The sequence below is a fragment of the Ruminococcus sp. Marseille-P328 genome (genome assembly GCF_964249465.1).
Taxonomy (GTDB): Bacteria; Bacillota; Clostridia; order Lachnospirales; family Lachnospiraceae; genus Blautia_A; species Blautia_A faecis.
Map to the genome: position 1 here is coordinate 1 of NZ_CAXUBQ010000027.1, position 57,671 is coordinate 57,671.

The 57,671-nt window shown below is 43.6% G+C and carries 50 protein-coding genes, 1 riboswitch and 1 other annotated feature (1 of these 52 running past the window's edge); of the genes, 8 read left to right on the forward strand and 42 right to left on the reverse strand.

Features of this window, described 5'->3' with window-relative positions; translation table 11 throughout:
• The first annotated feature begins 241 nt into the window (after positions 1-241).
• The 4 genes from ACESTK_RS16700 (at position 242) to cytX (ending at position 5,450) form a co-directional block, all read left to right on the forward strand.
• A complete protein-coding gene (locus tag ACESTK_RS16700; protein ID WP_195380328.1) occupies positions 242-1,219 on the forward strand; it encodes an AraC family transcriptional regulator in 978 nt (325 codons plus the stop codon).
• Between the two features lie 155 nt (positions 1,220-1,374).
• Positions 1,375-3,051 carry an alpha-glucosidase gene (locus ACESTK_RS16705; RefSeq protein ID WP_227201085.1) on the forward strand — a complete coding sequence of 559 codons (1,677 nt, stop codon included), beginning with the start codon at positions 1,375-1,377 and terminating at the stop codon, positions 3,049-3,051.
• Between the two features lie 71 nt (positions 3,052-3,122).
• Positions 3,123-3,228, forward strand: a riboswitch (TPP riboswitch).
• Positions 3,229-3,430: 202 nt separating this feature from the next.
• Positions 3,431-4,273 (forward strand): bifunctional hydroxymethylpyrimidine kinase/phosphomethylpyrimidine kinase, encoded by an 843-nt coding sequence (gene thiD / locus ACESTK_RS16710; protein WP_195700237.1) that lies wholly within the window; start codon positions 3,431-3,433, stop codon positions 4,271-4,273.
• A 1-nt stretch (position 4,274) separates the two neighbouring features.
• Positions 4,275-5,450, forward strand: coding sequence for a putative hydroxymethylpyrimidine transporter CytX (gene cytX / locus ACESTK_RS16715; RefSeq protein WP_373120298.1), 1,176 nt, complete (start codon positions 4,275-4,277; stop codon positions 5,448-5,450).
• A gap of 214 nt (positions 5,451-5,664) precedes the next feature.
• Here cytX and ACESTK_RS16720 read toward each other — a convergent pair whose 3' ends face one another.
• The 23 genes from ACESTK_RS16720 to ACESTK_RS16830 all read right to left on the reverse strand — a co-directional run bounded on the left by ACESTK_RS16720 (position 5,665) and on the right by ACESTK_RS16830 (position 30,105).
• Positions 5,665-6,987 carry an alpha-L-fucosidase gene (locus ACESTK_RS16720; RefSeq protein WP_373120300.1) on the reverse strand — a complete coding sequence of 441 codons (1,323 nt, stop codon included), beginning with the start codon at positions 6,985-6,987 and terminating at the stop codon, positions 5,665-5,667.
• 24 nt (positions 6,988-7,011) lie between these two features.
• On the reverse strand, positions 7,012-8,274 hold the full coding sequence (locus ACESTK_RS16725; RefSeq protein ID WP_373120301.1) for a M28 family metallopeptidase: 1,263 nt from the start codon (positions 8,272-8,274) through the stop codon (positions 7,012-7,014).
• Positions 8,271-10,820, reverse strand: a complete 2,550-nt coding sequence (locus tag ACESTK_RS16730) for a transglutaminase domain-containing protein (protein WP_373120303.1) — start codon at positions 10,818-10,820, stop codon at positions 8,271-8,273. Before ACESTK_RS16730 ends, ACESTK_RS16725 begins: the two co-directional genes overlap by 4 nt.
• A gap of 81 nt (positions 10,821-10,901) precedes the next feature.
• The gene (locus ACESTK_RS16735) at positions 10,902-11,648 is read right to left on the reverse strand and encodes a copper homeostasis protein CutC (protein WP_373120304.1); all 747 of its coding nucleotides are present in this window, start codon (positions 11,646-11,648) and stop codon (positions 10,902-10,904) included.
• Between the two features lie 138 nt (positions 11,649-11,786).
• Positions 11,787-12,548: a DeoR/GlpR family DNA-binding transcription regulator gene (locus tag ACESTK_RS16740; RefSeq protein ID WP_204454582.1), complete on the reverse strand. Its 762-nt coding sequence runs from the start codon at positions 12,546-12,548 to the stop codon at positions 11,787-11,789.
• A 159-nt stretch (positions 12,549-12,707) separates the two neighbouring features.
• A complete protein-coding gene (locus ACESTK_RS16745; protein WP_148463621.1) occupies positions 12,708-13,685 on the reverse strand; it encodes an ABC transporter ATP-binding protein in 978 nt (325 codons plus the stop codon).
• Entirely contained in the window at positions 13,675-14,673 is a 999-nt protein-coding gene (locus tag ACESTK_RS16750) for an ABC transporter ATP-binding protein (RefSeq protein ID WP_148463622.1), read from the reverse strand. Before ACESTK_RS16750 ends, ACESTK_RS16745 begins: the two co-directional genes overlap by 11 nt.
• A gap of 8 nt (positions 14,674-14,681) precedes the next feature.
• A complete protein-coding gene (locus ACESTK_RS16755) occupies positions 14,682-15,605 on the reverse strand; it encodes an ABC transporter permease (RefSeq protein WP_373120306.1) in 924 nt (307 codons plus the stop codon).
• Between the two features lie 2 nt (positions 15,606-15,607).
• Positions 15,608-16,573: an ABC transporter permease gene (locus ACESTK_RS16760; RefSeq protein WP_226815284.1), complete on the reverse strand. Its 966-nt coding sequence runs from the start codon at positions 16,571-16,573 to the stop codon at positions 15,608-15,610.
• Positions 16,574-16,748: 175 nt separating this feature from the next.
• Positions 16,749-18,341, reverse strand: coding sequence for a peptide ABC transporter substrate-binding protein (locus ACESTK_RS16765; RefSeq protein WP_226837875.1), 1,593 nt, complete (start codon positions 18,339-18,341; stop codon positions 16,749-16,751).
• A 1,043-nt stretch (positions 18,342-19,384) separates the two neighbouring features.
• Entirely contained in the window at positions 19,385-20,482 is a 1,098-nt protein-coding gene (locus ACESTK_RS16770; protein ID WP_373120309.1) for a DUF6783 domain-containing protein, read from the reverse strand.
• Complete coding sequence (locus tag ACESTK_RS16775; RefSeq protein WP_118583284.1) at positions 20,472-20,702, reverse strand: helix-turn-helix transcriptional regulator; 231 nt, start codon at positions 20,700-20,702, stop codon at positions 20,472-20,474. The genes ACESTK_RS16770 and ACESTK_RS16775 overlap by 11 nt, the downstream gene beginning before the upstream one ends.
• Before the next feature lie 149 nt (positions 20,703-20,851).
• Complete coding sequence (locus ACESTK_RS16780) at positions 20,852-21,829, reverse strand: hypothetical protein (RefSeq protein WP_373120310.1); 978 nt, start codon at positions 21,827-21,829, stop codon at positions 20,852-20,854.
• A 359-nt stretch (positions 21,830-22,188) separates the two neighbouring features.
• Positions 22,189-22,608 (reverse strand): SseB family protein, encoded by a 420-nt coding sequence (locus tag ACESTK_RS16785; protein ID WP_373120311.1) that lies wholly within the window; start codon positions 22,606-22,608, stop codon positions 22,189-22,191.
• A 77-nt stretch (positions 22,609-22,685) separates the two neighbouring features.
• On the reverse strand, positions 22,686-23,231 hold the full coding sequence (locus tag ACESTK_RS16790) for a hypothetical protein (protein WP_118583330.1): 546 nt from the start codon (positions 23,229-23,231) through the stop codon (positions 22,686-22,688).
• A 414-nt stretch (positions 23,232-23,645) separates the two neighbouring features.
• Entirely contained in the window at positions 23,646-24,656 is a 1,011-nt protein-coding gene (locus tag ACESTK_RS16795; RefSeq protein WP_173716710.1) for a helix-turn-helix domain-containing protein, read from the reverse strand.
• Between the two features lie 149 nt (positions 24,657-24,805).
• Positions 24,806-24,994 (reverse strand): hypothetical protein, encoded by a 189-nt coding sequence (locus tag ACESTK_RS16800; RefSeq protein WP_195380416.1) that lies wholly within the window; start codon positions 24,992-24,994, stop codon positions 24,806-24,808.
• A 52-nt stretch (positions 24,995-25,046) separates the two neighbouring features.
• Positions 25,047-25,367: an SdpI family protein gene (locus ACESTK_RS16805; protein ID WP_195409884.1), complete on the reverse strand. Its 321-nt coding sequence runs from the start codon at positions 25,365-25,367 to the stop codon at positions 25,047-25,049.
• Positions 25,368-25,466: 99 nt separating this feature from the next.
• On the reverse strand, positions 25,467-25,811 hold the full coding sequence (locus ACESTK_RS16810) for a DUF2116 family Zn-ribbon domain-containing protein (protein ID WP_195409869.1): 345 nt from the start codon (positions 25,809-25,811) through the stop codon (positions 25,467-25,469).
• Positions 25,812-26,868: 1,057 nt separating this feature from the next.
• Positions 26,869-28,029, reverse strand: coding sequence for a sensor histidine kinase (locus tag ACESTK_RS16815; protein ID WP_373120313.1), 1,161 nt, complete (start codon positions 28,027-28,029; stop codon positions 26,869-26,871).
• Positions 28,022-28,711 (reverse strand): response regulator transcription factor, encoded by a 690-nt coding sequence (locus tag ACESTK_RS16820; protein WP_019163079.1) that lies wholly within the window; start codon positions 28,709-28,711, stop codon positions 28,022-28,024. The genes ACESTK_RS16815 and ACESTK_RS16820 overlap by 8 nt, the downstream gene beginning before the upstream one ends.
• Before the next feature lie 85 nt (positions 28,712-28,796).
• On the reverse strand, positions 28,797-29,597 hold the full coding sequence (locus ACESTK_RS16825; RefSeq protein WP_373120314.1) for a hypothetical protein: 801 nt from the start codon (positions 29,595-29,597) through the stop codon (positions 28,797-28,799).
• 361 nt (positions 29,598-29,958) lie between these two features.
• Entirely contained in the window at positions 29,959-30,105 is a 147-nt protein-coding gene (locus ACESTK_RS16830; RefSeq protein ID WP_226837872.1) for a DNA-binding protein, read from the reverse strand.
• Positions 30,106-30,312: 207 nt separating this feature from the next.
• On the opposite strand from ACESTK_RS16830, the gene ACESTK_RS16835 reads away from it, so the two are divergent.
• The gene (locus ACESTK_RS16835; protein ID WP_226837871.1) at positions 30,313-30,927 is read left to right on the forward strand and encodes a helix-turn-helix domain-containing protein; all 615 of its coding nucleotides are present in this window, start codon (positions 30,313-30,315) and stop codon (positions 30,925-30,927) included.
• A gap of 212 nt (positions 30,928-31,139) precedes the next feature.
• Here ACESTK_RS16835 and tuf read toward each other — a convergent pair whose 3' ends face one another.
• The 5 genes from tuf to ACESTK_RS16860 all read right to left on the reverse strand — a co-directional run bounded on the left by tuf (position 31,140) and on the right by ACESTK_RS16860 (position 36,075).
• Positions 31,140-32,333, reverse strand: a complete 1,194-nt coding sequence (gene tuf / locus ACESTK_RS16840; protein WP_118583298.1) for an elongation factor Tu — start codon at positions 32,331-32,333, stop codon at positions 31,140-31,142.
• A gap of 155 nt (positions 32,334-32,488) precedes the next feature.
• The gene (gene fusA / locus ACESTK_RS16845; protein WP_226837870.1) at positions 32,489-34,612 is read right to left on the reverse strand and encodes an elongation factor G; all 2,124 of its coding nucleotides are present in this window, start codon (positions 34,610-34,612) and stop codon (positions 32,489-32,491) included.
• A 17-nt stretch (positions 34,613-34,629) separates the two neighbouring features.
• Positions 34,630-35,100 (reverse strand): 30S ribosomal protein S7, encoded by a 471-nt coding sequence (gene rpsG / locus ACESTK_RS16850; RefSeq protein WP_207664929.1) that lies wholly within the window; start codon positions 35,098-35,100, stop codon positions 34,630-34,632.
• A 158-nt stretch (positions 35,101-35,258) separates the two neighbouring features.
• On the reverse strand, positions 35,259-35,678 hold the full coding sequence (rpsL, locus tag ACESTK_RS16855) for a 30S ribosomal protein S12 (protein WP_117854826.1): 420 nt from the start codon (positions 35,676-35,678) through the stop codon (positions 35,259-35,261).
• Between the two features lie 319 nt (positions 35,679-35,997).
• Positions 35,998-36,075, reverse strand: a complete 78-nt coding sequence (locus ACESTK_RS16860) for a DUF6783 domain-containing protein (RefSeq protein WP_334304199.1) — start codon at positions 36,073-36,075, stop codon at positions 35,998-36,000.
• 156 nt (positions 36,076-36,231) lie between these two features.
• On the opposite strand from ACESTK_RS16860, the gene ACESTK_RS16865 reads away from it, so the two are divergent.
• Both ACESTK_RS16865 and ACESTK_RS16870 read left to right on the forward strand, forming a co-directional pair.
• The gene (locus ACESTK_RS16865; protein ID WP_373120316.1) at positions 36,232-37,017 is read left to right on the forward strand and encodes an N-acetylmuramoyl-L-alanine amidase; all 786 of its coding nucleotides are present in this window, start codon (positions 36,232-36,234) and stop codon (positions 37,015-37,017) included.
• Between the two features lie 65 nt (positions 37,018-37,082).
• The gene (locus tag ACESTK_RS16870; protein WP_373120318.1) at positions 37,083-38,387 is read left to right on the forward strand and encodes a serine hydrolase; all 1,305 of its coding nucleotides are present in this window, start codon (positions 37,083-37,085) and stop codon (positions 38,385-38,387) included.
• Positions 38,388-38,664: 277 nt separating this feature from the next.
• On the opposite strand, the gene ACESTK_RS16875 is transcribed toward ACESTK_RS16870, so the two are convergent.
• From ACESTK_RS16875 to ACESTK_RS16920, 10 genes are all read right to left on the reverse strand, one after another.
• Entirely contained in the window at positions 38,665-39,894 is a 1,230-nt protein-coding gene (locus ACESTK_RS16875; protein ID WP_373120320.1) for a hypothetical protein, read from the reverse strand.
• Between the two features lie 63 nt (positions 39,895-39,957).
• Entirely contained in the window at positions 39,958-40,761 is an 804-nt protein-coding gene (locus ACESTK_RS16880; RefSeq protein ID WP_373120321.1) for a PP2C family serine/threonine-protein phosphatase, read from the reverse strand.
• 68 nt (positions 40,762-40,829) lie between these two features.
• Entirely contained in the window at positions 40,830-42,569 is a 1,740-nt protein-coding gene (locus tag ACESTK_RS16885; RefSeq protein ID WP_187566463.1) for a serine/threonine-protein kinase, read from the reverse strand.
• Between the two features lie 415 nt (positions 42,570-42,984).
• Positions 42,985-46,710, reverse strand: a complete 3,726-nt coding sequence (gene rpoC / locus ACESTK_RS16890; RefSeq protein ID WP_204454571.1) for a DNA-directed RNA polymerase subunit beta' — start codon at positions 46,708-46,710, stop codon at positions 42,985-42,987.
• A 17-nt stretch (positions 46,711-46,727) separates the two neighbouring features.
• Positions 46,728-50,582, reverse strand: a complete 3,855-nt coding sequence (locus tag ACESTK_RS16895) for a DNA-directed RNA polymerase subunit beta (protein WP_118583310.1) — start codon at positions 50,580-50,582, stop codon at positions 46,728-46,730.
• Between the two features lie 185 nt (positions 50,583-50,767).
• Positions 50,768-53,023 carry a right-handed parallel beta-helix repeat-containing protein gene (locus tag ACESTK_RS16900; protein WP_173719254.1) on the reverse strand — a complete coding sequence of 752 codons (2,256 nt, stop codon included), beginning with the start codon at positions 53,021-53,023 and terminating at the stop codon, positions 50,768-50,770.
• Positions 53,024-53,158: 135 nt separating this feature from the next.
• Positions 53,159-53,530 carry a 50S ribosomal protein L7/L12 gene (gene rplL / locus ACESTK_RS16905; RefSeq protein ID WP_118583314.1) on the reverse strand — a complete coding sequence of 124 codons (372 nt, stop codon included), beginning with the start codon at positions 53,528-53,530 and terminating at the stop codon, positions 53,159-53,161.
• A 67-nt stretch (positions 53,531-53,597) separates the two neighbouring features.
• Positions 53,598-54,110: a 50S ribosomal protein L10 gene (gene rplJ, locus ACESTK_RS16910; RefSeq protein ID WP_118583316.1), complete on the reverse strand. Its 513-nt coding sequence runs from the start codon at positions 54,108-54,110 to the stop codon at positions 53,598-53,600.
• Between the two features lie 30 nt (positions 54,111-54,140).
• Positions 54,141-54,277, reverse strand: a sequence feature (ribosomal protein L10 leader region).
• 42 nt (positions 54,278-54,319) lie between these two features.
• Positions 54,320-54,508, reverse strand: a complete 189-nt coding sequence (locus ACESTK_RS16915) for a DUF6472 family protein (protein WP_118583318.1) — start codon at positions 54,506-54,508, stop codon at positions 54,320-54,322.
• A gap of 29 nt (positions 54,509-54,537) precedes the next feature.
• Positions 54,538-54,669 (reverse strand): DUF6783 domain-containing protein, encoded by a 132-nt coding sequence (locus tag ACESTK_RS16920; protein WP_334303458.1) that lies wholly within the window; start codon positions 54,667-54,669, stop codon positions 54,538-54,540.
• Here ACESTK_RS16920 and ACESTK_RS16925 point away from each other — a divergent pair.
• Positions 54,628-54,786, forward strand: a complete 159-nt coding sequence (locus ACESTK_RS16925) for a DUF6783 domain-containing protein (protein WP_306467783.1) — start codon at positions 54,628-54,630, stop codon at positions 54,784-54,786. The genes ACESTK_RS16920 and ACESTK_RS16925 overlap by 42 nt on opposite strands.
• On the opposite strand, the gene ACESTK_RS16930 is transcribed toward ACESTK_RS16925, so the two are convergent.
• The 4 genes from ACESTK_RS16930 to ACESTK_RS16945 form a co-directional block, all read right to left on the reverse strand.
• Positions 54,728-55,600, reverse strand: a complete 873-nt coding sequence (locus ACESTK_RS16930) for an aldose 1-epimerase family protein (RefSeq protein ID WP_226815292.1) — start codon at positions 55,598-55,600, stop codon at positions 54,728-54,730. The two genes, ACESTK_RS16925 and ACESTK_RS16930, sit on opposite strands and share 59 nt — an antisense overlap.
• A gap of 8 nt (positions 55,601-55,608) precedes the next feature.
• Positions 55,609-55,863: a kinase gene (locus tag ACESTK_RS16935; protein WP_118583324.1), complete on the reverse strand. Its 255-nt coding sequence runs from the start codon at positions 55,861-55,863 to the stop codon at positions 55,609-55,611.
• A 41-nt stretch (positions 55,864-55,904) separates the two neighbouring features.
• Entirely contained in the window at positions 55,905-57,458 is a 1,554-nt protein-coding gene (locus ACESTK_RS16940; protein WP_373120323.1) for a diguanylate cyclase, read from the reverse strand.
• 93 nt (positions 57,459-57,551) lie between these two features.
• Positions 57,552-57,671: the 3' portion of an MATE family efflux transporter gene (locus tag ACESTK_RS16945; protein ID WP_233456101.1), read on the reverse strand. The gene runs 1,314 nt beyond the window's last position; the window shows 120 of its 1,434 coding nt (coding positions 1,315-1,434); its start codon lies off the right edge, out of view; it ends in the stop codon at positions 57,552-57,554.

A 57,671-nucleotide genomic window follows, 5' to 3' on the forward strand; every position in this document is an offset into this window, starting at 1 on the left:
ATTTTCTGAAAACTATTTTATTTTTCAGTATTTCAGAAGCAATTCTTTGCGACAGCTTGTTTACTATACCACTGCCGTAAGGAATCGTCAAGCACTTTTTACAAAAAAATTTATATTTTTTTATAACATTATTTTCAAGATCCTTTTTCTTCAATCATTGACTTTCGCCCTCAGACATGATAGCGTCAATACATATAACAAATTCATTATTTTATACCCTTTCCCCAGTTTGGAGGTTTCTATGTATCAACAGCAATCACCAGCATTAAAAGAAACAAATCCTCATGGCTCCCAGGCTTTTCCCTGTGCTTTTTACCGTTTAAAACTAAGCGGACACGGAATCCTGGTCAAGCACCATTGGCACGAGGAGGTCGAGATTATTTACTTTCCCGGTGGAACCTTCACCTTAGATATTAATATGGAAACATTTGATGTATCTTCAGAATGTTTTTATTTTATTAATCCCGGCGAACTGCACAGCATACGTGCACGCTCAAAAGAAGTCTCCATGGAATACGCTGTCGTTTTCCAACCGGAACTGCTCTGCTCTCCTTTTTACGATACGGTTCAGACTCAGCTTGTCCAGCCATTGCAAAACGGACGTCTGATTTTTCCAAGATGTATTTCTGCAAACCATCCTGTTTTTCCTATTATAAAGGAGCAGTTCCAGAACATCACTAACGCATTTTACCGCTGCAGCTTTTCTGAACAATTGGAAGAGCTTCATGATTCCTTACATATAAATTTATTCCGCGCTTCTGGAAATGCCATTGTCGGCCTGGCAGATCAGCTTCTGATCAAGGCTTCCCTGTTAAATATTTTTGCAGATTTTTCCAATCGCCAGCTTTTTTCCCAGACTGAAAAATCTGATGACCACAGGGTCGAGACCATAAAAACCACAATCACTTACATCCGCGACCATTACCAGGAAAAAATTTATATCCGCGATCTGGCATCCCTGATCGGACTCAATGAGCAATACTTTTGCCGTTTTTTTAAAAAAGCAATCGGCATATCTCCCATAGAATACCTGAATGAATATCGCATCCGCCAGGCAGTACGTTTATTAAAAGACAGCAGTCTTCCAGTGACCGAGATATGTCTGGACTGTGGTTATAACAATATGGGGAATTTTCTCAGAGAATTTCGCAAATATACAGGAACCACACCTCTGCAATATCGGAAACACAGCCAGGGGATTGAGAATCCTTCCTTATAAAACACGCTTGCACCCCCCTATGTACGAAATGATTTTCCAAACAATCTCTGGTCAAAATTTCGTATTTTTTAATCAAATTAAGGGAAGTATTTTCTTTTTCATGTATGTATAATGTACTTAGTTCAAAGATAATCATTATATATAAGGAGACATAAATGAATAGCACGAAAAAAAAATGGTGGCAGGATAAAGTAGCCTATCAGATTTATCCGAAAAGCTTTTATGACACAAACGGTGATGGAATCGGCGATCTGCCGGGAATTATTGAGAAACTGGATTATTTAAAGGAGCTGGGGGTTGACATTGTCTGGCTTTCCCCCTGCTATCGCTCCCCTCTTGCCGACCAGGGATACGATATTTCCGATTATTACGACATTGACCCGCGATTCGGAACTATGGAGGATATGGACCGCCTTATCGCAGAAGCAAAGAAGCGGGACATGTATATTGTCATGGATCTGGTTGTAAACCACTGCTCTGATGAGCACGAATGGTTTAAAAAAGCCTGTAAAGATCCGGATGGAAAATACGGCCGTTTCTTCTATTTAAGAGACAAAGAAGATGGTAAGCTTCCTACTAACTGGCGCTCCTATTTCGGAGGTTCGGTATGGGAGGATCTGCCTGGCACCAACAAACAGTACCTTCATGTTTTTCATAAAAAGCAGCCTGACCTGAACTGGGAAAATCCAGAGCTCCGTGAGGAAGTATATAAAAATATTAACTGGTGGCTGGACAAGGGTCTTGGCGGTTTCCGCATTGATGCTATCATTAATATCAAAAAAGCTCTTCCTATGCATGATTATGAGCCTGATCGTGAGGACGGACTCTGCAGCATTAATAAAATGCTGGAGGAAGCTACCGGAATCGGAGAATTTCTTGGAGAAATGCGTGACCGCACCTTCAAGCCCCACGATGCTTTTTCCGTAGGTGAGGTTTTCAACGCAAAAGACGAAGAGCTCCCGGATTTTATTGGAAACAATGGTTATTTTTCTTCTATGTTCGACTTTAACGAAACCATTTTCGGAGGTTCTGAAAAAGGCTGGTACGATTGCAAAGAAATCACACCTGACGACTACAAGCGCTGCTGTTTTGAGACACAGGCCAAAATGGGGGATTTCGGATTCGTTTCCAATATTATCGAGAATCATGACGAGCCTCGCGGTGTCAGTCACTATATTCCAGAAGGTGATTGCTGTGACACAAGCAAAAAAATGCTGGCAGCATTGAATTTCATGCTTCGTGGACTTCCCTTTATTTATCAGGGACAGGAGCTTGGCATGGAAAATATCCCGTTCAAATCAATTGACGAGGTAGATGATATTTCAACTCTGGATGAATATAAAGTTGCACTTGACGCCGGACTTACCCCGGAAGCAGCTTTGAAAGCTGTTGCCCGCCGCAGCCGCGACAATGCCCGTACCCCCATGCAGTGGACTGGTGAGGAAAATGCCGGATTTACAGCTGGTACACCGTGGCTTCGGGTAAATTCCAATTATACCGCAATTAATGTGGAAAAAGAGACGATTGATCCAAATTCCGTACTTAATTTCTATAAGAAACTGATCGCTCTTCGCAAGGATCCGGAATATAAAGAAACCGTTGTGTATGGTGCTCTGGAGCCCTTTATGGAAGACCGGCATAATTTAATGGCATACTACCGTAAAGGAGATAAAACTTTACTTGTGGTTGGCAATTATCAGTGGGATGAGCAGGAAATTACACTTCCATCAGAATGCAAAAAGGTGCTGATCAATAACTACCCGGATATGGTTCTGGATGGAAATTCAGTTAAGCTGCATGGATATCAGGTGCTGGTTGTGGAGTTAGCGTAAACGATTTTCACGCTTGGTATTTATTGTATTCCAACACCTTATTGACAATTTTTCCCATTATTACTATAATAACAAAAGAACAGGGGAGCTTGTACACAGGCTGAGAGGAAATTGTGAATTTCGACCCTATTACCTGATGCGGATAATGCCGCCGTAGGAAGTCATCATGGGTTTGATTTTTTTCGGAGACACCTCATTGGGGTGTCTCTTTTTTCATATGGCAGCAATGCAGCGTTCGGCTGGGGGCACCACTTTCGGACGCTATATAAAATTAATGCATACATAACAACAGTGCCGGTTTGTAAAAAGATTTTTTCACGTTATAACTCATAACTCGTGGAAACTGCTTCAAACAAGGCCAAGAGAAAGGAAGAAAATTATGAGAACAGCATTAACAATCGCTGGAAGTGACTCCAGCGGAGGCGCCGGTATCCAGGCTGATATCAAGACAATGATCAGCAATGGAGTATATGCCATGAGTGCGATTACCGCACTTACCGCACAGAATACTACCGGTGTAACAGGTATTATGGAAGCAACGCCAGAATTTCTGGCCGACCAGCTGGATAATATTTTTACAGATATTTATCCGGATGCAGTGAAGATTGGAATGGTATCTTCCAGCGCATTGATTGAAACCATTGCGAAAAAGCTTCGCCAGTATGAAGCAAAGAACATTGTAGTAGACCCGGTTATGGTCGCCACAAGCGGAGCCAAGCTGATCAATGATGAAGCCATTGAAGCCCTTAAAAGTCAGCTTCTTCCAATGGCCACAGTCCTGACACCGAATATTCCGGAGGCAGAGGTTCTGTCCGGAATGAAAATAGAAACTGCAGATGATATGATCAAAGCCGCTGCTACCATCGGAGAGAAATACAGCTGTGCAGTGCTTTGCAAGGGTGGTCATCAGCTGAATGACGCCAATGACCTTCTGTGGCGCAAAGGCGATTACAAATGGTTCCACGGAAAGCGGATCAACAATCCAAACACTCACGGAACAGGATGTACCTTATCCAGTGCCATTGCTTCTAATCTGGCAAAGGGATTTGACCTGGATACTTCCGTGGAGAGGGCAAAGAAATATATTTCCGGAGCACTTGCTGCTATGCTGGATCTTGGAAAAGGCAGTGGTCCTATGGATCACGGATTTGCAATTAAAAATGAATTCACACTGTCACATGACGAGATTACGGCAGAAGCCGCTGATAAGGAGGCAAAATAACATGACTGAAAAACGTACTTCCATTTTTGAAAACGGCCTGATCTGGTTTGGCGCTGGTGTTTCCCTGGCGGAAATCCTCACCGGAACCTATTTTGCCTCACTTGGCTTTGGAAAAGGTCTTCTTGCCATTATCATCGGACATATTATTGGCTGTACCATGCTTTTCCTCGCCGGAGTAATTGGCGGAAAAACACGCCGCAGTGCAATGGAAACCGTAAAAATGAGCTTTGGGGAAAAGGGCGGGATTTTCTTCTCCTTCCTGAATGTACTTCAGCTGGTTGGCTGGACTGCTATTATGATCTACGACGGAGCTCTGGCCGCAAACGGTGTGTTACATACCGGAAGCTGGGTATGGTGTCTGGTAATCGGTGCACTGATCGTACTGTGGATTTTTATCGGCATCACAAACCTTGGAAAAATCAACACCATCGCTATGGCAGCACTTTTTATCCTCACACTGGTACTCTGCAAGCTCATCTTCTTTGATGGCGGGACTGCACTTGCCATTGGCGAGGAAGCCATGTCCTTTGGTGCTGCGGTTGAGCTTTCTGTTGCAATGCCACTGTCCTGGCTGCCGCTGATCAGTGATTATACCCGCAAGGCGAAGGAGCCAGTGAAAGCAACTGCTGTAAGCTCTATTGTTTACGGTCTTGTAAGCTGCTGGATGTATGTAATCGGTATGGGTGCAGCGATTTATACCGGTGAATCCGACATTGCTCAGATTATGGTGAAAGCCGGACTGGGAATTGCAGGCCTTCTGATCATTGTATTTTCCACTGTTACCACCACATTCCTGGATGCTTACTCCGCCGGAATTTCATCTGAATCTGTATTTTCCAAAATTAATGGAAAATATGCCGCAATTGCCGTAACCATCATCGGAACAATTGCTGCAATTGTATATCCAATGGACAACATTACCGATTTCCTGTATCTCATCGGTTCTGTATTTGCACCGATGATTGCCATTCAGATTGCCGATTTCTTCCTTCTGAAGCGTGCTGACAGCCTGGGCGAAGCGGTTGACATAACAAATGCGGTAATCTGGGTGATCGGATTTGTGCTGTACCGAATTTTAATGAGAATTGATATTCCTGTGGGAAATACACTGCCAGATATGGTGGTTACCATTCTCATTTGTATGATCGTGCGAAATGTTTTAAAGAGTAAAAAATAGACTTTCACTTTAGAGTGTATTGGATAAAAGGCTTTCTGCAAGATATGCGTCGCAATTTGCAGGAATGATTTTTCAAACACGCTCTAGCTTTCGTATAAACACTACTCGGTTCAGGAAAGTGCCAGAGATGGGCTTTCTTATAAATCCAAAAAGGGGCTGCCATTTCCCGGCAGTCCCTTTCTGTTTATTTCTTTTTATATCTGCTTATATCTGTTTATTCTTCTGTTTCTTCCAGCGTTACTTCCACAACCGTATCCCGGGCATCTGGAAGCGGGTAGCTGTCGCAGGTGTCAGCGTTGAGGAAAAAGAACTGATTCTGGGAGTATTCCTTCAGGTTCCAGTAATCCGTAAGCTTTACCTCGGAATTGTCGGAAAGACGGCGGAGTTTTTTGATCTTGCCGTGGATTCCGGTGAGAGGGATTGCTCCTGCCTGGGGCTCCATAACGTGGGCGTAGATCTTATTTCCGTTGCGGGTGTAACGGCCCCATTCCGGTTTATCGATTTCAGCATAGCCACAGCCGTAGATGCTCTTGGAGTTCTCGTCCATCCACTCTCCTACTTCTTCCAGAATCTTCACAGACTCCTTCGGAATACGGCCTTTTGCATCAGGCCCCACATTCAGGAGCAGGTTGCCGCCCTTGCTGACACACTCAACCAGCATGTGGATGACCATTTCAGCTGATTTATAATGACGGTCACTGGAGGAATAGCCCCAATTGTTATTCAGGGTCAGGCAGGCTTCCCATGGTACCGGATTACCAAGCTCATTGCGGATTCCTGCTGGTGGGATCATCTGCTCCGGAGATGCGAAATCACCGGAATATTCGGTAGGATTTGCAGTAAGGATAGAACCGGAATCCTCAGCACTGCCCTCCAGACGGTTATCAATGATCAGCCAGGGCTGGATGGAACGCACCATGGAAATCAGCTCCTGGGCTTTCCATTTGTCGCACTTCATATCGCCGTAGGAGAAGTCGAACCACATCAGATCCAGCTTACCATAATTGGTAAGAAGCTCTTTGATCTGCCCAAACATAAATTCCAGATAGCGGTCGAAATCGCGGTTTTCATTGGAGCATTCCGGATGGTTGCGCATTGGATGGTGCATATCCCCATAGTGTGGGAAATCCGGGTGGCGCCAGTCTATAATAGAAAAATACAGACCTACTTTGATTCCTTCTGCACGGAATGCCTCCAGGAACTCTTTTACCAGGTCTTTGTGGCAGGCTGCGTTCATGGAATTGTAGTCAGTAAGTTTGGTGTCAAAAAGGCAGAAGCCGTCGTGGTGTTTGGCTGTGAGCACAGCATATTTCATGCCCGCCTTTTTCGCAAGACGCGCCCACTCTCTTGGGTTGTAATTCTCAGCTGTGAACTCTTCTGTGAGATGGCAGTAGTCCTCATGTGGAATCTGCTCCACGCTGCGCACCCATTCTCCTCTGGCAGGGATTGCATAAAGTCCCCAGTGAATAAACATGCCGAAACGGGCGTCACGGTACCATTCGGTACGTTTTGTTCTTTCTTCGATTACTTTGTTCATTTTATAATGTCCTTTCCTGTAACATTAGGCAAAATACTTTTCCAGTTCTCTCTTCATATCCTCTGGAATTTCCCGTTCAAAGGAAAGCTCTGGCTTGTTTGCCACCCATGTAGCTGCTGTGCAGAGAGTTTTCGCTCCTTCTTCCAGTGCACGAGGAGAAATATATTCTACCGTATCGTGTCTTGTATGCATGCCAAAGCCGTCACGGTTTAAGGTAAGCGCTGGCACACCTTTCCATGCGAAAGTATTAGAATCGCTGGCCCAGACCTGATTTTTGATAGTAACACCCAGCTGATTTTCTTCCATAAGGGTTTTCAGTTCTGCGCAGACGGTCGGATCTGCAGTTACACCCAGAACGTTTCCTCCCAGGAGCTGCCCTGCCAGGTCTACATTCAGATTAAACACATGGCTACTCATTTCTCCTTTATGGGATTTCACATAATTCTGGCTTCCAACCAGACCTTTTTCCTCGGAGCCAAACCAGATGAACTCCATAGTTCTGGCTGGTCTGTGCTCTGCGAAATGATGGAAAGCTTCCATCACCATGGCGCCGCCAGACATATTGTCATATGCACCAGGACCTTCCGGAACAGAATCATAGTGAGCTGTTACCGTAACGATTTCTTCTGGAAAATCAGTTCCCAGAATGCGTACTGCCACATTAGCGGAATTGCGGGAAATCTCGCTCTGCTGAATGTTCAGGCAGCACTGGGAAGCCTGTTTCTCCACGATTTCCACTGCATCCAGGTAATGGACAGATACGCCTGGAAGATCACCTGCCTTGCGGCGGTACTGGGTTGGAATCCGGTCTTCCCCCTGATCCAACGGCGTGCCGCATACGGTTACAAAGCCAAGTGCACCTGCTGCTTTTATTTTATTTATCATATCTTCACGAATAGGATCGCAGACCAGCACAACTGCCCCTTTTGCCTTGGAAAGACTGATGTCGTCACCCTTTCCCACGAAGAGAAATGGTGCGGTGATGCCTTCTTCCGGGGTACAGGCGCCATTCAGGTAGGCACGCACCGGATAAGCCTTCTTATAAGGCTGGCAGATTACCAGCTCTGCCTTTTTCTGCTGAAAATCCGGACACTGAAAAAATTCCATGCGGGGTGTCTGGATGTAGGCGGGCTTTCCAAGCTGGGCTGCTGCCTGCTCCGCTTCCTTCAAAATGTATTCCGCTGCTTTGTGCTCCCCCTTTGTGCCGGATTCACGGACGTAAGCCGTGTCAGCTACAAACTGGTATGCACGTTGTCCATCTGGGTGAATTTCTGTGTATTTACTCATACTTGCGCCTCCGGCACTTCTTCCATAATACGGATCAGCATATCGCCAGTTCCTACATTATATCCGCTGGTTGCATAAATCCCTACAGACTCGCCATTTGTTACCAGGATCAGCGGAAGCTTGTCCGGATCAACGTACATTCTTCTTCCCAGAAGTTCGATGTTTTCCTCAAAGGAATCGTAATAGATGGAAACCTTTGGGAACATCTTCAGCACTTTTCCCAGAAGAGGATCCTGCTTGGCTTCCGGAGTACGAATCATGAAAGAGATGGAATTTTCAAATTCGTGGAATTTTTCTGCATGTTCCAGCATTTCGTTCAAAATATGTTCCGTAGGCTCCCGGCTCTCTTCCAGCCACATGAGAATTTTCTTGCCGCCTTTGGTTAACTCAGCGCAGGTTACTGTGTTTTCGGTAGAATCTTTTACTTCAAACTCCGGAAGGGAAATACGCTCCAGCATATCGCCAAGCTGAGCTTCGCGGAGACGCAAGGTTTCTTCTCTCTGTCCGCCTTCTTTTATCGTAAATGTTTTCTCCCATGCAAACTGATTTCCGTTAGGAAGACGGTTGGTGGTGATGATCCGGTAGGTTCCTGGAATAAGTGCAAGCTTCAAGTTATCCCCATCCCAGCTTCTGCCTGTAAGATTCAGGGAAACATATTCATTTCCAACCAGACGTCCCATGGTCCAGTTCTGATAGTAGTTCCATACAGCATCTTCCTCTTTTTTCAGTATTAGAACTGCGCCACCCTCCTGCTGTTTCAAAACGGGAACAAACAGGTCTTTTACCCAATATTCCATTACCTTATTATCTGGATTCAATCTTGCCGGAATTCCCAGTGTACGGGCGATTGCCACCAAAAGTACCTTCTGGGAACGCTCGGTACCAATTCCGGATACCAGGCATTCGTATGGAGTTTCCATTACGGTCTCGCGCTCGTTATCCGGGTAGGCGGTGATATGCGCCTGGATATAATTCCAGATCTCTGCCGGATTTGCGCGGAAGTCTGCTTTCTGCTCTTCTGTGAAGAAGGAGAGAATGCCCTTTCGGTACGGACGAAGAAGCTCGTCCTCCACACGGGGATTTAATACATAATTGATATAGAGATTATAGCCATTCTCAGCACCTGGGGTGCCATCCATTTCTTTTTCACCACATTCCTTAGCACCAGACTTTGTTTTAAATTCCTTCGCATACCTCTTTCCATATTCCAGATGCTCTTCCAACACACTGCAAACACAGTCTGTATGATCCTTCTCTGAAAGCACATCCACTATTTCCTGACGAAGTTCTTTCTCGTCTTCTCTTGCAAGAAAAGCGGTCAGTTCCGGGTTTACCCAGTTCTCTTTCTTTTCTTTGCGGATCTTGTTTGCTTCATTCAGTCGTCTGGTTCCTTCTGCTTTCTGCTCCGGGGTAGGCATGTCCGGGTTCACCGGGGTGTCAACTGGAGCAATTACATCTACAGCTCTCCAATCCTCAGCTTCCACAGTCTCACCAGTAAGAATCAGGGAAATCTCATCCTGCGCTCTGGTATCCAGATCTGCCTGTGCAAATCCTTCCATTCCCGGAAGGAACGCCAGAACTCTTACACTTCCCAAACCGGTCACTAAAGAAACGGTTCCATCTTCGTCTGTCTCTGCCTTTGCAATGGGAAAATACTCTCCCATATTCAATACCAGAAACTGCACCTGAGCGCCCTTTACAGCCGCACCCTCTTTATCTGTCACTTTTACAGAAACTGTTTTCACCTTAGCATAACGCGCAGTCTGGTTCAGCATAACCGCCGCACCTTCTTTGCCAATCACATCCTCCCCCTCTGCCGGGAAAAGATCAAACAGGCGGGAATGCACCATCATTGCTCTGGAAGAAGCATTGGTAAACCACCCCTTATTCAGGATCATAAGCGGCTCACATGCGCCTGTGAAATACCATTTTCCGTCACACCAAAGCTCCACCCATGCGTGGTTGTCATCACAGTGGGACCACCTTGGCACATACACCTGCCGCGCCGGAATTCCCACACTCCGAAGTGCATTTACCAGAAAAACAGACTCCTCACCGCAGCGTCCGTAACCTCTTCGATATACCGTAAGTGCCGGAAGTGTACGGTCATCACCACTATGATAAGTAGCTTCCTCCGCACACCAGTAATTTACCTCAATTGCCGCATCTTTCGCATTTTTTCCTTCAATTCTATCCTTCAACTCATTCCAGAAAAAGCTTCGACAAGGAAGTACCTCTTCCTCATTCACCCTGTGATCCAGAATATAATTCAAAAACATCTCCTCCGGCAGCTCTTTCACCCTGTCCAGCGTATTATAAAGAAACAGCCCATGACTTGCGAAATCCTGAATCTCCTCAAAAGTATAATTCACAAGATCACTATAAGGCGCGGTCACATACAAATACTTCATTGCCAGCCCCAGATCTCTGCCGCATCCATCCAGCTTCTCACAAATCGTCTTCAGCGGCTCCCTGTCCGGTCCAAGCTTCTCTGTTAATTTCAAAAATTCTTCTTCAATCTTCTTCTGACTGTTCTGAAGAAACATCTATTCATCCTCCTACTTTAAATAGAAAAAACGCCCTTTCACGAAAAAATTGTTCTTTTTTTGTGAAAGAGCGTCCCAGCCTCAAAGCCTTGCTAAAACTTCCCGGGCCTTTTTCACCTCAGCCTCACTAGTGCGGAAAATCTCATACTCACTCAAAGAAGGCAGTCCCATACTCACACCCTCTTTGCGGTACTTCATCTCACTGTCCAGCAAAACCTTGCCCGTCATATGATAATCTGTGATTCCGGTTTTCTCATAGATTGGAGCAATCACGTCTGCATTCACTCCTGCACCAGCCATAATGTGAATACGACCTGCACTCTTTTCCACCAGCTCTGCAAGCAGCGGCGAACCATCCACACAGTTATTCTTCTGTCCAGATGTAAGAATGGTGTTAAAACCAAGAGAAATGGCCTGCTCCAGGGCCTCCATTGGATCCCTGCACACGTCAAAAGCCCTGTGCAAAGTTACAGACATCCCCTTCGCTTCCTCCATAAGCTGTGCCAGATGCTCCACATCCAGGGAGCCATCCGGTCTTAGCATACCGATCACAACTCCCTGAGCACCCAGTTCCCGGAATCTTCTCACTTCTGAACGAATAATATCAAATTCATATTCAGTATAACAAAAATCCCCAAATCTTGGACGGATCAGTGCATGGATCTTAATATCACTATACCTGCGGATCTCGCGGAAAAGACTCTCTGATGGAGTTGTTCCTCCAATCACCACATTTCCGCAAAGCTCGATCCTGTCTGCTCCGCCTTTCTCAGCGGCAAGTACAGATTCCACAGAATCTGCACAAACCTCCAAAGTAAATTTGCTCATATCCTCTTTTTCCTTTCACCCAGCCTGATACTATCACATTGCAGCTATTGCAATACTTTGCATTCTGATAATTTCACAAATTATTCCCATGCCCGCCGGTCTTGTCACTTTGTTGCTGCATTCCCGAGCTGCCGTTTCTTAATAGAGCGTTACACCAAGGGAATCCAGCATATCCTGCACCGACTGATCCGGGAATTCATCTGTGATGATTCCGTCCAGTTCATCAAGCTGTGTAAATTTATAAGATTCATTAAAATAAAATTTCTCCCGCTCCATCACGGCATATTTATGACGGCTGCTTTCAATTGCAGCCTTCTTGGTCAATCCGTCCTCCACTCCAAGAGTCGTGACGGTGTGATCCATCATATCAATTCCGCAGCTTCCCATAAATGCCCGGTCAAAGCTGTACTGCCGGATCACCTGGATTGCTGCAGAACCAAGGAATCCATTTACTGTAGGATACATGATTCCACCGGTTCCAATGGCTGTGATCTTGGGATTTTGCGCAAGCAGCTGTAAAATATCGATCATGTTGCTCACTACGGTAAGCTGCATTTTCGATTTCGCAAGAAGCTTGGCAAGCTCAATATTGGTTGTGGATATATCAAGAAAAATCGCTTCCCGCTCCTTGATCAGCGTCATGGCCTTAGCCGCGATCACCATCTTCCTGTCCACATGATAATTTCTTCTGTCGATAACATCTCTTTCCAGCGGGTAATCCTGGGAAAGAATCGCACCACCGTAAGTTCTTTTTAATTTGCCGGCATTCTCAAGAGTTTTCAGATCTTTACGGATGCAGTCCTCTGTGACCTGGAACATTTCGCTCAGCTCCCTGGTCCGGACTTTTCCCTCTTCCCGAAGGACTTTCTCGATGGCTATCTGCCGTTCCTCAATGAACATCCTTCTTCCTCCTGTTTTCTGCTGCCTTATTTATCAAAAGCCCATCTCCCGCTCTTTCAAGCGGTTAACATAACTTATATAGTACTATACATTTCATATAACAGACAGGCTTTTAGCTTTCCATTCTTTTGAATGGATACCAAATCTGCCTGTAAAATATTACTCTGCGCACTGGCTGCAGGCAACAAAATGTCCCGGTTTTACCTCAACAAGCTTCGGCTGGCTCTTATGGCAGCTATCCTTGCAAACAGGACAACGGCTGCAGAACTTACACTCCTCGCCAAGATCAATGGGGTTCGGAAGTGTACCCTCAAGCATGATTCTCTGACGGTTCTTCTCAATATCCGGATCCGGGATCGGGATTGCAGAAAGAAGAGCCTTGGTATAAGGATGCATTGGGTTCTCGAAAAGCTCCTCACTGTCAGCAAGCTCAACAAGAGATCCCAGGTACATAACACCAATACGGTCACTGATGTGCTTCACCATGGAAAGGTCGTGTGCAATAAACAGGTAAGTCAGCCCACGCTCTCTCTGAAGCTGCTCCAGAAGGTTGATAACCTGTGCCTGGATGGAAACGTCCAAAGCAGAAATGGGCTCATCGCATACAATAAAATCCGGATTTACTGCAAGTGCACGTGCAATACCAACACGCTGGCGCTGTCCACCGGAAAACTCATGAGGGAAACGATCTGCATGCTCTGCCTGAAGACCAACGGTTTCCAGAAGCTCAATGACCTTGGCATCACGTTCTTTTTTATTGGCAGCAAGACCATGAGCATCAATTCCCTCTGCTACAATATCCAGAATTTTTCTTCGCGGGTTCAGGGATGCATATGGATCCTGGAAAATCATCTGCATTCTTCTGCAAAGTTCATGTCTCTGCTTTGTATCCAGATTCTTGTCAATTTTCGTTCCATCGAAGGTTACCGTACCATCTGTAGGATCATACAGATGGATAACAGTTCTTCCGAAGGTAGATTTACCACATCCAGACTCTCCAACCAGACCAAGAGTCTCTCCTTTATAAATCTGAAGGGAAATGTCATCAACTGCTTTCAGGATCTTTTTATTTCCAACATTAAAGTATTTCTTCAGGTTCTTGACATCAAGAAGTACCTGCTTTTCATCATTTTTCATCAGAGTTTACCTCCTGTGCCATCTCGTCAAGCATCCAGCATGCTGACTTGTGATTCTTGCCGCAATCGGTATAATCCGGCATGTATTTCTGGCAAACGATCATTGTCTCCTTACATCTTGCCGCAAAAGGACATCCAACCGGAGGCTCCATAAGATCCGGAGGAGTTCCCGGAATTGCCTGAAGCTCACCGCCTTTTTCGTGTGCTTTTGGAATAGAACGAAGAAGGCCTTTTGTATATTCGTGACATGGGTTGTGGAAAATATCTTCCACATCTCCTGTCTCAACTAATTTTCCGCCATACATAACAGCAACACGGTCTGCAATATTTGCCACAACACCAAGGTTATGGGTAATGATGATAATGGATGTTTTGATCTTTTTCTGAAGATCGCGCATCAGATCAAGAATCTGTGCCTGGATCGTTACATCAAGGGCTGTGGTCGGCTCATCTGCGATCAGCACCTTGGGATCACAGGCCAGTGCAATGGCGATGACAACTCGCTGTCTCATACCACCGGACAGCTGGTGTGGATACTGGTCGTAACGTGCCTCCGGATTGGAGATTCCAACCAGGGAAAGAAGCTCAATGGCTCTTGCCTTACGGTCGGCTTTACTCATCTCTTTGCGGTGCTCTTTCAGCATTTCCTCGATCTGTTTTCCAACCTTCATGGTCGGGTTCAGGGAAGTCATGGGATCCTGGAAGATCATGGCAATCTCGCTTCCGCGCACCTGCTGCATCTGACGCTCTGAATATTTGGTCAGATCATTTCCCTGGAACATTACGCTTCCTTCTACTACTTTTCCGTTCTTTGGGAGGATTCCCATAACACCTTTCATGGTAATGGATTTTCCGGAACCGGACTCTCCTACTACCGCAAGTGTCTCCTGCTCATTCAGGTAAAAATCCACGCCGCGCACAGCCTGGACAACGCCCTTGTGCGTCTTGATGTGGACTGTAAGATTCTTAACTTCTAATATTTTTCCCATAGCTGTACCTACTTTCTCATCTGCGGATCAAGGGCATCACGAAGTCCGTCGCCCAGAATACTGAAGCATACCATAATCAGTACGATAACAATTGCCGGGAAAATCAGTACATGTGGATACATTCGCAGTACCTGATAACCACCGTTGATCAATACACCAAGGGAAGCCTGCGGCTCTGCCAGACCAATACCAATGAAGCTTAAGAATGCCTCGGTAAAGATAGCGCTTGGGATTGTGAACATCACGTTGATTACGATAACGCTGACTGTGTTCGGGATCAGATCCTTCATAATAATGTTGAATTTGCTGGTTCCAAGAACCTGAGAAGCAAGTACGAATTCCTGATTCTTCAGTTTCAGGATCTCGGCACGAACCAGTCTGGCCATGTTTACCCATCCGGTAATGGAAAGTGCAGCGATAATAGTTCCTACACCAGCCGGGAATGCCATCAGGAAAAGGATTACAATGATAAGGCTTGGGATTCCAACCAGTACCTCAATAATACGCTGCATAACAGCGTCTACCTTTCCCCCGAAAAGAGCGGAAACAGCACCGTAAAGAACACCTACAACCAGATCCAGGATTGCAGCTACCAGTGCGATCATAAGGGAAATTCTGGTTCCCATCCAGGTACGTACCCACAGGTCACGTCCAAACTGGTCAGCACCAAAAATGTGTGCTGCACTTGGAAGTCCATATACATTGTTATAATCAGTGTCTCTAAATGAATATTTACTGAAGATCGGTGCAAAAATGGCAAGCAGGATAATTCCGATCAGAATAAATAATGCTACAACTGCTGCCTTGTTTTTTTTCAGACGGATCCATGCGTCAGCCAGCATAGTGGAAGCAGGAGCTGCGATGTGCTCTTTTTCAGAGGCTTCTACTTTCGCTTTCTGATACATGCTGCGGTCAATTTTTAATTTGTCCACGATCAGCTCTCCTTTCCTTTGGCAAGACGAATTCTCGGATCAATAAGAGAATAAGCCAGGTCAACAAGCAGTACAATCAGCATATAGAATGCGGCATAGAAAATAGTAATACCCATGATCACCGGATAGTCATTGGCCTTGATACAGTCTACGAAAAGGCTTCCGATACCAGGAATACTGAAGATGTTCTCTACAGCAAGAGATCCTGTCATAAGGTTTACTACGATTGGTCCTAAAATGGTTACAACCGGAAGGATGGAGTTGCGGACTGCATGACGCATAAGAACCTTCATCTGGCTCAGCCCCTTGGCTCTTGCAGTTACGATGTAATCCTGATCCAGTACATCCAGCATTTCGGTACGCATAAAACGAGCAACCATAGCTGTTGCACTGAACGAAAGCGCAATGGACGGCAATACGGAACAATTCCAGCCAGTCCAGAATCCAACCGGGAGAACGCCCCATTTCAGACCTATGTAATACTGAAGAAGGGCTGCGGCGACAAAGTTCGGCACCGAGACTCCAAGCACTGCCAATATCATAGTAAAGTAATCAATTCCGCTATTGTGCTTCCAGGCAGCCAGGATTCCTAAAATTAATCCGATTGCAAGTCCGATCAGTACTGCCTGGATACCAATCAGCGCAGATGGTCCGAGACGACCTGTGATAACCTTGGAAACGTCCTGGTTTACATAAGTAAAGGAAGTACCCAGGTCTCCTTTCAGCATGTTCTTAATATATTTCACATACTGCATTGGAAGAGAATCATTTAATCCATACATTTCCAGCACACGTTCCTGCTGCTGAGGTGTCATAATACTAAAACGCTCAGCATCAAAAGGTGTACCTGGAAGATTTTTCATCATGAAAAAGGTACAGGTTACAATTACCCACAAGGTAACCAGAATGTACCCTAATCGCTTTAATACATATTTCAGCATGACATCACCTTTTCTGTTACTGTGCACGTAGTGAACAGTACTCCTTTTCTTTCTGTGAAAAACAGACCGTATACCGGCTGTGTAAGCCACTGCTGTATACGGTCCGTTACTTATTCCTTAAGGAATATTACTTGAATTTGAAGCAAACCTCTGAGATCTGTTTCGCTACCAGTTTATATCCAACAATCACCTGAATAAGAGATTATTCGAAGGAAGCGTATTTGAACTCAAGCGGAACACCGATCGGATGGCTGATCAGGTTCTTGACATTGGATTTTGTCAGAACAGCGGAACCTCTGTGGTATACAGGAGCAACAACTGCGTCTTCCTCAACCAGCTTCTTCTCAGCTTTCAGCATGTCATCAAGACGAGCTGCATCGTCTGTCTGAGTCTTGGCATCAGAAATCAGTGCATTGTAATCTGCATCGTTGTAGTTTCCACGGTATGGAGTTCCGTTTGTCCACAGATCAAGGTATGTCATAGCGTCATCATAGTCAGCACCCCATGCTGTTACAGCAAACTGATAGTTGTTGGCATCCATCAGCTCTCCACGTCCCTGTACAGTCTTGGTATCGATTACTACGTTCAGACCAAGTGTTGTAACAAGCTCGCTCTGGATAAATGTTGCAACGGATTTGGATACAGAGTCATCAGCTACAAGAAGAGTAACCTCTGAAGGTGCGCTTCCAAGCTCCTCAACTGCTTTGTCATAGTACTCTTTTGCCTGCTCCGGATCATATGGGGAAACATCTCCGTTCAGCTCACGGAATGTCTTCTCTCCATCACCGCTCATGCCGTCTGCTACAAGACCAAATCCTGGTGCAGAACCATCAGCAAGAATGTTATCTGTAAGAGCGCTTCTGTTCATAGCAAGAGAAATAGCTTTTCTCATGTTTACATTGCTCATTACGTCATCTGTAAGGTTGAACTGTACATAGCTTGTACGGAAGTCGATCTCCTGGGAGAATTCCGGATCATCCTTGTATGCTACTACGTTTGCAGAATCAAGTTTAACCTGGGAAAGCTCGCCAGCCTGATATGCGCTTAATGCAGCTGCAGCATCTTTGATTACACGAACCTGTGCATCTTCGATTGCTACGTTGTCTTTATCCCAGTAATTGTCGTTCTTAGCGAAAGTAACGCCTACAGCCGGATCATAATCTGTGATCACGTACGGTCCGCAGTAGAGCATGCTGTCTGGGGAAAGAGCGAAGTTTGTGCCCTGCTCTTCACAGAATGCTTCGTTAACCGGGAAGAACATATCCATTGTAGTAAGGTTCAGGAAGTATGGTGTCGGGCTCTTCAGCTGAACTTCCAGTGTCTGATCGTCGACAGCCTTAACGCCTACCTCAGAAGCCTCAACGCTTCCCTCATTATACTCCTGACCATTTACGATGTAGTCTGTCATAATGAAGCTGTAGCCGTTTGTTGCGTCTGCGCTCATCTGTTTCAGCCATGCGTATACGAAATCTGCTGCTGTTACAGGCTCACCATTGCTCCACTGGATTCCATCTCTTAAGTGGAAGGTGTATGTAAGCTTGTCATCGGATACCTCATAAGTATCGCAAAGAGCCGGCTGAGGCTGGTTGTTCTCGTCCATACGGAACAGTCCCTCTTCTGCCTGGTTCAGTACCAGGAATGCATTCTCCTCGGATGCAGCCCACGGTACCAGAGTCTTGATCTCGAAATCAGTAGCAACGCTAAGTGTCTCTCCCTCTGCGAATACTGCTGATGCACCTGTAACAGTCATGGTGAGTGCCATTCCAAGTGCTACTGCTGCTTTCATCATTTTCATAGTTTTTTCTCCTTTCTTATCCGTCCTTTATGCAGGTACGGTAGTAAGCCTTTGCCGTTCAGAGTTTAAATGGAGCTTTATAGTAAAAAAACATTTTCTATTCTGCAACTTAGTCACGATGTAGTTTCATGCGCCTTTGCATAAATAAAAAATGTTCTCTTAGCTCGCCTCTTTTTGGTAATTTTAGTATAGCAAAGTGTTGTAGTGTTGTCAATTGTTTTTTATTATTCTTTATTGCTTTTTATTGTTTAGAATTGGTTTTGTATGAATTATGTATTTATTTTGTACAAATTCTGCTTTTTCAAGGAAAAATGAGTAAAAAATATCGGATGCAGCTGGGTGCTTTAACTGTATCCGACTTCCTGTTTTCCTATTTATTGTGTTTAATGTGTTGAAAAGTTCTTCATGAGGGACGCATTTGGGCAATGTGTATTACTCACTCGCCGGCGCAACGCTCCAGCGAACTAATCGCTAACTGCGACTAATGCGTTCAGGAGAGCCCTCACGCATAAGTCTTCGTAAGCGCTGGATTTCGCTTGCGCTAAGAGCGCGCCTGAAATGGCTCGCTGGAGTAATACACATTGCCCAAATGCTGTGTACTGGCTGGGACTTGCTGGTTAGTAAGAACTTTTAACGAAGGGGGAGAGGGAGTGATTGGTCTCCCTATACTTTCTTGACAACGATAGATTAGAAAAAACAATATAGTTGCGGGATACCAACTACTTCACCTCACCCCCGTTGTTGTCGTTATTGTTTCTTTTTTCCCTTTCCAGTAACCAGCGATTTTGCAATGTATATTCACAAGCCGCGCATTTCAGGAGCGGTTTTAGTGGAGGCGAGATCCATGACTTACGAAGACTTAGGCGCGAAGGCTTTCCTGAGCGTCTTAGTCGTAGTTAGTCATTAGCTTGCCGGAACGTTGCGACGCGCGGCGGTGAATATACATTGTAAAATCGCGTCCGGAATAACGACCAACACATTAAATAGCAATGAAATTTCCTATTGCGCCAAAAATGCCAGGTTAATTTTCCTGGCATTTTTATTCAATATTCAATCTCTACATCTTTTTTGCTGATCAGCCCATTATCCAGGGGATACCAAGTCTCCAGGTACTGCGTTTCCTCATCCTCTGACGAATTCAAATTCAGGATTGTCCTGGTTGTCACCATTTTGCCTGAAGTATCTTCCTTTCTGATTTCCGCCAAAATATAGGCAGTGTCTGCTTCTACCCTCAAGCTATCCGGCACCTCAGATGGCTTATAGGCAGTCTGTTTCAATACCTGATTCGCCTCATTCATCTGGTAAATGATGGTCCGCACTGGCTTGTACATAGTGGCAAACTGAACCGTCACTTTACAGCCTTCTGTCTTAGTCTTTCCATTTTCCACTGTAGTAGTTTCACCGGAAAGGGTAGCTGCCATAGTGTTTCCTTCTGAGCCTCCCACACCGTTGGAATAGCCGTTTCCAGCCATGGCATAAATTTCCCCGTTTTCTTTCTGGAAAACCGGATTTACATACTGGGTGTGTTCTGACTTGCCAGAGACCTGGTAAACAGTGGCGCTGATTTCCTGTGTTTCTCCATCATCGGTAATGTTGTAGTTCAAATACGGATCTCCTACTCCGTCGGAGCAAAGATTTCCTACAGATGTATTTCCATCCTCATCTTCGGTCACTGGCATTAAAATGTATTCTCCTTTTATGTCTCCAAAGGAAATTTTCCACTCAGAAGAAGACTGGGCACCTTCTTTATCCACAGTTGCCACAAGTTTCCCCTCATAACGGCTGTCATTTCCTATGGTGATACTGCTGTTTTTCATAAGGGAGGCGGCATGGTCGTTCAGATAGCCTTCCATATCATATAGGTCCAGATATTCGGAGGTGATAAAGGCGCCGATCAGGCGGTCACCGTTTCCATCTGTGCCGGCTTCTGGGACTGCAAGAGTACAGCCGCTGGCTATAAAGGCCATGAAAATAACCGATAATTTGAACAAACTTTTTAACAGATGATTGTTCTCCCGTCCCTTCAAAAATCTTTCTGCAAGATGTGCATCACAATTTGTGGAAAATTTTCTCCAGATGAGAGCACCGCAATGGACCACCTTAACCGATTTTTGGTGATATTTTGATTTCCTAATCTTCATTTTCGTCCTCCTCCAGATTTCCATCAAATTTTAAGATATCGCCAACATCGCATTGCAGGAAATAACAGATCCGGTTAATGGTGTGGAACCGCACGCCCTTGGCCTTTCCGCTTCTGAGGACGGACAGGTTGGCTTCTGTGATGTTTACCAGGCTGCACAATTCCTTGGACGTCATTCCCCGCTCTTTCAATACGTCTTCAAGGCATACTTTTATTGCCATAAATCATTTCCTTTCATTATTGCAAATTGCTCCATATTAAATAGTCAACGATATTAAATTAAGAGTCGTTACCTGAATACCCTTGCTTCTTCCTATATAACGAATCAAGACACTTGCAGTCCGGCTATCATTTATATATCTCCATACGCTTAAATAAACAGGTCATTATCCTCTTTCAGTCTCTGCATTTCCCTTATATACTTTGCAAACAACAGCACTGCCAGCACAAAGGCCAGGGAAAATACCGGGACCGCCACCACATACTCAAGCTGATAAAGGCTGCTCTGGAAAAACAATTGTAGTAGGTTAAATACCGCACCCAGCCCAATAGTGGATGCTAAGGTCCACACGCAAAAGTGGGAAAGTTTTTCCGCCAGTTTTACACTCTCTTCCTGATACAGGTCTTCCTTCATTGCAGCCAGAAGCCTTCTCGCCAGGAAAACAACTATAATATTCAGTACATATGGCAGAATACGGACTGCAAAGTTGAGGAACAGGAAAACATAAGTAGGGGTAAGGTTGGAAAAAGTAATAAAACCGTCGCTTAGCTCTATGCCTGTATTTCCCTTCTGTACCGTTTCCAGATTCTGAAGCAGCCCTCCCAGCTCCTGTCCAAAGATGCCATACACCAATACCACGCTCACAGTGCCAAGAAGGAACCAAAGCCCCTTTTGCAGTTTCTCCGTTCCTGCATTTTTATAATGAAGCAAAATACGGATAAGCAGGTAACCCAGAAGGACGGAATAGAAAGTACTTCCCAGGGACCATTTCCCGGTGCCTGGCACTCCGGTGGACAAAAGTCCCGGATTGATCATGTAGTATAGGGTTACAAAAAGAAGAGCGCTGATAACCAGAAGCATGATATCCAGGGGTTCTGATTTCTTGCGCCAGTGCAGGAATCCCCAAATTCCAGCAGGGATAAGTCCCAACAGCATGTATAAGATGATTGCGACCACATTTCCTATAGCCCCAGACAGCGACAGAACCCGCAGGCCAGCTCCGATCTGCTCAAAAGGGAATGCGATCAAGGTGGAAAACAGACCGGATAAGCTGCGCTGTAAAATACAGAACAGGACGCAGGCGGCCGCTTCCACAGATAAGAGGGTAAATAAATGTCTTTCTTTCATGGGGAACCTCCTTTTGCCGATATCGAGAAAATCCGCTATCGTGCTGGATTAAACTATTTAATCCTTTACTATAGATTTCTCTAACTGGTTTATAAGAATTATTGAAAAACGATAATTTATGATTTAATTATAGCTTAAAATTATCGTTTGTCAATAATTTTAACAATAAAAAAATTGCCAGGCAGAATTTCCACGCTCTGCTCTATCCAATGGACAGAAGAAACGTTTTTATTTTCTTACCTGGCATTTTTCACACAAACCTATTCTGTACACACTAAAGCGTGTTTGAAAAATCATTCCTGCAATATGGTCTTTGCCGTCTCTCAGGAGGTGCAGTTCCTCTTCTCTTTTTCAGTAACTTACTGTGTCACATCTCCAAGCACGATCCGAATCAATGTCTTGTCCAGCATCAATGTCCTGTTCCAGGGATTGATGATCACGCCGCTGATTTCTTCCTCGGACAGCGCTGTCTCCAGTACTTTTCCGATGTCTGTCATAAAGGTTGACATAACGCTTTCGCTGCCTTTTAGTTCCTCATCGAAGCTGGTAAAAACCGCCCACCAGTTCTTACCGTCGGAGGTTTTTACTGCCTGTAATTTCATCTGACCAGCTGCCTCGTTTGGCTCTACGGCGATGATTACCTGACCGTTTTCACGCATGCGTCTTCGTACCACGGTCAGTGCATGAGCCAGCAATTCTTGCGTTGGCTGCTGCTGAAGTGCTGCGATTGCATCCTCGATTTTCTCATTTCCAAGTAAACCTTCATCTGTTTTATCCATATCATTACTCTCCATTGAGCTAATTTCTGTATTAGAGCGTGTTTGAAAAAGGCTTTCTGTAATCTGCCGCTCTTTGATTATACCCTTTTATAAATGATTGGTTCATCATATCCAAAAGTTCTCTTCCCGTTAACTTCCATACTTTCAGATACTTCCAGACAACGATCGGAAAACTTTTCCCAAAGTTTAAATATCATTACCGGCGAAAACTGGCTTATGCTGCCGCCTTCCCAGATTCCGTCCTTTTCATGGTAAAGTGCGGGAGTAAATTTTTCGGATTTTTTCAGTTCCGCGTAATCAACCTTCTTCATGGATGCGTATGAAAATACCTTCTTATCTTCTCCTTCTGGAATTTCATAAGAGGAAAGTAAAATTCCCTGTTCTGTTTCTGTAATAAGAAAAAGATGTGGTGATGCATGACGTTTTCCATTCGTTTCATAGTAGCTTTCTTCAACAACAAATCTGCCATTGAAATCCTCCGGAAGATTTTTTATTTTGTCATTGCAGATTGTATTTACATGCTCGGCATATGGATATGTTTTCCCTTCCGCCTGCATCTTATCAAACTGCTCCTTGTTATCAAAATGTCCTGTCATCATTTCTGTAAATTCATCAAGTTTCATCTTGGTATTTACCTCCATAATCAATTTTTTAATGTTAGGAGCAAAAATTCCCAACTATAATATCCACGGAGCATTCCAGGCAATACATTCCCGCACTCCATATCATATGGTAACCGCCTGAATTTCCTGAAATAGCATTACTGCTTCAGCTTAACCTGCTTTGGTCTTGGATATACCTTTGGCAAGGATAATAATAAGCACAAAAATAGCCGCCCCGGTCTGGTAAACTAGGCGGCAATTTTTGTCACATCATATATCGGACTAACCGTCTATCGGTAGCACTCTTTTTCTATAATCATATTATCACGCAGCTGTGTAAATGTCAAAAAGTTCTTTTTCTATTAGAAATAACCACCAACGCGAACTGGAATTTCTGGATGAGTATAATATGCGGAAAATAAACTTAATTCCATTTTAAATATAGTGCTGAGTTTCACTGCCATTCTTTAACACCATTTTCACCACACCAAGCAATGCTGCAAATAAAACACCTGCAACCGGCCATACAATCCATGTAATATCCCAGCTCATCGTCCAGAAGCTCCATGCAAGGTAAATCGCTGTAGTCAAGCACCAATATACACCAGAAAACGTGTCCGTCTTTTTCTTAAACAGTTTTTCTTCTTTTGTATATTCGCCTTCCTGAAGAAGGGTATCGTAACTGCTTTTTACCATCCCAACACGAATCAACAGATTTACTCCTATTGCAAGTATGAATAGCAGCAATCCAACGGAAAGGCCACAGTAATAGTCAGACGCTTCCATGGCTTCGGCAATAATTGTCGGAATCACTGCCAGTATACAAAGCACTACCCCAACAGCTGTTCCTCTGATAAAAATCGGTTCATAGAAATCTTTTTTTTCTCGTACCATTCCAGATACACCATACTCTGTTTCAAAGCATTCTTTTTCAAAATGTTCCATATGAGATTCACGCATTCCATATGTAATAAACAAAAAGACGGCTGCTGCAACCATTCCAAGCAAAAAAACACATCCAAATACTGTTGCCAGAGATTCTGAAACATGAAATACGCCATCTTCTGCCATTGTCTCAAGAACAATCAGTAATATTGGACTTGAGATACACATACTTGTTGCATTTGCCACTACTTTGGATCCATTTCTTTTCATGTCAAGAAATTCATTTGCATTCTCCATAGTTACTTTTTTCAATGGTTCTGCATAGCTTTCAGTACTTTCGTGATAGGTGATATTTTCTGCTTTCATTTCATCTTTTAATAGATAATCTGTACTGACACCAAAAAGCTCCGACATCTGTAAAATTCTTTGCAAATCCGGAACAGCTCCTGCACTTTCCCACTTAGATACTGCCTGTCTGGATACGCCCAACTGATTGGCTAGTTCTTCCTGTGACCATCCATTCTTTTTTCTTTCCTCTGTAATCTTATCAGCTAAAATCATTTTTTTCTCCTTTTGCAGATTTTATGAGCTAAATATAACAGTTTTGCTGTTTGCATTCCACCATTTCAGGCTGTAAATCTGTCAACCAGCAGTTGCAAATCACAAAAGGACTCGATGAATCCCGATTTTCCAGCAATACAAGCATGAAATTATTTATCATCTGTATTGTTTTCCTTTTTCTTATGCGTCGAACCTAGGCAAAGAAATGAGGAACCAAGACATAACCATACTATAGCCATAGAATTTTCATTTCCACTCGTAAAGCCAATAGCTGACACTATGAAAAACAGAACTGATGCAATATAAAATAAGATTGGTTTGTTTATTCCTTTTTTCATAAATAAGAAACTCCTCCAAATACCGATTTCTTTTCCGCCAATCGGAAGTTAGCTATTTTTTCATTCCTTGCTTTGTAAAATGTTTATGCAGCAAAAATTCTGTCGGAATAATTGTAAGCACCATAATTCCTAATTGTAAAAACACCAAATAAACAGAAATCATTTCAAAGTTTGTATCATCTTTCGTTAAAATCAAAATAAAAATCGATAGTATCACCAGGATGATTCCTAAAACAAAGTTTATCCAGCCCCAACACCTGTGTGCATATCTCCATGTTTCATCATTCATCCTTGACATAGTAGTTCGATATCCCGAACTCCCCTGCCGATCTTTAGGAGGCTTACCTTTCCACATATATCCCAATATAATCATAGATAACGGTACTAAAAGTGAACACACGGATAAAATATAAACATTACAGAGACCTCCTCTCAACTTCTGATTAACTTGCTCCCAAAACTGAAGCTGTCATCAAATAAACCCTATCCATATTCCAACCGCTATAAGTATCATACCTAATATTCTTCCGATAAATCTCGCCTTTTTATTTCCAAATAAAGCAGTTGTTTCTGGAGTAGTAAATGGAAGCAAAACAACAGTGACCCCCATTACTATAATTCCACTTCCAATCATGCAGTTGCGGCTTGACACAACACCATAAAACATAGCTAAAAACCCTAAAATAATGCCCGAAATAAAATACTTAATTTTATGTCTATCTTTTTCAATTATCTTTCTATAGCTGTTTTCGCACTCACTGCTACAAAATTCCAAATTACTATCTAATTCTTTGCCACAATATCTACATTTTTTCATAGCAACTTCCTCGATAATTTGCAAAATTTTATCCAAAAGCTCTCGATTTGTCTTTACTTTATTCTACCATAATTTATTTTAAAATACTATTTCAATATACACAAAACAGAAAAAGCGATCTTTTTTTCAATTTTAAATCTATCCGTATTTCATCTTACTGATAAATGTTTCGCTATTTCTAATCTGATAAATTTACGAACAATTCTTTTCTTAGAATACAGAAAAACCCCGGAAACCTTACGGTTCCGGGGTATCTTACGTTTGGACACACGGTATCTTACGATACCAAATTTATATAATTATCTGTAGTCAGTGATTACTCGATAACTGTAGCAACACGTCCTGATCCAACAGTACGTCCACCTTCACGTTTGTGAGGTTCTTAAAAACTCATTATTTTCTATGATTTTCGTGTCTATATTGTCCTGTATTGTGGATTTTCCAGGCTATATTCCTATTCTCTTCATTTTTTAGTATCAAAATGGTATCACAGCCAGATTTTCATGAGCTGTCAACTTTCCGGTTGCAGATTCCTATCCTGACTGTTATAATCAAAACATGGGTGCTATCATAACGGTAGGCGGTTAGTCCTTCAGCAGAGGGACTGTGACCCTCTGATTACATAGAAACTCGAAAGAGAATCCACTGGAAAGGAGGGCTAAGCCATGAGTATTGTTGATTTTATAGCAGTAGTGAGCTTCGGCTTAACCTGCTTTGGTCTTGGATATACCTTTGGCAAGGATAATACTAAACCACAAAATAGCCGCCCTGGTCTGGTAAACTAAGCGGCAATTTTTGTCAAAACATATATCGGACTAACCATCTATCGGTAGCACTCTTTTTCTATAATCATATTAGCACGCATGTGCAGAAATGTCAAAAAATTTTTATTCTACTTTTTGAAGTTTTGACATATCCAATCCATGCCGGATAATCATCAGAATATCCCATTTTTAATTCTATGTACATTAAATTGTTAATCATTCTTATTCTCTCCTGATTCCAAATTTTGCAACATCTCAACAAACTGGAAGCTGTAAACCTGATTGTTCCTAAATTAACTGTGGCATACCATTGATAAACATATGCCATGCCTGTCATTTTTCGCACTAAGTTTCCATCCGTGCATTTCAACGATTTCTTTTGAGAGGGCAAGCCCTATTCCGCTGTTTCCGTTTTGTCCCGTATGAAAACGTTCAAACATATGGGAAAAATCCTCTGTGCTAAGTTCTCCTCCATCGTTCCAGATGGAAAGGACTTGATTTTTCCACGATATTTCGATTTGACTACACGCATATTTTACGGAATTAGTTATCAGGTTAGCAACAGCGTGTTCCAGCTTCTCCGAGTCTCCGTTGACATATCCTTCGTCCAGTTCTAACGATACTGAAAGGTTTCGCCTGTTCACAATTCCTTCAAGCGGCATCAAAATATCTTGAACCAGTGATGCCATTTCTATTGGTTCACACTTTAATGGTTCCGTACCGCTTTCCATTTTTGATAAATACAGGATATCCTCAATAAGTTTACTCATACGCTCCGTCTGAGACACTATCATTCTGCCCGCTTGAGAATAATCGGTAATGACTCCCATTTCAATCTCCTCCGCATATCCGCAAATTGCCATAAGCGGGGTTTTTAATTCGTGAGATGTATTTTCAAAAAAGGTCTTCTGAGCTTTGTCATTTTGTTCAAGTTTTTTCCCGAGAAAATATCCAATGGCAGCACCGAGAGCGGCAATGACAAAAGCATCCAGCAAAACACCAAAACTGATTTCTTTTACGAGTTCTGGTTCGCCGGTAACATCCACATAAGCAAGTAATCTCTCATTGCCGTCTTCGTAATACTCTGTTCTGGCTTTCATATAATAAGTTGCTTCGTTAATTTTTGCCCTTTGCATTTCATCAGACGGGTGTGTTTCATACCAGTCAATAAGTTTCTTCTCTTTGGGTGTCAAAATCTGATATATGTCATCCCTGTTTTCTGAATCTGCCCCCATATATACAAGTGAGGCATAATATAAAGAGCCCGTATCATTTTCAGATTCGTAATTCAAATATTCGTCTGAATCCAAAGTAAAAACGTTTTTAATTGCATTCTCAGCTCTCAGCTCTATTTTTTTATTAAAAACTATGTTCAGAATCAGCAGGCTCAAAAGCATGGCTGCCATAACGGCGGAACCTGTAAGTGTGGCAATTTTATAACGTGTCTTATTCATTACAATCCTCCAGTTTATAGCCATAGCCCCAGACAGCACTAATGCGAACTTTGCTGCCTGCGGTCTTCATTTTCTGCCTGACTCTTCTTACTGTCTCATCGACAACTCTGGTTTCTATCTCCGTAGAATCTATTCCCCATACTTTGTCGAGAATTTCATTCCGGGGGATTGCCGTTCCACCATGTTCCATAAGACATCCCAGAAGCGAAAATTCTGTCATAGTCAGACCAATATCATGCTCTTTCACAATGGCATTATGCTTCTCCCATGAAAAACACACATCACCAAAGGAAATATCTGCCTTTACCGGTATATTCATTTCAACTCTTCGGAACAACGCATTTACCCGGACAACAAGAAGTGACGGCGAAAATGGCTTAATCAGATAGTCATCCCCTCCATACATAAATCCCTTCATATGGTCAGACTCTGAATCCTTTGCCGTCAAAATAATAATAGGAACTGATGATATTGTCCTTAGCTTTTTACATATGGAAAGACCGTCTGAACCCGGCATCATAATATCAAGAATAACAAGATCACAGGGCTTCTCCTGAAAAGCAGAAAAGAGTGTATCACCATTCTTGTATGCTGTTACCTCATATCCGGCATTGGATAAAAATTCTGTGAGTATTTCTCGTATATCCTGTTCATCATCTGCCAAATAGATTTTTTTTGCCATATCTTTAATCCCACATGAGGGGAGTCCCTCAGAAATTCTGTGAGATTCCCCATATTATATCTTTCAAAATCAGTATATCTGTATTTTAGTTCCACTCTGCTTTCGCTTCAAGAGCGATTGCCTGTGCCTCCAAAGCATCAATCTCATCTGAATAATTCGCATAGCGAGAAGCAAATTCCTCTTCAGAGAGGTTATCAGAGCCGTTATAAATATTGTCATAGATTGCATCAATTTTATTGTAAATACTGTTAAGCTGATTGACTTCATCTTCGCTCAAATTTCCATAGTATCCCTCATACCAACCCGCTTTCTTTTCAAGCGTTTCAATCTGTGCGTTCAGTGATGTAATCTCGTCATCATACTTTGCATAGCGGGCTTCGATCTCATCGTCTGAAAGATCATCGTCCGTCCACACTTCCGCATCAATTTCTTCGATTCTTTCATATGCTTTCTGAAGCTGTTCTGCTTCCTCTGCGGTGAGCTTGCCTGTATCGTACAGATCATTATACTCATCCTCGGAATATTCATATTCCTCGTTGTCGATCCACCCGGCTTTTTTATCAAGCTCCTCAAGGCGATCCATGAGGGTATCGGTTTCATCCTGATACTGATCGTATCTGGCATAGATATCTTCATCAGAAAGACCATCTGCATCTTTCATTACCTCTTTGTCGATAGCGTCAAGTCGGTCATAAATGGAGTTAAACTCTTCAATCTCCTTCTGAGTGAGAGAACCATAATCTACATTTGTTTGTGTTACCTCTGATGTAGTCACTGTCTCCTCCAGTGTCTCCTTCTGGGCAGCCATGGCAGGAATACCTGCGGATGTAGTCATTGCTGCTGCAAGTGCTATTACCATTCCTCTTTTGAATAATCTGTTCATCATTTTAGTTCCTCCTGATTTTTTATTTACCGGTTGTTCGGTATGGCTAAAGTATAGCTCAGGCAAATGTAAAAATATCCTTAGAACAGTCATGAAAATGTCAAGAAAGTGTAACAGCACAAGATTTCCTATAAACCATATTTACTCTCGCCTCTTAAGGGTTACAATCTTTTTTCAAATACCCACAATTTTTCTAAATCTGCAATTCTGATTTACCTTCACCTTATTTTACCATAGTGCTTTCTAAAGTGCTATTCTAATATATACAAAAGTGTAAAAGAGCGATCTCTTCTCTCACACTCACACATATACCATACCAGGTTCCTCTTTCTTCATCTTTGTACGCTGCCATACTTTCTCCCCCCTACATTGCACTCTGGGAATATCCATAAAATTTCTTTTCCCAGAATGCCCTCGGAATCTTACCTGCAACGGTCACATATCCCTGATCTGCAAGCTCTTTGTTCAGTTTGCGAAGCAGCTTGTAAGAATATCCAAGTGAAATCCCCATGCTCTATGCAACTTCTTCCGCTGTAATCATATAGTTCTATCTCTGCATATCATTTCCTCCTTATCTATAATTATCATTTTTACTGATACTATATCGCTTTAAATAATCATTGTCAATAATTTTTATCTGTATGAATGATATTTTTCTATATTGTTGATTTTTATCATTTGTGATATACTGTTCTTAGCTTTTAAGGAGGTGGATAATATGCAGGAATCATCTATTTCAGAAAAAATAAAAGAGCTACGAACTGATCTGAAGATGAATCAAAAAAACTTTTCCGTAGCTATTGGTATACGTCAGTCAACTTTATCCAGTTATGAAAATGGTGTGGTTACTCCCTCCAATGATGTGTTATTGACTATTGCCCAGAAATTTCATGTCTCACTGGACTGGTTATTTGGATTATCTGAAAATAAAGTACAGATTTCTACTCTCAGCGATATTATTTGGGTTTTACTGCAGATGAATGAATCCAATGAACTCCGGTATGAACTGGATATAAATAATAAACTTCCCGGTGATATAGAAACAGAAACACAGAAATGGTATGCCGGACTTCGCTTTTATGGAAATGATCCGGAACATTCTTTAAATGCAGATATGTGTAATTTTCTTGCTGATCTGCAGGAGAACAGAGAAAGCCTGGAATCTTATTTCACAGGCAAAGATATGTTTGATATGTGGAAAAAGCAGACGTTGGAATACTACACTTCCAAACCTGTCACCCATAAAGAAATTGAAGAACTGGATTTTGAGACACGAATCCGTAAACGAGATGAACTTTTAACACAGAAATTTTCCAATAACGAACAGAAATAGTATCATAACAGTATCACAGGCAGATATGCGAAGGTTTTCATTTTCTTTCCATACCTGCCTGTTTTTAATTTATTCGCTATTCTTTACAGCCTTATTTTAATCTTCTGTTCAACAGAAAAACCCCGGAAACCTTACGGTTCCGGGGTATCTTACGTTTGGACACAATGTACCTTGCGGTACTCTATTTATATAATTAAGATGTTATGCTAAAATTATTCGATAACTGTAGCAACACGTCCTGATCCAACAGTACGTCCACCTTCACGGATAGCGAAAGTAAGACCCTGGCTCATAGCGATTGGGTGGATCAGTTCGATTGTCATCTCGATGTTATCTCCAGGCATGCACATCTCTGTTCCTTCTGGAAGGTTGATAACACCTGTAACGTCTGTTGTTCTGAAGTAGAACTGTGGACGATAGTTGTTGAAGAATGGTGTATGACGGCCACCCTCATCTTTAGTCAGAACGTAAACCTGAGCTGTGAATTTTGTATGGCATGTGATTGTTCCTGGTTTAGCAAGAACCTGTCCACGCTCGATCTCGTTTCTCTGAACACCACGAAGAAGTGCACCGATGTTATCACCAGCCTGAGCCTCATCAAGAAGTTTACGGAACATCTCGATACCGGTTACAACAACTTTACGAGTCTCTTCTTTGATACCAACGATCTCAACCTCATCAGATACGTGAAGAACACCAGCCTCTACTCTACCAGTAGCAACTGTTCCACGTCCTGTGATGGAGAATACATCCTCTACAGGCATAACGAATGGTTTATCTGTGTCACGCTGTGGGTCTGGAATGTAGCTATCTACTGCATCCATAAGCTCCATGATCTTATCGCCCCACTCGCTGCTCGGATCCTCAAGAGCTTTAAGAGCAGATCCTCTGATTACCGGGATATCATCTCCTGGGAAGTCATACTCGGAAAGAAGCTCACGGATCTCCATCTCAACCAGCTCAAGAAGCTCGTCATCGTCAACCATATCACATTTGTTCATGAATACAACGATGTAAGGAACACCTACCTGACGGGAAAGAAGGATGTGCTCTTTTGTCTGAGCCATAACACCATCTGTAGCAGCAACAACAAGGATAGCACCATCCATCTGAGCTGCACCAGTGATCATGTTCTTAACGTAGTCAGCATGGCCTGGGCAGTCAACGTGTGCATAGTGTCTATGCTCTGTCTCATACTCAACGTGTGCTGTAGAGATTGTGATACCACGCTCTCTTTCCTCTGGAGCTTTATCAATGTTAGCGAAATCTGTAGCTACGTTACCAGCAACTCTCTCAGAAAGTACTTTTGTGATAGCTGCAGTTAAAGTTGTTTTACCATGGTCAACGTGTCCGATGGTACCAATGTTACAATGCGGTTTTGTTCTCTCAAACTTAGCCTTTGCCATTTTAAAATGTCCTCCTTGAATAGTTGGCTCATTCTCTATTAAAATAGAGCGCCATATCGATTTTAAACTTGCTATCCTTGATTATATTGCAAACCAAGGATATTTGCAAGCTTTTTATTGTTTTATATGAAATCCTGATTCAGCCTGTAGTTAAATCAGTCTTTCTTTGCCAGAACTTTCTCCTGAACACTCTTTGGAACTGGCTCATATTTCTCAAAGAACATGGAGTAGTTACCACGTCCCTGAGTTCTGGAACGAAGATCTGTTGCATATCCGAACATTTCGGAAAGCGGAACAAATCCACGGATCATCTTACCGCCGCCGATATCATCCATACCTTCGATACGACCACGACGGGAGTTGATATCACCGATAACATCACCCATGTAATCCTCTGGTGTGGTTACCTCAACCTTCATGATAGGCTCCAGAAGAATTGGGGAAGCCTTCTGCATAGCATCCTTGAATGCAAGGGAACCTGCGATGTGGAATGCCATCTCAGAAGAATCGACTTCATGATAAGATCCATCGTATACATTTGCATGTACACCAACAACCGGATATCCACCAAGGATACCAGCCTTCATAGCCTCTTCGATACCTTCTCCTACAGCCGGGATATATTCCTTCGGAATAGCACCGCCGACAACAGTAGACTCGAACTTGTACAGTTCTTCGCCGTTGGCATCCATAGGCTCGAATTTAACTTTACAGTGACCATACTGTCCACGACCACCGGACTGTTTAGCATACTTGCTGTCTACATCAACAGCCTTGGTGATTGTCTCTTTGTAAGCAACCTGAGGAGCACCTACGTTAGCCTCTACGTGGAACTCACGAAGAAGACGGTCAACGATGATCTCAAGGTGAAGCTCACCCATACCAGCGATAATGGTCTGTCCTGTTTCCTGATCTGTATGTGCACGGAAGGTCGGATCCTCTTCTGCAAGTTTTGCAAGAGCCTCACCAAGTTTGCCCTGTCCTGCTTTTGTCTTAGGCTCGATAGCCAGCTCGATAACTGGTTCCGGGAACTCCATGGACTCGAGGATTACTGGATGCTGCTCATCACAGATTGTATCACCAGTTGTGGTGAATTTGAATCCGATAGCTGCAGCAATATCACCGGAGTAAACCTTATCAAGCTCCATACGCTTGTTAGCATGCATCTGAAGGATACGGCCAACACGCTCTTTTTTGCCCTTTGTAGAGTTATATACATAGGATCCGGAATTCATTGTTCCTGAATATACACGGAAATATGCAAGTTTTCCAACGAATGGGTCTGTCATGATCTTGAATGCCAGAGCGGAGAACGGCTCTTCATCAGAAGAATGTCTCACGGTCGGGTTTCCATCCATGTCAACACCATCAATTGGTGGAATATCTGTTGGAGCAGGCATGTACTCCAAGATAGCGTCCAGAAGTTTCTGAACACCTTTGTTTCTATATGCAGAACCGCAGCATACCGGAACAGCTGTACACTCGCATGTACCTTTTCTCAGAGCTGCTTTCAGTCTGTCTGTGCTTGGCTCTTCGCCCTCAAGATATTCCATCATGAGATCGTCATCCAGCTCACAGATCTTCTCGATCAGTTCTGTATGATAAAGCTCAGCATCCTCTTTCATGTCTTCCGGGATATCGGTGATAGTAATATCATCGCCCTTCTCGTCATTGTAGATGTAAGCTTTCATTTCGAATAAGTCAATGATTCCCTTGAAGTCATCTTCTTTTCCGATTGGCAGCTGCAGGCAGATTGCATTTTTACCAAGACGAGTCTTGATCTGCTCTACTGCGCCGTAGAAGTTTGCACCAAGGATGTCCATCTTATTGATGAATGCCATACGTGGTACATTGTAGGTATCAGCCTGACGCCAAACGTTCTCAGACTGTGGCTCAACACCACCCTTTGCACAGAATACGCCGACAGCGCCATCCAGTACACGAAGGGAACGCTCAACCTCAACAGTAAAGTCTACGTGGCCTGGGGTATCAATGATGTTGATACGATGCTCCAAAGCGCCTGGCTTCGGTTTGCAGTTCTCTTCCAGTGTCCAGTGACATGTTGTTGCAGCGGATGTGATTGTGATACCACGTTCCTGCTCCTGCTCCATCCAGTCCATGGTAGCAGTACCTTCATGAGTATCACCAATCTTGTAGTTGACACCTGTATAGTACAGAATTCGTTCTGTAAGAGTTGTCTTACCTGCATCGATATGAGCCATAATACCAATGTTTCTGGTTCTCTCGAGCGGGTATTCTCTACCTTCTTTTCCAGCCAATGGATTTTCCTCCTTGATTAGAAGCGATAGTGAGCAAATGCTTTATTTGCTTCAGCCATCTTATGCATGTCTTCTTTCCTCTTTACAGATGCTCCGGTGTTATTGGCTGCATCCATAAGCTCGTTAGCCAGTTTCTCTTCCATGGTCTTCTCGCCTCTCTTGCGGGAGAACATGGTGATCCAGCGAAGAGCCAGAGCCTGACGTCTGTCAGCTCTTACCTCGATCGGAACCTGATAAGTAGCTCCACCGATACGTCTTGCTTTAACTTCAAGCTGAGGCATTACGTTGTTCATTGCCTCTTCAAATACTTCAATTGCTGGCTTGCCAGATTTTTCTTCCATTCTGGCGAATGCTCCGTAAACAATTTTCTGTGCAACACCTTTCTTACCATCTAACATGATGTTATTGATAAGCTTTGTAACAACTTTATTGTTGTACATCGGGTCTGCCAGAACGTCTCTTTTCTGAGTATGTCCTTTACGTGGCACGTTACTTCCCTCCTTAATCATCCTGATTATCTCATCGGTACTCACGCAGTAAACTATTGCATGTTCGCACTGGTAATGGTCCTATATTTAACCCGCAACCGACAGGGTATATGGAATACCGTACAAATCTCTATAGTCTCCGCAGCAATACGGATGGATTATTTTTTAACTTTCGGTCTCTTAGCGCCGTATTTGGAACGGGCCTGTTTTCTGTTAGCAACACCTGCGGTATCAAGAGTACCTCTGATGATGTGGTATCTTGTACCAGGTAAGTCCTTAACCCTTCCTCCACGGATCAGAACAACGCTATGCTCCTGAAGGTTGTGACCTTCTCCTGGGATGTAGCTTGTTACTTCGATTCCGTTGGAAAGACGAACTCTGGCGATTTTTCTAAGAGCTGAGTTAGGCTTCTTAGGAGTAGCTGTTTTAACAGCTGTGCAAACGCCACGTTTCTGTGGTGCAGACTGCTCAACTGCTTTCTTTCTTAAAGAGTTATAAGTTCTCTGCAGAGCCGGAGCTGTAGATTTCTTAACAGCTGTCTGGCGTCCTTTTCTTACTAACTGGTTGAATGTTGGCATTCCATTTCACCTCCCGATTTATTTCTCCATAGATTGTTCTATGGGGTTTCCTTGCGGTTGCTATTATCTTAGTAAGCGCGGAAAAAAATGCCTTATTTCGCACGCTTTTTGATTATATCCTGTCTGCATATCTCTGTCAAGGTGTTTTTCATCAATTTTTCCTTATTTTTTCAAGGTTTTTACAATTTATCACGGTGAATTATAAATAGGTTTCTTCTTATTATAATGTATTTTTTACTGCTGTTCTGAAGCGTGTAAAAAAATCATTCCCGTGATCTGCATCACAATTTGTGGGAGATTTCTCTCGGATGAGGGCGCCTTAGCGGGCTACGGCAACCGAATTCAGGTGAAATATGCCGCAAAGTAGGGCGTACAGATTGCGGGAATGATTTTTCAAACATGCTCTAGGAAAACTTAACTTTACATTGCATTCACAGCTTCACATTATTATAATAAGAAACAAGAACTTTTCAGCACCTCTACAGTACCTGCTTTTCGAAATACTATCTGCTGAATAGTCGAAAAAAGAATTAACATGAACAGGAGTATACATATGTGTTTCAAAAAAGCAGTGGCTAAATCCAGTGGATTCTCCCGGATTTTTGCATTTGGCCTCATGATTTTTTCCGGAGCAGGGCTTATAAATCTGTGCACTGTCTGTGCAGAGACCACTGACGAGCTTCAGGGACCGCCTGTAGCCCAGTCACATATAATCGGTATCGATCCCGGTCATCAGGGTCCAAATGTGGATATGAGTGACCTTGAACCTCTCGGTCCAGGTTCCACAGAAATGAAAGCCAAAGCCTCAACAGGAACCCAGGGAACTTTTTCAGGTCTGCCTGAATATCAGCTGAATCTGGATGTTTCTTTGAAGCTGCAGCAGATTCTGGAAGACCGTGGCTATCAGACAGTTCTCACCAGAACTGATAATGATTCTGCCATCAGCAATAAAGAGCGAGCTGAATATGTAGCCGGACAGGGGGCTGATGTTTACGTGCGCATCCACGCCAATGGTGCTGAGTCTTCCTCTGCTGCCGGTGCACTTACCATTTCCCCCTCCTCTTCCAATCCTTATGTATCCCAGCTCTATGATGATTCCAACAGCCTTTCCCAGTGCATTCTGGATGCCTACTGTGACGCAACCGGATTTGAAAACCGCGGCGTAACATATGCCGACAATATGACTGGAATCAACTGGAGCACCATTCCGGTAACTATTGTGGAAATGGGATTTATGACCAATGAATCTGACGATCTGAAAATGAGCAATCCGGATTTTCAGGACACAATGGCATCTGGAATCGCTGATGGGATTGATGCATATTTTGCGGAAAAATAAATCTGGATTTATTGCCATAACATAATGTCTCTTCCAGATATTTCATTGATTCGAAAGGAGAACTTATGAAAAATAATAGAAAGAAACAAACATCTTCTTATCTGCTGATTTTTCTTGGCATTGTCGCTGCTTTACTAATTCTTATCATTCTTTACCTTACTTTCTTCAGAAAGGACAGCCAGAGAAGTATTAATCCAGCAAAAAACGGTTCAGCAACAGCCCAGACTGAAGATTTCACTGACGGTGAAACTTCCGGATTTACCTCTAGTGATGAGACTTCTGATGACGCCGACCAGAGCGGCTTTGTTTCCGATGATGGAAGTTCCGACAGCGAATCTTCTACTGATGATTCTTCTGTCCAGGGACCTTCCCAAAGAGAAAGTGCAGGTTCTGTACAGTCTTCTCCAACTCCGGAGGAAGTAACTGTTCCTTATCAGACTCCTGCTGCCAATGCAGAACCAGTAGGTCCTTCCCAGTCATCCGGCTCCGCCCCCGTTCAGACAACAGATGGCACTTCCCAGGGAAAAAAAGATTCTACCATGGCTGCTATTACCCCCGAACTTTCTGACGATGATGGCACCATCTCTCCCTCCCACGGAAGTTCTGCTTTTGACAACAAATCCGATGAAAAGATGGATACTCTGGTCACTCAGATCCAATCCCAGCTTCCTGGTTCAAACGGTTCCTGGAGCGTTTATATCTGTGACCTTTCAGGCGGCTCAGAAGCTACGATCAATGACACCCCAATGCAGGCAGCCAGCCTGATCAAGCTTTTCATTATGGGTGCAGTATATGAGAATTATGATTCTTTATCCCAGCAGTATGGTTCTGCCACCCTGGATTCCTATCTGACACCAATGATCACCGTCAGTGATAATGACGCGGCAAACAGTCTGGTTTCCTGCCTGGGAAGTGGCGACAGCACTGCAGGTATGCAGAAAGTAAACAGTTTCTGTCAGTCTCACGGCTACACAAATACTTCCATGGGACGACTGCTTCTTGCCAGCAACAAATTCGGAGATAATTACACTTCTGCCTATGACTGTGGAAAATTCCTGAAAGAAATTTACCAGATCTGCTCTGGTACTACTCAGACGCCAAGCCTTTTACATGCAGAAGAAATGTATTCCCTTCTGAAGCAGCAGCAACGTACCAACAAGATTCCGGCTGCCCTGCCAGAGGGCGTCAGCGTTGCCAACAAAACCGGTGAGCTTTCCGATGTAGAAAATGATGCCGGAATCCTGTACAACGCACAGGGTGGAAACGATCTGGTCATTGTCTTCCTTTCCCAGAACCTCTCCAGCCCGGGAGAAGCCCAGAATACAATTGCACAGCTTAGCCGCAGTATTTATCTCTACTATAATGATTAACCTTAATTCCTATGATACCAGTGTCAAAAGGTCAAAAAGCTGTTCGTGCTTGCACGATAAGGCTTTTGAACTTGGGACACGCCAAATATGAGAAAGTAGCGATTTACGCAGTAAATCAGCGGATTTCGAATATTTGGAGGATTGCGGGAGCAGCGTAGCTGCGTAGCAATCCGGGTATCAAATGGGTGTCAAAAGACCTTTTGACACCCATATCATTGCTATTAAAAATGCGCAGTGCCTCCAAACAACACTGCGCATTTCTATATTAAGAAATTACCTACTCCTCGTCCCCATTCTCTTCATATGACATTTCCCATATCTCTGAAAAAACAGCCAACGGACAATCCGTCAAAAGACACATCAGAAGGAAGCATTCGTATGGGTTCACAATATAAATCTCGCTCATTCCACACTTTTTCAGAATTCTCTGCGCTTCCTCTATGAAATGGTGGTATCTGTCATAGGGATCATCATCCTCCATCTCCTGAGACACGATAAAGAACTCCAACGTAAGAAGATCAAAGCGCTCTACCGGGAACTTGTGATTCAGAATATTGGTAATTCTCTGTCTGCTGAATCTCTTCTGGCTGAAATGTTTCGCCAGGATAGAGGCAGACATTTTTTTCAGATTTCCCATCTTATTAATAGGAATACCATTGCAGATTACCTTCTCCAGGTCAGAAGAAGTAATATTCTCCGGTTTCCAGACCTTATCCCGGCCTTTCTCCTCCTCATCTTTCTGATACATGGCCGCAATGATCTGCTTCGCATGTTCCAGAAGGCGCAGGAACTCCTGAAATGCCTGACTCTTCTCATTCATTGGATCATCCCAGCCAGCTTTCAGGCATGCCAGATATTTCAGCAATTTTTCCTCTGTATCTATGGTAAAATCGCCGCTGATTACTTCCGCCACTTTTCCCTTATCTGCTGCAGGTTCCATGGATTTGTAATTCTCTTTATATTCCTCTGCCTTGCTGTAAGGAAGCTGCTTACTATAACAATACCAGTAGATCACTTCCTCTGGATTATGGAAATCAAAATCCTGCTCCTTCAGCACCCTTGTCAGAAAGTCTGAAACATCCTCCGCGCTCATGCGAAGCCCGAAGCCCAGCAGAAATATAGTCTCGCGCTTTACTGAGGCCTGTGTAAGCCAATTGTTCACCAACGCAGGAAGCTTAGTTGAAGTAGGATTCATAGACTTGGGTGTATAGGTTTCCCGGAAAGAATCAACTGCAATATCTCTGTATACCTCCTGAGGCACTTCCCCAAACGGTTCCTCAATCCCGGCTCTTTCATAGATATATCTCTTCAAATGATCTCCGAACGAAACCAGCTCCATCTCTTTATATAAATAATGAAAAATAACGTCAGCATCTTCATCCTCAAATCCATCCAGACTGACTACCTGACGAAATCTCTGGGCGGCCCTTCTGGTAAATTCAAAATCCTTTACGGAATCAAATGCCACTGTCTGTTCAAAATCAAGATCCTGCATACGATTTTTCATCTTAAATCACCTTCATTTTCCTATAATCAACTACTTAAATTGTGAAAAATTTTGCCCTCTGATTTATCCCTTCTTCTGCAAAAGCCAGGTTTTGAACGGCCGATTATCTGCTCTTACCTCGCAGAGAATGATCGTAGTATTATCTCTGGCCCCTTTATCCAGTACCCTTGTTAAAAGAGCATGGGCAATATCACGAATTGAGTCCTCCAGCTTCATAATTTCTTCAATCTCGCGATCAGATAACATATCTGTTACCCCGTCTGAGCAAAGCAGATAACGGTCCCTATCCTGATAAGGAACTGCCGCAATGGCAGGTTCCAGCTTCATCTCGGTCTCCTCCACTCCCAGAAACTGAGTCAGTGGTGCTTTCCCAAATCTGCAGCTTTTCAACACATGATCTCTGGAAATCTGTGAAAAATTCCCCTTGGAAAACCGATAAATCCTGCTGTCTCCCAGATTACAGATATACGCTTCTTTTTTTCCAAAAGCAAGCATCGCCATAGTAGTTCCCATGGCACTGATCCGTTGTTCCCGACCATAATCACATACAGCCTGATTCATATTCTTACAGGCTTCCGTAAGAAAAAGTTCTGGTGCTTTACGAAGCATCCCCTTATTTTCCCTATAAAAATGCTCCAGGCTGTCAGAAGCAAGCCAGGCAGCCATTTCCCCCTGGCTCTCCCCTCCCATGCCATCAAAAACAGCCATTACCGGAAGGCTCTCCCGAAGCCTGATACCTGTACGGATTTCTTCTGTTCCATGATTACTCACTGGAAGGTGCTCTCCGCAGCACCAGAAATTGTCCTCGTTATTTGGTCGCACTTTCCCTGCATGGCAGGTATATGCATAATCAATATGATATGTCATTCTATTCCTCTTCGTCTGTCTGTCGATATTCCAAAGAATCACAGCCACTTCTTATATGACCGGTATCATCATTCATCTAACTGCTCCAGCGCATTTTTCCAGTATTTCTCGCCACGCTTGGTGTACTCAGTACTGTCATTCTCCTTATCGTGGACAGTTCCGTCTGTATCGATCCAGCGTATCAGTTTGCCACGCTTGTCATAATAATATAATTCCTTCTTATTACCGGTCCATACATATGCAAAAAACAGACGTTCATCCCAATAATAATACTCCTCATAAACTCCATCTTCGGATGTCTCCGGATAAATCAGCGCTTTCACCAGTTTCCCATTGCTGTCATAGTAGCGAAGCCGATCGCCTTCCTTGCCAACTTCCTTGCAGTCCGGAAGTTCGCTTACAATTGTATTCGCCTGCTCCTTAATTGTCTGAATTGAAGTAGAAAATTCATCAATTTGAGCAGTACTGTTATCATTAGCTTCCAGGACTTCCATAACGTTCTCCGTATTTTGAGCCTTGCGATTCTCATCATGGATTAATTTCATATAAACACCAATAATAATGCATGCCGCAAGCGCCACTACAATAAGGGAAACTGTCCATGGTGAAATCTGTCTTTCCTGGTCCCACCCGCTTCTCTGCTGCTTCTTTCGCTTAGTGGAAGAGGCATTTACTGACTGTTTCTCATAATTTTTCACTGCATTTTTCGCAGGCTTTCTGAGCTGTGCCTCTTCTTCCCGGACAGCTTTCTCAATCTGAGGGTCTTCTGCCACATGGGTCCGCTCCATACGGTCTTCCGGCTCCTGAGGGGCATATCTTCTCTGGTCCCGCTCAAGTTCTGCCGAATTTGTCAGCTCCCACTGGGACTTCTCCCACTCTTTCTCTGCATTCACCGGTGCCAGACGAAGCTTCTCCAAATCCCGCAGCATATCTTCTGGTTTCCTGTAACGTTTCCCCGGCTCATATGCACATGCTTTTAGTATAATGTGGGAAAAAGCAGCACTGGCATTAACTGGTACCGGCATTTTCTCCCCTGCCATTCTCCGTGCAAGGGCAGTCTCTTTATCTCTGTATGTAATCAACTGCTTATCCAGTGAAAGAAAAGGCAGCCTGTTCTGATTCATCAATTTATATAATACAATTCCAAGGGAATAGATATCAATACTGCTGTCGTACTTCTCACCCTTGTAAATCTCCGGTGCCATGTAGGAATAGGTACCTTTCTTGGACATATTGCTCATAGTATGTGCCTGTTCCCTGGCAATTCCAAAGTCACCCAGCTTAAAATCACCGAATCTGGACACAAAAATATTCTCCGGTTTCACATCACGGTGAATAATATTCAATTTTCTGCAATAAATCAATGCCATAGCCAGGTCACAGCCAAGCTTGATCACTTCCTTCTCAGTAAGCTCCTTGCCTGTGCAGTAATCCATAAAACTGGTAAGATATTCCATTCTTATGGAAATGTCCCAGCCGATCTCATCCAAATATTCCACCACTTTGAAATCTTCAAATGAAACCACATGGGAATTTCCGCAAAAATGCTCCATGGTGTATATTTCCTGAACACAGTCCTCTACCAGATTGCGAAAATATTCTCTGGTAGACTGCTCATTATTCATCTCTGACCGTACACTATCCAGTTCCCCTTTACTTCCCGGAATAGATATGATCTTGATGGCGGAGTAAAAAGAACGGCCGCGTTCTGTCCGCTTCGCTTTATAAACTTTTCCAAAAGAGCCTTCCCCTATTTTCTCTACAAGTTTCCATTCTGGCCAGACGGAAACCGGAACATCTTTATCCATGTATGTTCTCCCTCCTCGAATGGGTAATGACTTTTTAAATAGACTGGCAAGTCTTCCCCGTCACGATGCACAGAAATCATGGTTTACGTGATTTCACACCGCTATTCTCGGGTTTTCTGTGAACTACTTTTCCCCCAGAACACCTCGCGGAATACTGCCTTCTGAATAGTTACATAAAACATTATACAGGAATCTTACCACAAATGATAGACCAGGTTGTATTTTCCTCTATCCATATTTTTCCTTACCCTCGCCTACGGCGGATTGTCTCGAGCAGCATTTCCCTTGCTGCTGCAGTGTGTTCCTGCCGGGCTGCACTTTTTTGTGTAACAGTAAGTTCCATAGAATTCTCTGTTACACAAAAATCCCCCAAAGCAACATTTCTGTCACCCTGGGGGATTTCATATTTTATCGTTTATTCTTCACTGTCTTCAGAAGAATCCTCATCCTCAAATGTATCCTCATCCACTGCAAGATCTGCCTCATCAGCAGTCTCCAGCTCTTCTGAGTCTTCCGCTACATCCAGCACATCCTGATCCTCGTCGTCCATTTCATCGAATTCGATTTCTTCTGGCTCTTCCGGCATTCCTGTATCAAGCTCTACATCGCTGTAGCACTTCATACCTGTACCAGCTGGAATCAGTTTACCGATGATTACGTTCTCTTTCAAACCGATCAGATGGTCAACCTTACCCTTAATAGCAGCTTCAGTCAGAACCTTGGTGGTCTCCTGGAAGGAAGCAGCTGACAGGAAGGAATCAGTTGCCAGAGATGCCTTGGTAATACCAAGCATTCCCTGTTTTCCAACTGCCGGACGTAAGCCCTCAGCTTCCAGCTTCTCATTTACTTCCTCATACTCAAGGAAGTCAACAAGTGTACCTGGCAGGAACTCGGAATCTCCGTTATCCTCGATACGGATTTTCTTCAGCATCTGATGAACGATAACCTCGATATGTTTATCGTTGATCTCAACACCCTGAAGACGGTATACACGCTGAACCTCACGGATCATGTAATCCTGAACTGCACGAACACCCTTGATTCGAAGAATATCATGCGGGTTTACACTACCTTCTGTAAGCTCATCACCAGCCTCCATAACCTGTCCGTCCATGATCTTGATACGGGAACCGTATGGGATCAGGTAAGTCTTGGAATCACCAGTCTCCGGATCTGTTACGATGATCTCTCTCTTCTTCTTGGTGTCATTGATTGTAGCAACACCCTTGATTTCAGTGATAACAGCAAGTCCTTTCGGCTTTCTTGCCTCAAAAAGCTCCTCGACACGAGGAAGACCCTGTGTGATATCTCCACCGGCAACACCACCTGTATGGAAAGTACGCATAGTCAGCTGTGTACCTGGCTCACCGATAGACTGTGCAGCGATGATACCGATGGACTCACCAACCTGTACCGGCTCACCGGTAGCCATGTTTGCGCCATAGCACTTCGCACACACACCAACCTTACACTTACAGCTCAGGATGGTACGGATCTTAACCTGCTCAACAGCACCTCCGGTAATGTTGTCTACACCCTCTTTCATGATACGTGCAGCACGCTTCGGAGTAATCATGTGGTTTGCTTTTACAAGGACTTCGCCCTCTTTATTCTTAATGGTCTCGCAGGAGAAACGACCTGTAATACGATCCTGAAGGCTCTCGATCTCCTCCTTGCCATCCATGAAACCTTTTACATACATACCGGAAATCTCTGCTCTGTTCTCACAGCAGTCCATCTCACGTACGATCAGATCCTGAGATACGTCAACAAGACGTCTTGTCAGGTAACCGGAATCGGCTGTACGAAGAGCGGTATCAGAAAGTCCTTTACGCGCTCCATGAGCGGACATGAAGTATTCCAGTACGTCCAGACCTTCACGGAAGTTTGACTTGATAGGAAGCTCGATTGTATGTCCGGTTGTATCGGCCATCAATCCACGCATACCTGCAAGCTGTTTGATCTGTTTATCAGATCCACGGGCACCAGAGTCAGCCATCATGAAGATGTTGTTGTACTTATCAAGTCCGGAAAGAAGCGCATGAGTAAGCTCATCGTCAGTCTTCTTCCAGGTATCCACAACCTCTTTATAACGCTCTTCCTCAGTAATAAGACCACGTTTATAGTTCTTTGTGATCTTATCTACAGTATCCTGTGCAGCCTTGATCATCTCAGGCTTCTGCGGCGGCACGGTCATATCAGAAATAGATACAGTCATGGCAGCTCTTGTAGAATACTTGTAACCCATAGCTTTGATAGAGTCCAGAACCTCAGCAGTCTTGGTTGCTCCGTGAGTATTAATAACTTTTTCAAGGATCTGTTTCAGCTGTTTCTTACCAACCAGGAAGTCAACCTCAAGAAGAAGCTCATTTCCCGGAATGCTTCTGTCAACAAATCCAAGATCCTGTGGCAGGATCTCATTGAACAGGAAACGTCCCAGTGTAGACTGCACGTTGCCTGTGAAAGTGCTTCCATCCGGCATTACTTTGCTACAGCGGACAAGAATCTTGGACTGCAGAGTAATTACCTGGTTCTCATATGCCAGAATTGCCTCATTTACGCTCTTAAAGAACTTTCCTTCTCCCTTGTTTCCAGGTCTTTCCTGTGTCAGATAGTAAATACCAAGGACCATATCCTGTGAAGGAACGGCTACCGGTCCACCATCAGAAGGTTTCAGAAGGTTGTTCGGAGACAGAAGCAGGAAACGGCACTCTGCCTGTGCTTCCTGGGACAGTGGAAGATGGACAGCCATCTGGTCACCATCGAAGTCAGCGTTGAAAGCGGTACAAACAAGCGGATGAAGCTTAATAGCCTTACCTTCTACAAGGATCGGCTCAAACGCCTGGATACCCAGACGATGCAGTGTAGGTGCACGGTTCAGCATAACCGGATGTTCTTTGATAACATCTTCCAGAACGTCCCATACAGCTGGCTCAAGCTTCTCTACCATCTTCTTGGCATTCTTAATATTGTGAGAGGTACCGTTTGCTACCAGTTCTTTCATAACGAAAGGCTTAAACAGCTCGATTGCCATCTCTTTTGGCAGACCGCACTGATAAATCTTCAGCTCTGGTCCAACAACAATAACGGAACGTCCGGAGTAGTCAACACGCTTACCAAGAAGGTTCTGACGGAAACGTCCGGATTTACCTTTCAGCATATCAGAAAGGGATTTCAGGGCTCTGTTTCCAGGACCTGTAACCGGACGGCCACGACGACCATTGTCGATCAGGGCATCAACTGCTTCCTGAAGCATACGTTTCTCATTGCGGACAATGATATCCGGAGCACCAAGCTCCAGCAGTCTTTTCAGACGATTATTACGATTAATGATTCTTCTGTACAGATCATTCAGGTCAGATGTCGCAAAACGTCCACCATCCAGCTGTACCATAGGACGAAGATCTGGCGGGATTACAGGAACAACATCAAGAATCATCCACTCAGGACGGTTTCCTGACTCACGGAAAGATTCAACAACCTCAAGACGTTTGATGATCCTTGCACGCTTCTGGCCTGTTGCCTTAACCAGCTCTGCCTTTAATTCAGCGGAATCCTTCTCAAGGTCGATAGCCATAAGGAGCTCTTTGATAGCCTCAGCACCCATGCCTACGCGGAAGTTATTTCCGTAAGACTCACGGGCATCCTGATATTCTCTCTCAGTAAGGATCTGCTTGTATTGGAGTCCGGAATCTGCCGGATCCAGTACAATATAATTTGCAAAATAAAGAACTTTCTCCAGTGTTCTTGGAGTCAGATCCAGGATAAGTCCCATACGGGACGGAATACCCTTGAAATACCAGATATGGGAAACAGGAGCAGCAAGCTCAATGTGACCCATACGCTCTCTACGAACGGAAGCCTTGGTAACCTCAACGCCGCATCGGTCGCAGACAACACCTTTATAACGGATTTTCTTATATTTACCGCAGTGGCACTCCCAGTCCTTGCTTGGTCCGAAAATTCTTTCACAGAAAAGTCCGTCTTTCTCCGGTTTCAAGGTACGGTAGTTGATGGTTTCCGGTTTTGTAACCTCACCTCTTGACCACTCTCTGATCTTTTCCGGGGACGCCAGTCCGATTTTAATGGCATCAAAAGTCATTGGCTGATATGTTTCATTGGTATTGGTTGATTCTGCCATGTATTCTTTTCCCCTTTCTACTCTTCGATATCATCGTAGGAATCGTCGATTTCGGATTCATAATCCTCTTCTTCGTCCTCGTCCACATCAACAAGTTCCTCTCCGTCAAACTCCTGCTTGGTATAGCCATGTTTGCTGAAGGATTCCTCTCCTCTGTGGCCGCGGGAATCTCCCTCGATAACTGCACGAAGATCGGTTTCGCCGTAATCTACATTCTCCATGATCTGAACTTCTGTCTGATCATCTTTGAGCACACGTACATCCAATGCCAGGGACTGGAGCTCTTTAAGAAGAACCTTAAAGGATTCCGGAATACCAGGCTCAGGGATGTTATCACCCTTGATGATTGCTTCATAAGTCTTCACACGACCGACTACATCATCGGATTTAACTGTCAGGATTTCCTGGAGTGTATAGGATGCACCGTATGCCTCCAGAGCCCAAACCTCCATCTCTCCGAAACGCTGTCCACCGAACTGAGCTTTACCACCCAGTGGCTGCTGTGTAACCAGAGAGTAAGGACCTGTGGAACGGGCATGGATCTTATCATCAACCAGATGATGCAGTTTCAGGTAATGCATGTGTCCGATTGTGGTCGGACCGTCGAAGAACTCTCCGGTACGTCCGTCACGAAGCTGTACTTTACCATCTCTGGAAATCGGAACACCTTTCCACAATGCTCTGTGGGCTTTGTTCTCATCCAGATACTGCATTACATCAGGTGCCAGAATGTCTTTGTATTTCTCACGGAACTCTTCAAAATCTTCTGTATTTACATAGTCATTTGCAAGTTCCAGTGTATCCTGGATATCATTCTCGTTTGCACCATCGAATACCGGTGTGGAAATATTAAAGCCAAGTGCTTTGGCAGCAAGACTTAAATGAATTTCCAGGACCTGTCCAATGTTCATACGGGAAGGTACACCCAGCGGGTTCAGCACGATATCCAGTGGACGTCCGTTCGGAAGGAATGGCATATCCTCAACCGGAAGTACACGGGAAACGACACCCTTGTTACCATGACGACCAGCCATCTTATCACCAACGGAGATTTTTCTCTTCTGTGCGATGTAGATACGTACAGACTGATTAACTCCTGGAGACAGCTCATCACCATTTTCTCTTGTGAATACCTTGGCGTCTACAACGATACCATACTCACCGTGTGGTACCTTAAGGGAAGTATCACGAACCTCGCGTGCTTTCTCACCAAAGATTGCACGAAGAAGTCTCTCCTCTGCTGTAAGCTCAGTCTCTCCCTTAGGAGTAACCTTACCAACAAGGATATCACCAGCACGAACCTCTGCACCGATACGAATGATTCCGCGCTCATCAAGATCCTTGAGTGCATCATCACCTACGCCTGGAACATCACGGGTGATCTCTTCCGGTCCAAGCTTTGTATCACGGGATTCTGCTTCATATTCTTCAATGTGAACAGATGTATAAACATCGTTCTGTACAAGTTTCTCACTTAACAGTACGGCATCCTCGTAGTTATAACCTTCCCAGGTCATAAATCCGATCAGAGGGTTCTTGCCAAGAGCAAGCTCTCCCTGAGAAGTAGACGGACCATCGGCAATAACATCACCTGCTTCAACGTGCTCGCCCTGATTAACGATCGGACGCTGGTTGTAGCAGTTGCTCTGGTTACTGCGCATGAATTTGGTAAGATGATAATCATCTTTTGTTCCATCATCATTCTTGATGCTGATATCGGTAGATGTGGAGCGAAGTACAGTACCAGACTTTCTTGCAACCACACAAACACCGGAGTCAACAGCTGTCTTTGCTTCCATTCCTGTACCAACAACTGGTGCTTCAGTGGTAAGAAGCGGAACAGCCTGACGCTGCATGTTTGATCCCATCAGCGCACGGTTCGCATCGTCGTTCTGAAGGAATGGGATCAGGGCTGTAGCTACAGAGAATACCATCTTAGGAGATACGTCCATGTAATCAAACATCTGACGCTCATACTCCTGAGTCTCTTCACGATAACGACCGGAAACGTTCTTACGAACGAAATGTCCTTCTGCGTCAAGTGCCTCATTCGCCTGTGCTACATGGTAGTTATCCTCTTCATCTGCGGTCATGTAAACAACTTCGTCAGTTACACGCGGATTCATAGGATCAGTTTTATCAATCTTACGGTAAGGTGCCTCAACAAATCCGTACTGATTCAGCTTTGCATAAGATGCAAGGGAGTTGATCAGACCGATGTTCGGACCCTCAGGAGTCTCGATCGGGCACATTCTTCCGTAATGGGAATAGTGAACGTCTCGAACCTCGAATCCGGCTCTGTCTCGTGACAAACCGCCAGGTCCAAGTGCGGAAAGACGTCTCTTATGGGTCAGCTCACCAAGAGGGTTGTTCTGATCCATGAACTGTGACAGCTGGGAAGATCCAAAGAACTCTTTTACAGCAGCTGTTACAGGTTTGATATTGATCAGGGACTGCGGGGAAATGCTCTCCACATCCTGTGTTGTCATTCTCTCACGAACCACACGCTCAAGTCTGGAAAGACCAATACGGTACTGATTCTGAAGCAGTTCACCAACCGCACGGATACGACGGTTTCCTAAGTGGTCGATGTCGTCGTCATTTCCAATGCCATATTCCAGATGCATATTGTAATTAATAGAAGCAAAAATATCTTCTCTTGTAATATGCTTCGGGATCAGGTCATGGATATCTCTGCGGATAGCGGCAATTCTGTCCTCAAGTGTGTCATTTTCTTCCAGAATTTTTTCGAGTACAGGGTAATATACTAACTCTGTAACCCCAAGCTCTTCCAGGTTCTCAATTTCTGGCAGATAATGATGCATGTCTACCATTAAGTTAGAAAGAACTTTAATTCTGCGGTCTTCTTCACCCTGGATCCATACAAATGGAACTGCAGCGTTCTGAATGGCATCAGCCAGTTCTCTGGTTACGATAGTACCAGCCTCTGCAAGAATTTCTCCTGTAGAGCCCTCAACCACATCGTCAGCCAGCTTATGACCAACAATTCGTTTATTGAAATGAAGTTTCTTATTAAATTTATAACGTCCGACCTTGGCAAGATCATATCTTCTCGGATCAAAGAACATCGCATTGATCAGGCTCTCTGCGCTCTCAACTGCAAGCGGCTCGCCTGGACGGATTTTCTTATACAGTTCAAGAAGACCTTCTTCATAATTCGTAGAAGTATCCTTTGTGAAACTTGCAAGGATCTTCGGCTCTTCGCCAAACAGATCAATGATCTCTGCATTGGAACCAACACCAAGTGCACGGATCAGTACAGTGATCGGAACCTTACGGGTTCTGTCCACACGCACATAGAATACATCGTTGGAGTCAGTCTCATATTCCAGCCATGCTCCTCTGTTAGGAATTACTGTACAGGAAAACAGTCTCTTACCGATTTTATCGTGTGCAATGGCATAATAGATTCCAGGGGAACGTACTAACTGGCTGACAATAACACGCTCAGCACCGTTAATGACGAAAGTTCCTGTCGCGGTCATAATCGGCAGGTCTCCCATGAAAATCTCGTGTTCGTTGATCTCATCTGTTTCCTTGTTAATCAGTCTCACTCGAACCTTCAAAGGTGCGGCATAAGTTACGTCACGTTCTTTACACTGCTCGATGGTGTATTTAGCCTCTTTTTCATCAAATGTGAAGCCGATGAATTCAAGACTGAGCTTTCCGCCGTAGTCTGCGATTGGAGAAATATCGTCGAATACTTCATTCAATCCTTCGTCGAGAAACCACTGGTAAGAATCCTTCTGGACCTCGATCAAGTTCGGCATTTCCAGGACTTCTTTTTGTCTCTGGTAGCTCATTCGCATGCTTTTTCCAGTTTTTACAGAACGAATTCTGTTTTTTTCCATTGACGTTTCACCCCTGTTTTATTTTATTTATTACAACATCAGCCCGCTCTGCTGCATAAGCATAGTAGGCATATCTTGCCATAATATAGCATTCTTCACTATAGCACAACAAAAAAAGCCTGTCAAGCACTTTTCTGTTGTTTTTTCATTTGTTTTTTTATTTGTAATTGCTGAATAGTTATAATTTATTTTACTTTTCTCTTACTATAAGAAAGGTTTCCATATTTATCCGATAATACAAAGAGAAGCTTCGTTCCTTTTTTCTGTTTTTTGATAGAAATATTATATTTCTTTCGGGAATTGATGCTTCCTCTGCCGATTTTTTTATTCTTGTTTCTGCTCACTGCATAAATTGTAAGCTTCTTTCCACCCGCCGCTTTGCCTGTGATCTTCACTGACTTTCTGGTAATCTTAGACGCAGTGGGCATTTTCACGGAAATGATTCCAGTGCTGTTTTCCGCATAAATTGCATAAGTACTGCCATTATTCTCCAGACGGTTCTTTTTGTTTCCGGAAATCTTTGACCTGCTTACATATAAACCGCATTTTCTGCTGCCAGTAACCGCATTTCCATAAAGTTTTCCGGTCTGACTTGCGATCACTTGGATTCCTCTGCCATTCACATTCGTAATCCTGTTAGATTTTATAACAGCATTTCCAATATTTTCTACATATATTCCGTCCAGCATACAGCCTTTCACCTGATTCGCTGTGATCTGACAGCCCTCGCTGCCCCAGAGAACAATTCCGTTCTTTTTTCCGGAGGATATACGGTTCCGGCTTACTTCACACCCGTCAGAGCCATTTTCCATAAGAATTCCATCGCCGCCGATACCTGAAATCACATTATCCAGGACTTGATTCTCTGTGGATGGAGTCCCCAGCTTTCCTCCGTCATAAGCGTAGATTCCTACATTTTTACAACTTGATACCTGATTATCTTTTATCACATTTTTGGAAGAAGCAGACAGGTAAATTCCCATATTGGAAAAGGATGCAGTTTTTTTCAGCTTCAGCTGATTATTTTCCACTGTACAGCCATCAGCTAGATAAAGGCGAATTCCATTTCCATTCCCTGTGATCATATTTCCCTTTACCTCAACACCGGTTTCCTTATAAATACCTGTCGGAATTCCCTTAGCCTGTGCCTTTGAGCTGTCACTTACCCAGGCTCCCTGGACTTCAATTCCATATCCTCTCCATGTGTTTCCATTGATCTGACTCACTGAAGAAATAGAAATCTGATTGTTTTTCACGGAAATACCCGCATTCTGGTGGTTTCCTTCCATTCCTGCAACAGTTCCCGGTATAAGATGGGTATTCGGGAAATACATGCAGCTCACAAGCACTCCGCCGCCTGCATTCTCTATTATATTGTCCTCCACAGCAGAATCCACGTAATTCAGGCACCAGACAGCTCTCTTTTTCACATTTCGAAAGGTATTCCCCTGAATCACGATGTTCCGGTATGGTCTGTCGTAGATCATGCTGTGACTGCCCACTCCTGCAAACACATCCTCAAAAACGTTATCCGTAATCCTGATATTCTCACAGACAGCTCCGTCAAAGGGCTGATATCCTGGAAAAATATAGTCCAGACATGCATCCAGCTGAATGCATTCCTGTCCGCCGCCTTCATATTCCTGCCAATATCCCCGGAATGTACAGCCAGTCACAGTTACATCTTCCGTACCTGCCAGCTCAAGAAAATGAGATTTCAAATTGTTTAGAAATGTTACGTTCTTCACAGTTACGTGTCTGGCATGTCCAATCCTGAAGCCTACAAAACCGCCTGTGCCTTCCTTATCTTCGACAACCGGGTAATTCAGATCCCAGGTTCCGCCTTCAATGGTGATATTGTGATATCCATCATAACCTCCGGCAGAAAGTATGTCATCTCCCAGTCTGAGGACCACATGCTTATCTGTACAGGATTTCGTCAGTACAGCTCCTTCTGCATAAAGAGTAAGATTGCTGTACATATGGATAGTTCCGGAAATCAGATAGCTTCCCTGAGGAATGATTACCGTACAAGGAGTTTCATCTGTAGCTCTCTGCCCCATAAAGTGAAGCACTGTATTCAAAGTTTCGGTAATATCACTTCCATCAGCCACATCTAAAGTCACCACTGCAGCGCCTTCTGGAATAGTCGCCAGAATCTGCTGTTCATTATCAGAAGGTACAGGTGTAAGCAGAGCTTCTTCTGGCTCCTCTTCAAAATCATTATCAGACTCATCTGCTGAAAAAAATCCCACCTCAGCTGTTCCGCCATAGAAGCCAGTCTCATCCTCTTCCATTTCTGGCTCAAGATCGCAATCTGAAAAGCTGTCTTCAAAATTCTCCGTCACATTTTCTGCTGATTCAGCATATATAACAGAACTGCCTCCCAGATATAAAGATACTCCCAGTAATGTTACAGTCAAAAACATTTTTATATTCATTCAGAATCTCCTTGCACAAAAAGAATCCTGATTGCAGGAAACTCCAACAGAATTTCCTGTTACACAAAAAAATCCCCGCAGTGGCCTGCACGACAGACTTCTGCGGGGAGCATGGTTCGCTTAAATACACCTAAATTATTTAAGAGTAACTTTAGCGCCTTCAGCCTCAAGTTTAGTTTTGATATCCTCAGCCTCTGCTTTGGAAGCGCCCTCTTTAACCATTTTCGGAGCACCATCAACAACTTCTTTAGCTTCTTTAAGACCTAAGCCTGTGATCTCACGAACAACTTTGATAACTTTAACTTTGTTAGGACCTACTTCTGTAAGCTCTACGTCAAACTCATCTTTCTCCTCAGCTGCTTCACCAGCACCTGCTGCTGCTACAACAACGCCTGCTGCTGCGGATACACCGAACTCTTCCTCGCAAGCTTTTACTAAATCATTTAACTCTAATACAGATAACTCTTTGATTGCTTCGATAAACTCAGCTGTTGTTAACTTTGCCATTATAATTTTCCTCCATTTTTAAATTTTTTGTGGAATCAATGATTCGATTCAGCGACAGAAACTTAAATTATTCTGCTGCTGGTGCCTCAGCCTCTCCACCCTTCTGCTCTGCGATCTGATTAAGCACACGAGCAAAGTTGGTAATAGGAGACTGGATACTTCCAAGCAGTTTGCCAAGAAGTTCTTCTCTGGACGGGATCTGGGACAGTGCCTGGATTCCTGCCTGATCGTTGTAGTTACCCTCAACAATACCAGCTACTAACTCAAGTGCCGGATACTGTTTTGCAAATTTAGCAAGGATTCTTGCAGGAGCAGTAGCGTCTGTTGCAGAAATTGCAATAGCGTTTGTTCCATGTAAGTGCTTGTCAAGATCTGCACATGGAGTACCTTCAAATGCACGACGCATTAAAGTGTTTTTGTAAACCTTGTACTGTACGCCGGACTCTCTTAACTCTTTACGTAAAATAGTATCCTGCTCAACTGTAAGACCACTGTAGTCAACAAGAACAACAGCCTGTGCGTCTTTAATATTGTTAGCGATTTCTTCTACGATTGGTTGTTTCAGTTCTACTTTTGCCATGAAATGGTACACCTCCTTATAGAATTTGATATACCGCCAAAAAAAGCCTTACTGTAAGACAGCAAGGCTTAACGTAATTCTTACGAAAGAATACTTAGTCCTCGGTAGGCGTTTTAATCCTTATGCCTTACGGCACCTACTGTCTTCGGCAGCGTTCTGTAATAAAATACCACGTTCGATTTTATTTGTCAATAGTAATTTTAATTTTTTTACATCTGTTTTCTTACTACTCTGTACTCGTCCCCCATGCGGAAATAAGGGCAATCGTGATAGGTTCCTGTAATAAAACGATACATCTCATCTTCGTCAAGGTTCATATCACAAGTATAGCACTCGTAATCATCGTCATAAGAATAGTTTACACAATATTCGCAGTTCGCCCCCTGCTTCTTTTTCATATTACATACCCTGCCTTCCTTGCGAGTATTTAAAAACATTCCCACAATCTGCACGTTCTAGAACGTGTTTGAAAAATCATTCCCGCAATCTGCACGCCCCACTTTGCGGGAGATTTTGCCTGAATTCGGTTACCGTAGCCCGCTACGGCGCCCTCATCCAGTCAAAATCTCCCACAAATTGTGACGCACATCTTGCAGAAAGCCTTTTTCAGACACGCTCTAGAGAATTTCCATGGTCCAGGAAATCTGGCACTCCCTGCCAGCTTCCAGTGAAATAAGATTCTTCTGTTCCTCCAGATTTTCTGTAATTCCCTGTCTGGATGGAAGGGAACACCACGGCTCAATGCAAACATAAGGAGCATCCATGCAGGGCATATGCCAGAAACCGACATAAGGCATATCCACATAAGATACCTTCACTGCCTTTTTGCCCTTCGTACTGTGAAGCAGAACCTCTCCAGAGGTTTTCTCCAGCACAATAGCATCTTCATCAAAAAGATTATGACGAAGAGGAATCCGTCTGCCCTCCAAAAGTTCATAGGACTCCTTCCCCTCCACAAAACACTCCTGTGAAAAAAGAATGCGCTGCGGCTCACATGCCCTGGAAAATTCCAATTCATAATCCTCAAAGGAAAGTCCCTCTTCCATCGGAATATTAAATCCCGGGTGACCGCCGATTCCAAAATACATCGTTTTCTCATCCTTATTTTTTACCGAATAGAAAACTTTTAAAGTATTTTTCTCAAGCAGATATCGGATCTCAAAACGAAAATGAAATGGATACTGTTCCAAAGTTTCCCTGGTATCTTCCATTGCAAACACCAGTTCATTCTCCCCTGCTTTCTCACAGGAGAAAACAGAATCCTTGGCAAAACCGTGAATGTCCATATGATAAGTCTTCCCCTGAAATATGTAGGATTTCTCCCATAATCTGGCAATATAGGGAAAAAGATTGGCACCATGCTCATTCCAGTATCTGTCATCTCCCTGCCAGATATACTCAAATCCGTCCTTATCTGTCACGGACCACAAAATAGCACCTTCTGTGTCGGCCTTCACTTTAAGATATTCATTGCTGATCTCGTATTTCATCCCATTCCTCAACTTCCTGGCATCATATCGGGCCATGATAAAATCTCTCTGGCAATGACCTCTTCATAGTTGCCCTCAATATCCTGACTGCGTCCTGCTTCATAAATATTTGTCTCTGCCCCCCAGACACGGTCCTCATACTCCCACACATGGAATTTCAATCCTCGAAACAGAAAATCAAGACTTCCGCAGCCATCAATCTCTGTATATTCGTATTTGATATTCTTCTTTTTTAATGCATCCTGTACAATCTGTAACCGCATTTTTGTCACCTTCCTTTAGTCTCAAAGCGATACTCTTATGATCATTCTTTTTTCTGCTGACCATTATCTACATAGATTCTGTTCTTACCGGATTTCTTTGAAGCATACATTGCGTTATCCGCCGCCAGATACAGGCTTTCATAGTCGTTTCCAGCTGCAGGATAAGCCGCCGCTCCTATACTCACGGTAAAATGTGGTGTAGTCTCTGACTTTGCCAGAATATCAAGAATTTCCGCACCTTTTGCTTCAACAGCCGAAGCAAGCTCTGTATTTGTCATAAACACAATAAATTCATCACCGCCAAGACGACCGATAATATCCTCCCTACGGAAATGTTCCTTCAAAAGTTTTACCAAAGTAATCAATGCAAGGTCACCTATTGCATGCCCCATTGTATCATTTACCGTTTTAAAATCATCAATATCGAGCATAAGCAGGTAACCTTTACACTCTTTATCCTGCATAAGCGTATTGATTTTCTGCTCTGCAGCCTTGCGGTTCAGAGCGCCTGTAAGACCATCAACAGAGGCTTTTTCACGAAGATCCTGTTCTCTGGTCATCTCATTCTGAACGTCAGAAATCTTGCCCAGAAATGCCTGTGGTGTACCAAGACGGCCTCGTATCAGACGGCCCATCCATCGCACCCAACGATAATTATCGTTCTTATCCTTAAAACGAATTACAAAATCATCAATCTCATCAGAATTATCACCAATTGTGGAAAGAAGTGCCTTTACCTTCGCCACATCATCTGGATGAACCATTGTGAAATCTGTGTCACTGTCAAAAGGCCTGATCGGACCGATTTCCTTCAGTCCAAATAAAGTCGTTATATTTGGCGTAAATACCAATGTTTTTTCCAGGCAGTCATATTCAAAAAGAACCGTGTCCGAAAACTCCGACAAAATGTCGTACCTTGCCTGACCTTTCATCACTTTCTTCTGCTGTTTCATATAGAATCGTACTGTAAAAAGCAGCATAATCAACGCGCATCCAAGAAGCGTAAAAATAATCATGCGGTTTCCATTGATGAGCACTGCTTTATAATTCTTCATTTTGGCGGAACGATATTCTGAAAACAGAATACAGTCTCTGCCTTCCAACTTGGATGCCACCAGATAGATATCCGTTTTCTCAAGCTCCGTGAAAATATGGGGTGCTCCATAGGTCAGCTTTTTAAGGGACTTTTCCACCTGGGAAATACTGTTATCTTTCACATGCTGCGAATGAAGCACTGTCGCCACCGTATATTCAATGTCAAAAATCCGCATATCTCCTGCCAGGATTTTCCCATCTGAATTGCACACATAGTGAAGCACATTCCCCTCGTCCTCGTTCAGAGCCTCCCAGGCTTCCTCCACCTTATCTGCTCCAGCTGAACCAGCCAGGAAATTCTCCATTTCTGTCAGTGCTTCCGAATGGGTGGATAAAAGTGATTCCTCCATAAGCTCTGTAAAAATCTTCTCTGTTCTTTGACGATATCTGCTCATAAGAAAAATCGTCAGAAACACCATCACAGCAAGACAGACCAGTCCGATGATCATTCCCTGCCGTTTCATTTTGTATTCAGGATTGTCTTTCACGCTTTTTTCCATATTAACGTCATCCATTCCAAGCCGTGACGGCTTTTATTCGTTATTTTTCAGTATAAAGCCTATATATTCTGCTGTCAAGCTTGTGATTTTTGGTCACTTTTTACAAGTCTTGTATTGGAAGGATACTTTTGTTTTATTCATAGGGTTCCATCTGCCGCTGAAATAATGTAAAGTGAATAAAACAAAAAGAAGCATATTGTGACCTATCATGCA

What these genes read in the sequence shown, in the direction of transcription:
- ACESTK_RS16700 (WP_195380328.1), top strand. Translation starts at nt 242, where the DNA reads ATGTATCAACAGCAATCACCAGCATTAAAAGAAACAAATCCTCATGGC.
- ACESTK_RS16705 (WP_227201085.1), top strand. Translation starts at nt 1,375, where the DNA reads ATGAATAGCACGAAAAAAAAATGGTGGCAGGATAAAGTAGCCTATCAG.
- thiD (WP_195700237.1), top strand. Translation starts at nt 3,431, where the DNA reads ATGAGAACAGCATTAACAATCGCTGGAAGTGACTCCAGCGGAGGCGCC.
- cytX (WP_373120298.1), top strand. Translation starts at nt 4,275, where the DNA reads ATGACTGAAAAACGTACTTCCATTTTTGAAAACGGCCTGATCTGGTTT.
- ACESTK_RS16720 (WP_373120300.1), bottom strand. Translation starts at nt 6,987, where the DNA reads ATGAACAAAGTAATCGAAGAAAGAACAAAACGTACCGAATGGTACCGT.
- ACESTK_RS16725 (WP_373120301.1), bottom strand. Translation starts at nt 8,274, where the DNA reads ATGAGTAAATACACAGAAATTCACCCAGATGGACAACGTGCATACCAG.
- ACESTK_RS16730 (WP_373120303.1), bottom strand. Translation starts at nt 10,820, where the DNA reads ATGTTTCTTCAGAACAGTCAGAAGAAGATTGAAGAAGAATTTTTGAAA.
- ACESTK_RS16735 (WP_373120304.1), bottom strand. Translation starts at nt 11,648, where the DNA reads ATGAGCAAATTTACTTTGGAGGTTTGTGCAGATTCTGTGGAATCTGTA.
- ACESTK_RS16740 (WP_204454582.1), bottom strand. Translation starts at nt 12,548, where the DNA reads ATGTTCATTGAGGAACGGCAGATAGCCATCGAGAAAGTCCTTCGGGAA.
- ACESTK_RS16745 (WP_148463621.1), bottom strand. Translation starts at nt 13,685, where the DNA reads ATGAAAAATGATGAAAAGCAGGTACTTCTTGATGTCAAGAACCTGAAG.
- ACESTK_RS16750 (WP_148463622.1), bottom strand. Translation starts at nt 14,673, where the DNA reads ATGGGAAAAATATTAGAAGTTAAGAATCTTACAGTCCACATCAAGACG.
- ACESTK_RS16765 (WP_226837875.1), bottom strand. Translation starts at nt 18,341, where the DNA reads ATGAAAATGATGAAAGCAGCAGTAGCACTTGGAATGGCACTCACCATG.
- ACESTK_RS16770 (WP_373120309.1), bottom strand. Translation starts at nt 20,482, where the DNA reads ATGAAGATTAGGAAATCAAAATATCACCAAAAATCGGTTAAGGTGGTC.
- ACESTK_RS16775 (WP_118583284.1), bottom strand. Translation starts at nt 20,702, where the DNA reads ATGGCAATAAAAGTATGCCTTGAAGACGTATTGAAAGAGCGGGGAATG.
- ACESTK_RS16780 (WP_373120310.1), bottom strand. Translation starts at nt 21,829, where the DNA reads ATGAAAGAAAGACATTTATTTACCCTCTTATCTGTGGAAGCGGCCGCC.
- ACESTK_RS16785 (WP_373120311.1), bottom strand. Translation starts at nt 22,608, where the DNA reads ATGGATAAAACAGATGAAGGTTTACTTGGAAATGAGAAAATCGAGGAT.
- ACESTK_RS16790 (WP_118583330.1), bottom strand. Translation starts at nt 23,231, where the DNA reads ATGAAACTTGATGAATTTACAGAAATGATGACAGGACATTTTGATAAC.
- ACESTK_RS16795 (WP_173716710.1), bottom strand. Translation starts at nt 24,656, where the DNA reads ATGATTTTAGCTGATAAGATTACAGAGGAAAGAAAAAAGAATGGATGG.
- ACESTK_RS16800 (WP_195380416.1), bottom strand. Translation starts at nt 24,994, where the DNA reads ATGAAAAAAGGAATAAACAAACCAATCTTATTTTATATTGCATCAGTT.
- ACESTK_RS16805 (WP_195409884.1), bottom strand. Translation starts at nt 25,367, where the DNA reads ATGATTATATTGGGATATATGTGGAAAGGTAAGCCTCCTAAAGATCGG.
- ACESTK_RS16810 (WP_195409869.1), bottom strand. Translation starts at nt 25,811, where the DNA reads ATGAAAAAATGTAGATATTGTGGCAAAGAATTAGATAGTAATTTGGAA.
- ACESTK_RS16815 (WP_373120313.1), bottom strand. Translation starts at nt 28,029, where the DNA reads ATGAATAAGACACGTTATAAAATTGCCACACTTACAGGTTCCGCCGTT.
- ACESTK_RS16820 (WP_019163079.1), bottom strand. Translation starts at nt 28,711, where the DNA reads ATGGCAAAAAAAATCTATTTGGCAGATGATGAACAGGATATACGAGAA.
- ACESTK_RS16825 (WP_373120314.1), bottom strand. Translation starts at nt 29,597, where the DNA reads ATGATGAACAGATTATTCAAAAGAGGAATGGTAATAGCACTTGCAGCA.
- ACESTK_RS16830 (WP_226837872.1), bottom strand. Translation starts at nt 30,105, where the DNA reads ATGGGGATTTCACTTGGATATTCTTACAAGCTGCTTCGCAAACTGAAC.
- ACESTK_RS16835 (WP_226837871.1), top strand. Translation starts at nt 30,313, where the DNA reads ATGCAGGAATCATCTATTTCAGAAAAAATAAAAGAGCTACGAACTGAT.
- tuf (WP_118583298.1), bottom strand. Translation starts at nt 32,333, where the DNA reads ATGGCAAAGGCTAAGTTTGAGAGAACAAAACCGCATTGTAACATTGGT.
- rpsL (WP_117854826.1), bottom strand. Translation starts at nt 35,678, where the DNA reads ATGCCAACATTCAACCAGTTAGTAAGAAAAGGACGCCAGACAGCTGTT.
- ACESTK_RS16865 (WP_373120316.1), top strand. Translation starts at nt 36,232, where the DNA reads ATGTGTTTCAAAAAAGCAGTGGCTAAATCCAGTGGATTCTCCCGGATT.
- ACESTK_RS16870 (WP_373120318.1), top strand. Translation starts at nt 37,083, where the DNA reads ATGAAAAATAATAGAAAGAAACAAACATCTTCTTATCTGCTGATTTTT.
- ACESTK_RS16875 (WP_373120320.1), bottom strand. Translation starts at nt 39,894, where the DNA reads ATGAAAAATCGTATGCAGGATCTTGATTTTGAACAGACAGTGGCATTT.
- ACESTK_RS16880 (WP_373120321.1), bottom strand. Translation starts at nt 40,761, where the DNA reads ATGACATATCATATTGATTATGCATATACCTGCCATGCAGGGAAAGTG.
- ACESTK_RS16885 (WP_187566463.1), bottom strand. Translation starts at nt 42,569, where the DNA reads ATGGATAAAGATGTTCCGGTTTCCGTCTGGCCAGAATGGAAACTTGTA.
- rpoC (WP_204454571.1), bottom strand. Translation starts at nt 46,710, where the DNA reads ATGGCAGAATCAACCAATACCAATGAAACATATCAGCCAATGACTTTT.
- ACESTK_RS16895 (WP_118583310.1), bottom strand. Translation starts at nt 50,582, where the DNA reads ATGGAAAAAAACAGAATTCGTTCTGTAAAAACTGGAAAAAGCATGCGA.
- ACESTK_RS16900 (WP_173719254.1), bottom strand. Translation starts at nt 53,023, where the DNA reads ATGAATATAAAAATGTTTTTGACTGTAACATTACTGGGAGTATCTTTA.
- rplL (WP_118583314.1), bottom strand. Translation starts at nt 53,530, where the DNA reads ATGGCAAAGTTAACAACAGCTGAGTTTATCGAAGCAATCAAAGAGTTA.
- rplJ (WP_118583316.1), bottom strand. Translation starts at nt 54,110, where the DNA reads ATGGCAAAAGTAGAACTGAAACAACCAATCGTAGAAGAAATCGCTAAC.
- ACESTK_RS16915 (WP_118583318.1), bottom strand. Translation starts at nt 54,508, where the DNA reads ATGAAAAAGAAGCAGGGGGCGAACTGCGAATATTGTGTAAACTATTCT.
- ACESTK_RS16930 (WP_226815292.1), bottom strand. Translation starts at nt 55,600, where the DNA reads ATGAAATACGAGATCAGCAATGAATATCTTAAAGTGAAGGCCGACACA.
- ACESTK_RS16935 (WP_118583324.1), bottom strand. Translation starts at nt 55,863, where the DNA reads ATGCGGTTACAGATTGTACAGGATGCATTAAAAAAGAAGAATATCAAA.
- ACESTK_RS16940 (WP_373120323.1), bottom strand. Translation starts at nt 57,458, where the DNA reads ATGGAAAAAAGCGTGAAAGACAATCCTGAATACAAAATGAAACGGCAG.